Consider the following 57,671-nt stretch of genomic DNA (forward strand, 5'->3'; position numbering starts at 1 on the left):
CAGGTGCCACTGCTGCTGGAAACCGCGATGACCGCCCTGATCGTCGAGGACGGCCGGGTCGTCGGGGTCGAGGCCACCCAGGGTGGGGAGACCGTGCGATTCCGCGCGAAGTACGGAGTCGTGCTGGGCGCGGGCGGTTTCGAGCGCAATGCCGAGATGCGCGCCAAGTACCAGCGCCAGCCGATCACCACCGACTGGACCACCGGCGCGGCGGCCAACACCGGCGACGGCATCCTGGCCGGGCTGGCGGTCGGCGCGGCCGTCACCTGCATGGAGGACGCCTGGTGGGGGCCGACGGTGTTCAAGGGCGGACGACCCTGGTTCGCGCTGGCGGAGCGGAATCTGCCGGGTGCCATCATGATCAACACCGAGGGCAAGCGGTTCGGCAACGAGTCGGCGCCCTATGTCGAGGCGGTGCACACCATGTACGGCGGTGAGTACGGACAGGGCGAGGGCCCCGGCGCCAACATCCCCACCTGGATGGTGTTCGACCAGCGCTACCGCAACCGCTACATCTTCGCGGGACTGCAACCGGGACAACGGTTCCCGTCGCACTGGATGGCCGACGACAACATCGTGAAGGCCGGCAGCCTGGCGGAGCTCGCGCAGCGGATCGGCGTGCCCGCCGAGCAACTGGCCGAGACCGTGACACGGTTCAACGGTTTCGCCGAGACCGGCACCGACACCGACTTCGGCCGGGGCAACAGCCATTACGACCGCTACTACGGCGATCCGACCGTGAAGCCGAATCCGTGCCTGGCCGCGCTGGTGCAGGCGCCCTACTACGCCGCCAAGATGGTGCCCGGCGACCTCGGCACCAAGGGCGGCCTGGTCACCGACCCGGCCGGGCGGGTGCTGCGCGAGGACGAGACCGTCATCGACGGCCTGTACGCCGCGGGCAACAGCTCGGCGCCGGTGATGGGCCACACCTACGCCGGACCCGGCGCCACCATCGGCCCGGCGATCACCTTCGGCTATCTGGCCGTGCAGGACATCGTGGCGCGGGCGCAGCGCACCGCGGTCGCGGCGGAATAACATCGACGAGCCGGAGCTCGGACACAGGAGACTGGAAAAGAATGCCGATTGATCCGAAAGTCGCACTGGGAGCGGCGCTTCCGACACAGGAAATGGCGTGGGAGCCGTCCGACGTGCAGCTGTACCACCTGGGCCTGGGCGCCGGGGCCCGCTGGACGGACCCGCGCGAGCTGCGCTACCTGAACGACCGCGAACCACAGGTGCTGCCGACCTTCGCGACCGTGGCCGGCACGCTGCGCGACACCGATCCGCCGCGGGTCAGTTACCCGGGCATCGAGATCGACCTCGCGAAGGTGGTGCACGCCAGCCAGGAGATCGTGACGCATCGCCCGATCCCGCCGCGCGGCAAGGCGACCGCGACCGGCCGCGTCGCCGAGATCTGGGACAAGGGCTCGGCCGCGGTGGTGGTCGAGGAGTTCAGCGTCGTCGGTTCCGACGGGCAGCCGCTGTGGACGGCCCGCTCCTCCCTGTTCGCCAAGGGCGAGGGCGGCTTCGGAGGCGAGCGCGGACCGAGCAACAAGGCCGGACTGCCGGACCGCGCACCGGATTTCGAGGTGCTGAGCCCGACACTGGCGCAGCAGGCGCTGCTGTATCGGATGCTCGGCGACCGCAACCCGCTGCATTCGGATCCGGAGTTCGCGCACGACGCGGGCTTTCCGAATCCGATCCTGCACGGGCGCTGCACCTACGGCATCGTCTGCAAGGCGGCCACCGACGCGGTGCTGGATTCGGACGCGGCCCGGGTCGCCGGATTCCGGGCGCGGTTCACGGGCGTGGTCTATCCGGGTGAGACGATCCGGTCCCGGATCTGGCGCGACGGCAACGAATTGACCGTCGCGGCAACGGTGGTGGAGCGCGACGACACCCCGGTGCTGGCCGACGTGGTGTTCACCGTTCGCGACTGAACGGGATCGGCGGGCCCCGCCGAGGTGGCACTGCCCGGCAATGACCGGGCATGCCGCTGCGCGGAGGCCGACCGGCGCTACTTGGGGAAACCGGTGGCGAAGAGTCCGCCGATGGCGACTGCGCAGAGGACGGCGATGATCGGAATAATCCACATGGTCAGCGATACTACGAGCAGTAGTACTCGCTGACCAGCGAGTGTGGACATGGTCACCTTTCATTGCCACCGGCTATGAGTCGCCGTCCGCACCGCCCGGTGTGGTCGCCAGACCACGCACGATCCAGGCGTACAGCACGATCACCAGCACCGGAGCAGCCAGCGGCGCCCAGGCCAGACGGACCGGCACCGCCGCCGCGGCCACCGCGGCGGCGGCGAACAGCAAGGCCCCGGCGACCGAGGGCAGGCTGGTCGGGACCACCCCGGCGGGCGCTCGCACGGCCGCGGCGCCGAGCAGATAGGCCGTCACCACCAGACCCGTCGCCGCACAGACCAGCGTGCTCGCCCCCGGCCACAGCAGTACGCCCAGGGCGGCCAGCGCCGCGGCCACCGCGGCGACCCGCCACCACCAGCCGGCCACCACCAGCGCCAGGACCGCGGCGCCCGCCCACGGCAGCACGATCGCCGTCGCCACCGCGAGCAGCAGGCCGGACAGCACGGCGAGGAATCTGGTCATCGGGGCGCCATCCGCACCGCGGAAGTCGAGGTCATCGCCGCACCCGCACCATCCGGCGCCGCTGCGGCAACAGCCGCAGCACCTGATCCAGGCGCGCGTCCTCCGGCCAGGCCACGATGTCGACCCCGAGCGTGCTCATGTCCCGGTACATCGCCGAGCGCTCCAGCTGCCACATCCGGGCCAGCGTCGGATCCGGATCCGGGCGGAACGGCGTGCCGCGCAACACGTCCACGACCACCACGGTGTGACCGCGCTTGCGCAGATCGATCAGCGCCAGCGCGAACTGGGTGTCGAGCAGGGTGGAGAACGCCACCACCACCGCGCCCAGCGGCACCGCCGGATGCGGGGCCAGCGTGCCGGTGGTGCGCAGGTGCTCGTCGCCCACGTCGAGCACGGTGTCCACGATCCGGTAGAACTGCCGTCGCCCGATATCGGCCCGCAGCCATCGCGGCGCCTGGCCCAGACAGACCACCGCGGTGCGGTCGCCCGCCTGCAACGCCGACTGCGCCACCTGCGCCGCGCCCCGCACCGACAACTCCAGCGCATCCGCGGCCGGACCCGGTGCCTGCATCGAATTGTCCACCAGCACAACCACGTCCGCGGCGCGATCGGTGAGCCGCTCGGTCACGTACAGGCGGCCGCGCCGCGCGCTGACCGGCCAGTTCACCGTCCGCAGCTGATCGCCGGGGGCATAACCGCGGATGTCGGCGTACTCCACCCCCGGACCGTGGCGGCGGGTCGGATGGGTGCCGATGCGCTCGGGCAGTTCGATGCGCGGCAACCGCAACCGCTGCGGATCGGCGATCGGATACACGAACACCTCACCGGCGGGCAGCGACACCGACGCCGCCACCAGTCCCGCCGGCCCCAGCGCGTCCACCCGGGCTCGCACCGGATAGCGTCCCCACCGCGCCGCCGACACCACCAGCCGCAACCCCGCCGGCGCCACCCCGGAATCGACCGCCTCGCCGACCCGAATCTCCGCCCCCGGCACCGGTTCCGGCCGCATCCGCAACAACGCGTGCCCACCCGCCACCGACGCGGCGATGCCGAGCACCACCTCCTCGGTCTCGAAACACCGCTGCACCCCGTCCCCGTCTATCGCGATCCGGGTGCGCGACGACTGCAACGGCGCCGACGCCAGCACTCCCAGCAGCGGCGCCGCGAACACCACCGGCTGCCACCGCCCCAGCACCACCCCGGCGACCAGCGCCACGGCCGCCACCACCGCCAGCATGTACACCAGCGGCGCAGGCCGCCACACCAATTCGGCCTCCACCACGGTGCCGCCGTCCCGATGCCTCACGGCCGCCCACCACCCCACCGGCGCGGCCGGACATCCCGCGGCTTTGCCCCGGCCCGTCCACCCGGATGCGATTGTGCGGCTTTGCTTCTCGGACGGCACCAGTGACCGCGATCGAGCAGTGCCGCGGGCGGGAGGCCGGTCATGAGGTGGCGGCGCGGGGGACGGGAAGGCGGCGTAGCAGTTCGGCGATCACGTCCTCGCCGCGGATGCGGCGGACCCACATCTCGGGGCGCAGCGTGATGCGGTGGGCCATGGCCGGAATCGCCAGGGCTTTCACGTCTTCGGGGATCACGTAATCGCGGCCGAGCAGCAGGGCGCGGGCGCGGGCCATCTGCACCAGGTCGAGTTCCGCGCGGGGGCTGGCGCCGACCTCGACCTGCGGGTGGCCACGGGTGGCGGCGGCCAGGGCGACCACGTAGGTGATGACATCCGGGTGCACCGTGACGTATTCGACCGACTGCCGCATCTCCAGCAGACCGTGCGCGTCCACCACCCGGCCGACCTGCGGCGGCGCCGCGCCGCGCTCCAGGCGGCGGCGGATCATCCGGGTCTCGTCCTCCTCGGACAGATAACCCAGCCGCAGTTGCAGCGCGAAGCGGTCCAGTTGGGCCTCCGGCAGCGGGTAGGTGCCCTCGTACTCGATCGGGTTGTCGGTGGCGAGCACGACGAAAGGCTGTGGCAGCGGGAAGGTTTCGCCGTCGATGCTGACCTGTCCCTCGGCCATCGCCTCCAGCAGCGCGGCCTGGGTCTTCGGCGGGGTGCGGTTGATCTCGTCGGCCAGCAGCATGTTCGTGAACACCGGGCCGCGGCGGAAATTGAAACGGCCGGAGGACATGTCGTAGATGGTGGAGCCGATCAGGTCCGCGGGCAGCAGGTCCGGGGTGAACTGCACCCGGGTGAAGTTCAGACCCAGTGCGGCGGCGAAGGATCGGGCGATCAGGGTCTTGCCGAGGCCGGGCAGGTCCTCGATCAGGACATGCCCGCCGGACAGCACCGCCACCATGATCAGCTGGAGTTCCTCGTGCTTGCCGACCACCACCCGGCCGATCTCGCGCAGGACCGCCTCGGTCCGCGACACGGTGAGATCCATCGGTGCCGTCATGATCGCCTCACATCTCCTGCAATCGGCGCAGGATCTCGTCCAGTGCCGCGCGGCCCGGCGCCCGCTCGTCCTGGGCACGCGGCCGCGTGTTCTCGGGGTCGACCCACTGCCACAGCTCGGGTCCGAACTGCATGCGGCCCACCGCGGCGGTCGCGCGCCGATCCTTCGCGAGCCGATGCCCGGTGGACAGTTCGAACTCCTTGGCCAGCAACGGCCGCAGATGCCGATCCCAGTCCGCCCGGGAACCGTCGGCGCGGTCGGCCAGCATCTGCGCGCGAGCGTGCCAGCGCCGCAACATCTCCGCCGGGCCGTTCTCGATCTCGGTGTCCTCCGGCGCGCCGGCTGCCGGGCGGCGGACGGTCAGTGAGCGGATCAGCAGCGCGAGCGTCGCGGTCAGCGGCACCGCGGCCAGCACCGGCGCCAGACCGCGATGGCCGCGCAGCGCGATCAGTTCCACGGCGGCGATCAGGACGGCCGCGCCGCCCGCCGCCACCGGATACGGCAGCACCGCATGCTCCCGGCTCATCCGCGTTCCTCCCGGAGATCCCGCAGCACGATGCGCAGCAGTTGTTCGGCCCGCAGCCGTTGCCATTCCAGCATCGCGTGCGGGCTGAACCGGGCCTCCTCGAACAGCGTCACCAGTTCGCGCGCGGAGGCGTCGTGCAGGGCGCCGCGGTCGAAGGCGCGGGCCAGCACCTCGGAGGGGGTGTCGGAGATCAGCGGGGCGACCTCGCGGGCCTGGGCCAGGCCGCGTTCCATCGCGCCGTAGCAGGCGATGATCGCGGTGCGCGCGTCCTGATCGCCGGAGGCCAGGATCGCCGCCAGCCCCAGCTCCGCGACCTGGGCCAGCGAGACCGCGGGCGGGTCGGCGTCCGGGACCACGACGACCGGCCGGGTGTCGATCCGCTGCCGGGTCCCGGCCGCGACGGCGACCATTGCGGCCAGTGCCACCCCGACCACCACCGCCGCGGTGATGCCGATCAGGATCAGCACGTGATCGTCGGCCGATGGGGTGCCGGAGAACGGCAACGGGGCCGGCGGTGGCGCGGAGGTGGTCGCGGCGGCCGGGGGCTGCGGGGTGGGCCGGGCGGTGTCGCCACGGTGGCCGACCAGTACCGCGGCGGTCCAGCCCGCGGCGATGGCCAGCGCCAGCAGCGCGCACAGGGCGAGCAGCACCAGCGTCGCCTGCCACCACCGGACCGGCCGCCGATCGGCGCGGCGCTGTGCGGCGGGAACGGCAAGCGGCAGCCGATGTTCGCTGGTCAGCACCCCGGCCAGCAGAATCACCACCGAGACCAGCGACAGCGCCGGCATCAGGGCGTATCCCAGCACCGACGGCGGCGATCCGGCCCGCGGGCCGCCGGCGCCCGGCACGAATCCGCGCAGCGCGACGACGGCGAGCGCGACCAGCGTCAGCAGCCCTGCCGCGCGCGACACCACGAGGCGCGCTCCGCCCACGAATACTCCCGGAATAGCGATACAGCCGTAAACAGCCACATGGTGACATGCCGGAAGCACCGGCAGCGGGGAAATGAAGACACATTCTCCCCGACTGTCGCAGGAATTCGCTCCGCACTGGCCGCGCGGCTCCGCCATTGTGACGATCCACAATTCCGCGGCTCCGCCGCACCTCCCGGCACGGGCCGGACCGGCGGGTTCACCCGGTTCCGCCGCGCCGGGGGAGCCGGGTTCCCGGAAATTGAAAACGCGCCTCACGTAATTTCGCGCACCGCATCGAATTTCCCGCCGCGCCGAATACCCGGTTTCTCAGACATCCTGATTTCCCGCGCCGGACGCGGTGCCGGTCCGCCGATCCCGAGCACGCACACCGCGCCGGCACCGCGGTCGCGGTATCCGGCGGCCCGATGCCTCGGCCGGTCGTCGACGGGCTGCCGGTCCGGCCGGGGCACCAAGGCCACGGTGCCCGGCAGCCCCGGTACCGGGCCGTGCCACCGCCGGATGCCGAAACCGGCCGGGCGAATTCGACGCGAACCGCGCCACGCCGACCGTACCGGCGGTACGGATCGGCGTGATGCGCAACCCGTAGGCTCGCCCGGAGACGTGCGGCCGACGCCCCGGACACCCGCACCGGCCGATCGTTCGCCGCGCGAATCTTCTTGTCCGCCGGACGGTTCCGGCGCCCTACCGGCCACGGCCGCGACCGGCGCTCGGCCGCCGCGGGCGGCCGTCCGCCGCGGGCCGCCGAGACCCCTACCGGCCCATACCGTATCGAACTGCTCACAACGACGGTGGGTACTCACCTGGGGCACAGGTGAATCCGGCATACTGGCGGCATGACCGTCACGATCAAGGTTCCCGAGACCACCCGTGACAGGCTGCATCGGCTGGCTGCTGCCCATGGGCTGACCCTGGCTCAGCAAATCGAGCGCCTGCTGACGGGACCTGCCGCGCAACAGAAGCCGGCCGTCGCCGACTACCCGGACGGCTGGCCGCTGTCCGCCGAGGACATCGACGCCGAGCTGGCGCGCCGATTCGGCCTGTAACACATCGAATTCGCCGCCGGTCAGCCGGCGGTGAGCACCAGCCCGGAGGTCGGCACGCCCGTGCCCGCCGTCACGACGATGTTGCGCAGGCCCTCGACCTGATTGACGGAGTCGCCACGGATCTGGCGTACCCCCTCGGCGATGCCGTTCATGCCGTGGATGTACGCCTCGCCGAGCTGGCCGCCGTGCGTGTTCAGCGGCAACCGCCCGCCGAGTTCGATCGCGCCGTCGGCGATGAAATCCTTGGCGTCGCCGCGGCCGCAGAAACCCAGTTCCTCCAGCTGCATCAGCACGAACGGCGTGAAGTGGTCGTAGAGGATCGCGGCCTGCATATCCTCCGGCCGCAGCCCGCTCTGTGCCCACAGCTGATCACCGACCACGGTCATCTCCGGCAGGCCGGTCATGGCGTCGCGGTAGTAGCTGGTCATCACGTACTGATCGGCGCCGGAACCCTGTGCGGCCGCGGCGATCACGGCCGGCCGCCGCGGCAGGTCCCGGGCCCGTTCCGCGCTGGTGATCACGATGGCGACGCCGCCGTCGGTCTCCTGGCAGCAGTCCAGCAGGTGCAGCGGTTCGGCGATCCAGCGGGAATTCTGGTGCTCCTCCAGCGTGATCGGCTTGCCGTAGAAGTGCGCGGCCGGATTGACCGCCGCGTGTCTGCGGTCGGCGACCGCGACGCGGCCGAAATCGGCGCTGGTGGCGCCGTACACGTGCATGTAGCGGCGCGCGACCATCGCCACCTGCGCCGCCGGTGTGCCCAGGCCCTGGGGATAGGCCCAGGCGGCGTCCACCCCCGAGGAGGTCGGGGCCGCGGCCAGATGGGTGGCGAACTGGCCGAACCGCTGCCCGGACCGCTCGTTGAAGGCCCGGTACGCGACCACCACGTCGGCGATCCCGGTCGCGACCGCCATCGCCGCCTGCTGCACGGTCGCGCAGGCCGCGCCGCCGCCGTACGGAATGTTGCTGAAGAAGGTCAGCTGCGGGATGCCGACCGCGCGGGCCACCGCCACCTGGAGATTGTTGTCCATGGTGAAGGTGGTGAGGCCGTCCACGTCCGCGGGCGTCAGCCCGGCGTCGGCGAGGGCGGCGGTGACCGCCTCCGCGGCCAGCCGCAGTTCGCTGCGGCCGGAGTCCTTGGAGAAGTCGGTGGCGCCGATGCCGACGATCGCGGCCTGCCCGCTCAGGCCGGCGCGGGCACGCTCCCCGGCGAGGCCGCTCACACCGGCTCTGCTGTCCGTCATTTCTCCTCCGGCAGCGCGATCACGGCCTTCGCCTGGATGTGGTCACCGAGGCTGTCACGGCCGACGACCTCGAGATGGATCAGTTCACCCTCGACCGCGGTCACCGTGCCGGTGAGGGTCAGGGTGTCGCCGGCGTACAGCGGCACGCCCAGCCGCAGCGACACCGACTTCACCAGTGCGCGCGGGCCCGCCCAGTCGGTGACGTACCGCTGCACCAGCCCGGTGTCGGCGAGGATGTTCACGAAGATGTCCTTGGAGCCGCGCCGCACCGCCATGTCGCGGTCGTGGTGCACGTCCTGGAAGTCCCGGGTCGCCAGCGCCGTGCTGATCACGAAGGTGGCGTCGACGGGAATCACCAACTCGGGCAGCACGGTGCCGACCGGCACGGTGCCCGGCTGCAACGAGGCGGTCATGGGGTCACCTTCCAGTAGGGCAGGGTGATGTCGTCGTCGAGCGCCTCGAAGCCCACCTCGACCGGCATGCCGACCCGGACCGCATCCGGTGCGGCGCCGCGCAGTTCGCCCAGCATCCGCACGCCCTCGGCCAGTTCCACCAGGGCCACCACATAGGGCAGCGCCCGGCCGGGCACCTTCGGCGCGTGGTGCACCACATAGCTGAACACGGTGCCGCGCCCGGAGGCGACGAGGTACCGGGTGGTTTCGGTGCGGTCCTGCCACAGCGCGGGCACCGGCGGGTGCCGCAGGCTGCCGTCGGGCAGCTGCTGGATCCGCAGCTCGCCGAGTTTCGTTCCGGCCCAGAAGAATTCGGTGTCCAGCGAGATCGCGGGCCGGGCCCGCTCGCTGGGATCGTCCTGCGGCGGCGCCGGTTTCGCGGTGCAGGGCGCGAATTTCAGGATCCGGAACAGCATTTCGGTGACCAGTTCATCGCCGACGTACCAGTTGGTGCGCACGGTGGCGAACCAGCCCTCACCCAGCCCGGTCCGCTTCGGGCCGAACAGCTCGTCGAGGCGGCTGCGGACGGTGACCTGCTCCCCCGGTTCCAGATACCGGTGATAGGTCTGCTCGCAGTTGGTCGCGACCACCGAGGTGTAGCCGGCGGCGTCGAGCAGTTCGGTGACCCGGCCCAGCGGATCGTCGGCCGGACGCACCCCGCGCAGGCCGAACATGGTCCACACCTGGGCCATCGCCGGCGGCGCGACGATGCCGGGATGTCCGGCGGCACGGGCGGCCCGCTCGTCGACGTAGATCGGGTTGTCGTCGCCGATCGCCTCGACCCAGTTGTTGATCATCGGCTGGTTGACCGGATCCCGGGCCGTGCGCGGCGCGCACTCCCCCGCCTGCATGATCCGCTCACCGGCGGCGGTGATCTCGGCGGCCGTCATCGTGTCCGGCACGGGACAACTCCTCTCTCGGTGCGCGCGCACGTCATCGCGGCACCCGGGGCAGTTTCAGTCCGGCGGTGGCGATCAGCTCGCGCATGACCTCGTTGACGCCACCGCCGAAGGTCACCACCAGGTTCTGCTTGGTGCGGCGATCCAGCCACACCAGCAGTTCGGCGGTGTCGGGATCGGCCGGATCGCCGTAGCGGCCGACGATCTCCTCCGCCAGCCGGCCCGCCTCCTGCAGGCGCTCGGTGGAGAAGACCTTCGTCGCCGACGCGTCGGCGATCACCTGCATCGGATCGGTCTCACCCTGCCCGGCGCCGGCGGCCACCTGCCAGTTCAGCAGTTCGTTGAGCCGCGCGGTGGCGTGCAGCCGGCCCAGCAGCCGCCGCACATCGGGCTCACCGGTCAGCTCGTGTCCCCGCGCCCAGGTGTGCACCCGCTCGTAGAGCTGTTCGATCTTGCCGGACGGGCCCAGCCCGACGCGCTCGTGGTTGAGTTGCGTGGTGATCAGTTTCCAGCCGCGGTCCACCTCGCCGACGAGCATGTCCGCGGGCACCCGGACATTGTCGAAATAGGTGGCGTTGGTGTGGTGGGCGCCGTCGCAGGTGATGATCGGCGTCCAGGAGTAGCCGGGATCCTGGGTGTCGACGATCAGGATCGTGATGCCGCGGTGCCGCGACTCCACCGATCCGGTGCGGCAGGCCAGCCAGATGAAGTCGGCCTCGTGCCCGCCGGTGGTGAAGATCTTCTGGCCGTTGACGATCCAGTCGCCGGCGCTGTCGCGGACCGCGCTGGTCCGCAGCGCCGCCAGGTCGGTGCCCGCCTCCGGCTCGGAATACCCGATGGCGAAATGGATCTCGCCGGACAGGATGCCGGGCAGGAAGCGCCGCTTCTGCTCGTCGGTGCCGAACTGCTGGAGGGTGGGACCGACGGTCAGCAGTGTCACCAGCGGCAGCGGCACATCGGCGCGTACCGCCTCGTTGTAGAAGATCTGCTGTTCGACCGGGCCGAAACCCTGCCCGCCGTACTCCTTCGGCCAGCCGACGCCGAGCCGGCCGTCGCGGCCCATCCGGCGCACCACCGCGCGATAGGCGTCGCCGTGCCGGTTCACCGCCATCTCCGCCGCCTCCGCGGCGGTCACCAGACCGGTGAAATACGAACGCAATTCGTCGCGCAGCGCGCGCTGCTCGGTGGTCAGATCTATGAACATCTCGCCCCCAGCCGGTCCAGTCGCAACGACTCCCCGCCGAGCCAGCGGGTGATGTCCTTGGCTTGTGAGTAGTAGCGGTGCAGCGGATGGGTCACATCGACCCCGATGCCGCCGTGCAGGTGATGGCAGACCTGTACCGCCGGTGGCAGTTCCGCGGCGACGCAGTAGCTCAGCACCTCCAGGTCGTCGTCGACCCGCTCGGCGTCGCCCTCGCCGCGGCGCAGTTCCGACAGCGCCCAGGTGGCCGACAGCGCGGCCGCGTGCAGGGTGCGCGAGGTCACGTAGATGTCGCCGATCTCCTGTGCCACCGCCTGGAATTCGGCCAGCGGGCGGCCGAACTGGTGCCGGGTGCGAACATGTTCGGCGGTCAGTTTCAGTGCGCCGGTGAGCAGGCCGTCGGCGACCGAGCCCAGACATGCCAGCGCACACCGGTGCAGATCGGTCAGGGCCCCGGGCAGCAGGTGCCCGGCGGGGATCGCGACCTCGTCCAGCCGCACCGAATATTCCGGCGCGCCGGTGGACGTGGGGCTCTCGCGACACTCCAGCCCGGCGGTGGTGGCGTCGACCACCGCCACCCCGGCCGCGGTGGGCACCAGGATCCAGCCCGCCTGCGCGGCATACGGCACGCCGACCTTGTGGCCGGTGATCAGTATCTCGTCGCCGCGGGCGGTCGCGGTCGCCGCGGGACTCGTCGCGAAGGGCGCGCCCGGTTCGTGCAGCGCGGCGGTCAGTATCGTGCCGGCCGCGACGGCGGGAAAGATCGTGCCCGCCAGGTCGTCCGGGAGATGACCGAGCAGCGGCAGCACCCCGAAGCCGAGGGTGGCCAGAGCCGGGACGGCGACGGCGTCGGTGGCCAGTTCGGTCAGCAGGGCCGAGACCTCGGGCAGTCCCATCTCGTCGCCGCCGAACCGTTCGGGCAGGGCGACGGCGAGCAATCCGCTGTCGACCAGCTTCGGCCACAGCGCGATATCGCGTTCGCCGTGCCGCTCCAGCAAACTCACGACAACCTCGGCGACCGCGTCCTGACTGTCGTCGGTGGTGAAGTCCATGCAGTGCTCCAGAATCAGGGTGGACTCAGTGGTGCGACTCGCGCGGCAACCCGAGAATCCGTTCGGCGGCCACGGTCAGGAGGATCTGCTCGGTTCCTCCGGCAATCGACAAACAGCGGGTGAGCAGGAATTCCTGCACCAGATCGGATTCCTGGGCGCCTGCCGCGCCGGCCAGTTCGACGGCGTATTCGGCCACCGCCTGGCGATGCCGCACACCCACCAGCTTGCGCACGCTGCTCTGCGGGCCCGGGTCGCCCCCGGCCAGCATCCGTTGAGTGGCACGGATTTCCAGCAGCAATCCGGCGATGGCATCGGAGATCAGGCCGCCGAGCCGATCGGCGATCAGCTCCGCGCCGGCACCGGTCCGCGGCGCGGTGGCGATCAGCTGCTCCAGCGCCTCGCCGATGCCGTTGCCGCCCATGGCCACCCGCTCCGACGACAGCGTCGAGCGGGCGATCTTCCAGCCGGCGCCGAGTTCGCCGACGAGGCAGTCGTCGGGCACGAACACGTCGTCGAGGAACACCTCGTTGAAGCGCGCCTCCCCGGTGATCGTCACCAGCGGCCGGACCTCGATGCCCGGGGTGCTCATGTCGACCAGGAAGTAACTGATGCCGCGATGCTTGTCGCGCTGTGAGCTCGCGGTGCCGGGATCGGTGCGGGCCAGGCAGATTCCCCAGTTGGCGAGGTTCGCCAGCGAGGTCCAGACCTTCTGCCCCTGTAGCCGCCAGCCGCCGTCGACCCGGGTCGCGCTGGTGCGCAGCGCGGCCAGATCCGAACCGGCCCCCGGTTCGCTGAACAGCTGACACCAGAACACGTCGCCGCGCAGGGTCGGCTCGACGAAGCGCTGGATCTGTTCCGGAGTGCCGTGCTGCAACAGGGTGGGTATCGCCCAGTTACCGATGGTGATGTCCGGCACCTCGATACCGGCCGCGTGCACCTGCTCGTCGATCAGCGACCGCAGCAGCGGCCCGGCGCCCCGGCCGTACGGCGGCGGCCAGTGCGGCGACAGCAATCCGCTGTCCACCAGCGCATCCCGCCGCCGGTCCACCGGCAGCGCGGCGATCCGCGCGACATCCGCGGCCAGTTCGGCCGCCGCGGCCGGGTCCAGGCCCACCGCGTGGCCGTCCTCGGCGCCGAGCTCGATACCGATCGTGCGGCGGTCGCCCCGGCGGGCCAGCTCGGTCACCCGCGCCCGATGGGTCGCGCCGCCACCGAGCAGTTGCCGCAGGGCGTTGGCCCGGCGCAGGTAGAAGTGCGCGTCGTGCTCCCAGGTGAAGCCGATCCCGCCGAGCACCTGGATGCCGTCCTTGGCGGTCTCCACCGCCGCGTCCAGCGCGATGCTCAGGGCGATGGCCGCCGCCAGCGGCAGTTCCCGGCCGCCCTGGTCGAAGGCGTCGGCGGCGTCGGCGGCGACCGCCCGGATCAGCTCGGTCCGGCACAGCATCCAGGCGCAGAGGTGTTTCACCGCCTGGAATTCGCCGATCCGGCGACCGAACTGCTCGCGCACCTTCGCGTACTGCACGGCGGTGTCCAGGCACCAGCCGGCGATCCCGGCCAGTTCGGCGGTCACCAGCGCCGCCGCCAGATCCCGTACCGCCCAGGCGGGTTCGAACACCCGGTCGGCGGGCACCGCGACGGCCGCACAGTGCACCCGGGCCAGCGGCAGGCTCGGATCGGCGGTGGGCAGCGGCGTCACCGTGACACCCGCGGCGCCCGGCGGGATCAGTACCCACAGCAGCCGCTGTCCGCGTGTCACCGGCAGCAGCAGGGCCGTTCCCGGTGTCGCGCCGAGTACCGGGTCCCAGTCGCCGGTGATATCGATCACGGCGGCGGCCGGATCCCCCGGCGCCGCAACCGGATCCCCGAGGGCGACGCCGCAGGGCACGTCCTCGTCCAGCGCCGCGCCGGTGACCAGCCCGGCCAGCGCCGTGGACAGCACCGGACCGCCCACCAGGTCGTGGGCGGCCTGTTCCAGCAGGACGGCCAGGTCGCCGACGGAACCGCCTGCGCCACCGTCGGCCTCGGGCACCGCGACGCGGAAGATCCCGAGATCCACCAGACCCGGCCAGAAGGCCCGCCAGTACTCGCCGTCGCGGTGCTCACGCATGGTTGCAATCGGCGCGACCGACGCAGCCCACGCGCGCATCGACTTCTGGACGGCTTTATGCTCGTCAGTGGTGGCGATGGTCACATCCATCCCGCCTTTCCGGCGTGACTCCCACACCTAGAACATGTTCTAATATCACCGTCGGGCGGAAGTCAAGCGCCGCCGGACGGCACACCGGCAGCGCGGCCGAGCGACGATGCTCGGCGGCCCGGCCGGACACTGTGCGCCACGCCCACCGAACGACCTGTGCAGGAAAGGACTTTCACCGATGGCCAGTCCCTCCCGAGAGCCGGCGACCGAGACGGGTGCGCAGGGTTCCCGCCCTCGTGTCACCCCGGTGACGACACTCAGCGAGGACGACCTCAGCTCGACCGCACAACGAGATCGCCGCAAGCGAATCCTGGACGCCACGCTCGCGCTGGCCTCCAAGGGCGGCTACGACGCCGTGCAGATGCGAGCGGTCGCCGAGCGAGCCGACGTGGCCGTCGGCACCCTGTACCGATACTTCCCCTCCAAGGTGCACCTGTTGGTGTCCGCCCTGGCCCGGGAATTCGAGCAGTTCGACAACAAGCGCAAACCGCTGGCCGGGCAGAGCGCCCGCGAGCGCATGCACACCCTGCTCACCCAGGTCACCCGCGCCATGCAGCGCGACCCGCTGCTGACCGAGGCGATGACACGCGCGTTCATGTTCGCCGATGCCTCCGCCGCCGCCGAGGTGGACCGGGTCGGCCGGGTGATGGATCGCTTCTTCGCCCGCGCGATGAACGACGGCGAGCCGACGGAGCGCGATCTCGCCATCGCCCGGGTCATCAGCGATGTGTGGCTGTCGAATCTGGTCGCCTGGCTGACCCGGCGCGCCTCTGCGACCGATGTCACCGAGCGCCTCGAACTCACCGTCGACCTGCTGCTGGGCGACAAGGCCTGACACGCGCGAAAAAGTTTGCCGAGCCCTCGGCGTGGCAAGCCAGCTAACCTACGACAGTGGACCGCACAATCGGGGATGCGCACGGCGAGGCAAACGTAAACGTCACGTATCACTGCGCGAACACACGGGCAAACCCTACACAGTAGAGTTTCTCGCGCCCTGAAAAATCTCCTCCGATCACTAGGTTGGATGCGTGAGCGCACAGGATCTGCCACAGGAACTTCGGCGTGCGTTGGCTGCTGTAGCCCGCATGCCTCGGTTACTGGTCGCGTCGGATTACGACGGAACGATCGCACCGATCGTGTCCGATCCGACGAAGGCCTATCCACATCGAGAGTCGGTCAGCGCCTTACGCGCGCTCGCCGGTCTGACCGGTACCACCGCAGCCGTCATCTCCGGCCGGGCCTTACGCGATCTCGCGGCCCTGTCGAGGTTGCCGGTCGAGGTACAGCTGATCGGTAGCCACGGCTCGGAGTTCGATGTGGGCTTCGTCCATGCCATCGACAACGACGCGAAACAGCTACTGCGCGAGGTGCAGACGGCGCTGACCCGGATAGCCGAGAGCAATCCGGGCGCCGCCGTGGAGACCAAACCGGCGAGCGTCGCCCTGCACGTGCGCAATGCCGCCCCCGAGGTGGGGCGCCGCGCCCTCCAGCAGGCTCTCCAGGGCCCGGCCAGCTGGGTGGGCGTCCAGGTGACGGAGGGTAAGGCCGTCATCGAACTGGCGGTCGTGCAGACCGACAAGGGCGCCGCGCTGGACATCATCCGGCACCAGGAGGGCGCCTCGGCGGCGGTGTTCTTCGGCGACGACGTCACCGACGAGAAGGCGTTCGCCCGCTTGTCCGGCCCCGACGTCGGCATCAAGGTCGGTGAGGGCGCCAGCCTCGCCAAGTATCGGGTGTCGAGCACCGAGGAGGTGGCCCGCGCCCTCGCGTTCATGCTGGAGGAGCGGCGCACCTGGCTGGCCGGCGCGTCGGCCCCGCGCATCGAGCGACTGACCATGCTGGCCAGTCCCCGTTCCAAGGCGCTGGTCACCCCCGACGGCACGGTCACCTGGCTGTGCCATCCCGAACCGGATTCCGCCGCGGTGTTCGCACACCTGCTCGGCGGCCCGGAGGCGGGGCAGTTCACGGTGGCGCCGGAACGACCCGGCCTGCCGCTGTCGCAGCGCTACGTCGACGGCACCATGACCGTCGAAACCCGCTGGGCCAGCCTGCAAGTCATCGACTATCTGCCGCACGACGTGCCGGCCGAGCGCACCGACCTGACCCGGGTCATCGCCGGTGACGCCAAGGCGGTCGTCACCTTCGCGCCACGACCCGAATTCGGCCAGGTGCCGGTCATGCTGGAGCGCGAACCGGCCGGGTTGCGGGTGCACGGCACCAACGATCCGATCGTGCTGCGCTCCCCCGGTGTGCAGTGGGAGATCCTCGAGGAGGGCATCCACCAGACCGCCCGCGCCGTCGTGGATCCGTCCCGCGGCCCGGTGGTACTCGAAATGCGCTGTGGCACCTCGGATCTGGCGCCGACCATGGTCGCGGAGGCGGAACGGCGGCGACACGCCGAACGCTACTGGCGTGAATGGGCGGACAAGCTGGAGCTGCCGCCGCTGAAGCCGGACCTGATGAAGCGGTCCGCGCTGACGTTGCGCGGCCTGGTGCACGAGCCGTCCGGCTCGATCATGGCCGCGGCCACCACCTCGCTGCCGGAGGACATCGGCGGCGTGCGCAACTGGGACTACCGCTACTGCTGGCTGCGCGACGCCGCACTCACCGCGCACGCGCTGGTGGCGCTCGGTTCGCTGGGCGAGGCCGAGCAGTACCTGAACTGGGTGCACCGCGTGCTGGAGACCCTGGCCGGACCGGAACGGCTGCACCCGCTGTACACGCTGTACGGCGAGACGCTGCCGCCCGAGGCCGTGCTCGATCAGCTGCCGGGCTACGCCGGATCCCGCCCGGTGCGCGTCGGCAACGCCGCCAACATGCAGGTCCAGCTGGACGTCTTCGGACCGATCGTGGACCTGATCGCGGCCATGGCCGAGGCCCGCGAGCAGCACGGCATCGACGAACCCGACGAGGCGCTGTCCGACCGGGACTGGGAACTGGTGCGCGCCATGGTGTCCGCGGTGCAACGCCGCTGGAGCGAACCCGACCACGGCATCTGGGAGATCCGCGGCGCCCCGCGCCACCACGTGTACTCCAAGGTGATGGGCTGGCTGACCGTCGACCGCGCCCTGAAGCTGGCGGAGAAGTTCGGCCGGATCGCCGATCCGGCCTGGGCTCCGCTGCGCGACGTCATCTCCGACGAGGTGAAGGCGAAGGGCTGGAACGACCAGGTGCAGTCCTACACCGCCGCCTACGACGGCGTCGACCTGGACGCGGCCACCCTGCACATCGGGCTGAGCGGGCTGATCGACCCGTCCGATCCGCGGTTCGCGGCCACGGTGGTCGCCACCGAGGCCGAGTTGCGCAGCGGCTCGACGGTGTACCGGTACCACCACGACGACGGCCTGCCCGGCGGCGAGGGTGGTTTCCACCTCTGCGCGGCCTGGCTGGTCGAGGCGTACCTGCTGATCGGCAAGCGGTCCGACGCGGAAGCGCTGTTCGCCCAGCTGGTGGACGTGGCCGGACCCACCGGACTGCTCAGTGAGGAGTACGACCCGGTGGCCGAACGTTCGCTGGGCAACCATCCGCAGGCGTACAGCCACCTCGGCCTGCTGCGCTGCGCGCAGTTGCTGAGCCAGCCGGTCCCGGCCCTGGCCTGATCGGTCCCGAACGCGGGCCCGCGCCCGGCGCACCGTCGCCGGCCGCGGGCCCGCGTCGTCTTTTCCGCCTTCCCCGCGAGTCGTAACACACACCGTGAAACGGGCAGTCCGTACCGCCGGACCTGGACACGTGCGCTACATTCAAATGGAAATCATTTCCGTTATCTGTAAGGCCAGGAGTACCCCCGCGTGACCAGCAGCTTCGCCCGCCGCCTCGCCGTCGCCGCCCTCGGGACGGCCGCCACCGCGACACTCCTCACCGCGTGCGGCGGTTCGACATCCGGCTCGGGCGGGCTCACCGTGGTCGCCTCCACCGACGTCTGGGGCAGTGTGGCCGCCGCCGTCGCCGGGCCCGATGTCCGGATCGTCTCGCTCATCGACGACCCCGGCCAGGACCCGCACGAGTACCAGACCACCCCGCAGGACGCGGCGCGGATCCGGGACGCGGCGCTGGTCGTCGTGAACGGTGGCCACTACGACGAGTTTGCCGAGAAGGCCGCCGCCGGTCGCGGCAAACCCACCGTCGACGCCTTCGATCTGCGCCCGGACAGCGCGAAGCACGACGACAACGAACACGTCTGGTACGACCTGCCCACCGTCGACGCCGTCGCCGCGCGGATCGCCGCCGACCTCGGACAGCTCGATCCGGGCCACGCCCGGGCCTACACCGACCGGGCCACCGCCTTCCACACCTCGTTGCAGGGCATCGCCGCGATCACCGCGAAGATCGCCGCCGACCACCCCGGGGCTCCGGTGTTGCAGACCGAACCGATCGGCCACTACCTGCTGCTGGCGGCCGGCGCCACCGACCGCACCCCGCACGCCTTCTCCGAGGCCGTCGAGCAGGGCACCGATCCGGCCCCCGCCGACCTGGCCGCCGTACAGAACCTGTTGCGCGGCAAGCAGGTCCGCGCCCTGCTCTACAACGTGCAGACCGAGGACAAGACCACGAAGGAGGTCGCCGCCACCGCGAAGAGTGCGGGAGTACCGGTGATCGAGGTCGCCGAGACCCTGCCGCAGGGACTGGATTACCTGCAATGGCAGACCCGCAACGCCCAGGCCCTGGCCACCGCCCTCGGCTGAGCCGCCGAGCAGAACCGATCGGATCACGCGATGCCCCAGACCACCCGCACCGGCCACCGCCCGGCATCCCTCGACGACCATGAGCCGCCCGCCGACCGGCCCGACAGCCCGACCGGGGAAACCGGTGCGGCGGTAAGCGATCCGACCACACAGCAGCAATCCCCCAGCGCACCGGCCGCCCACCCGGGTGATATCGCCGAGTCGAATCCCGGGAGCGCTGCGGCTGTGTCGCGAGACACCCGTGCGGCGGTCGTGGCATCGCCGGATTCCTCGAATGCAGCCGCACTGCCGACGACGGACGAGGCGGCACCGGGCATCGAATCCCGTGGCACGGCCACACTGCCGGTGGAGGCTGCCGGGAGCGAGTCCCTCGGCGTCTCGGCCGCTTCCGAGGCGGCCGCGGCGGGACCGGCCGAATCTGCGGCGGCGGCAGCGGGATTCGCGGTCGAATGTCCGCTCGGCTGCGAGCATCCGGTATCGCACGGGGGCGGGCAACTGCCCTCGATCAGGCGGAAATCAGTGCCCAGGAGCAACATTCGTGGCGCGCACGAGCCGGACCGCACTGCGGTGGGGACTTCGGTGGCGGACGTTTCCGAATCGGCCGGTACCCCGGCGATCCGATTGCGCGGGGCGCGGCTGAGCTATGGGGCGCGCACGGTCTGGCAGGGGCTCGATCTCGAGGTGCGGCCCGGGGAGTTCATCGCGGTGCTCGGGCCGAACGGGTCGGGGAAGACCTCGCTGCTGCGCATGCTGCTGGGGCAGGTCGCGCCGAGTGCGGGCGCGGTCGAGATCGCGGGCAGTCCGGCGCGGCTGGGCAATGCGCACATCGGCTATGTGCCGCAGCAGAAGTCGTTCGAGTCCGGGGTGCAGTTGCGCGGCGTGGACCTGGTCGGGCTCGGGGTGGACGGGCATCGCTGGGGGTTCGGGCTGCGCGAGCGCACACGGCGACGGCGGCTGGTCGACGCGGCGGTCGCCCAGGTCGGGGCCACGCATTACGCGGACTCGCCGCTGGACGCGATGTCCGGCGGGGAGCAGCAGCGGTTACGGGTGGCGCAGGCGCTGGTCGGCGATCCGCGGGTGCTGTTGTGCGACGAACCGCTGCTGAGTCTCGATCTGGCCAATCAGCGCCTGGTGGCCGAACTCATCGACCATCGCCGCCGGACCCACGGCACCGCGGTGCTGTTCGTCACCCACGAGATCAATCCGATTCTGCCGCTGGTGGATCGGGTGCTGTACCTGGTCGACGGCCGGTTCCGGATCGGCACGCCGGACGAGGTGATGACCTCGGAGGTGCTGTCCGAGCTGTACGGCACCGAGGTGGACGTGCTGCGAGTGCGCGACCGGCTGGTCGTCGTCGGCACCGGCGACACCATGGATGCGCTCGGGGGCCACTCGTGAGCAGCAAACTCGCCGAGGTCGTCACCGAGATGTTCGACTTCCGCACCACCGCGGAACTGCTGTCCTACGACTTCGTGTGGCAGGCGGTGCTGGCCGCGGCGCTGCTGGGACTGCTGGCCGGGATGATCGGCCCGCTGATCGTGAGCCGGCAGATGTCGTTCGCGGTGCACGGCACCAGCGAGTTGTCACTGACCGGCGCCGCGGCGGCGCTGCTGGCGGGGATCGGGGTGGGGGTGGGCGCCATCGCCGGTTCGGTGGTGGCGGCCGTCCTGTTCGGCCTACTGGGTAACCGGGTGCGGGAACGGGATTCGGTGATCGCCGTGGTGCTCTCGTTCGGCCTCGGCCTGTCGGTGCTGTTCCTGTGGCTCGGACCGACTCGGGCCGGTTCCAAGTTCTCGCTGCTGACCGGCCAGGTGGTGAGCGTCGGCAACGGCGGTCTCGGCTTGCTGGGCGCCTGCACCGTGGGGGTGCTGCTGGTGCTGGCCGTCGTCTATCGCCCGCTGTTGTTCGCCAGCACCGATCCGGAGGTGGCGATCGCGCGCGGGGTTCCGGTGCGAGCGCTGTCGGTGGTGTTCGCGGTGCTGCTCGGCGTCACCGCCGCGTTCGGGGTGCAGATCGTCGGCGCGCTGCTGGTGCTGTCGCTGCTGATCACCCCCGCCGCGGCCGCCGCCCGGATCACCGCGAGCCCGGCCCGCGCCACCCTGCTGGCCGTGCTGTTCGCGGAGATCTCCGCCGTCGGCGGCATCCTGCTGTCCCTGGCCCCCGGGGTGCCGGTGTCCACCTTCATCACCGCGATCTCGTTCGCGATCTACCTGATCTGCCGCCTCGCCGGCAACCGCACCCGCAACCGCCGCACCCGAGTCGCCGCGCCGATAGTGGCGGCACCGGCCGAAGCCTGATCCGGGCGCCACTCGGCACACTGCCCAGCTCCCCCGACACACACTCGCAGCGCCATCCTCGAGGCCGATGCTGCGGGCCGCTCGCCGACACGTCGCGGCCACACCGGGCACAGCACGCCCGGAAGTGGCCGACCTTCGAGCCCACGACCAGCCGCGTCCATGGGCATGTGCCCCAGCCGGGCAGCGACGAATTCGCCTGTAGGTCAGCCCTCGCCCGCGAGGGCGAACAGTCCGTCCGGAGTCTGTTCGATCAGGCCGTCGACCAGCAGGGAGTCCAGGGCACGGGTGCGCTGGCCGGGGTCGTGGATCCAGGCCAGGTCCAGGGCCACCTGTTCGACCGGACCGGAGGCGGCGCGCAGCACGTCCAGCAGGCGGCCGCGGGCCTGGCGGTCGGTGCCCTCGTACTTCTGCACGCGGCGAACGACATCGGAGGCCGGACGGCCGGCGGCAATCCAGGCGCAGCTCGGCAGCGGGCAGCCGTCGCAGGACGGGGTGCGGGCGGTGCAGATCGTCGCGCCCAGTTCCATCAGGGCCGCGGAGAACACGGCCGCGCGATCGATCCGGACCGGCAGCAGCGCCTCGGTCTCGGCCAGGTCCCGGCTGGACGGGTTGCCCGCCTCGGCGCGGCCGTGCACCGCGCGGGCCACCACGCGACGAACGTTGGTGTCCACCACCGGAACTCGTTGTCCGTACGCGAAACAGGCCACGGCCCTTGCCGTATAGGCGCCGATGCCGGGCAGGCCCAGCAGCACGTCCACGTCGGCGGGGACCTCATCGCCGTGTTCGGCCGCCAGCACCCGGGCGCACTCGTGCAACCGCAGCGCCCGGCGCGGGTAACCCAGTTTGCCCCAGGCCCGTAGCACCTCACCCGGCGCCGCGGCGGCCATCGCCGACGGAACCGGCCAGCGCGCCACCCACTCCCGCCAGATCGGTTCCACCCGGACCACCGGCGTCTGCTGGAGCATGATCTCGCTCATCAGGATCTGCCAGGCGGTGACGCCCGGCCGGCGCCACGGCAGATCGCGCGCCGTCTCCCGATACCACTCGATCAAGACGTCCGAATCCACGCCGGTCCACCATCCTGTGTCGTACGGAACACCCGTGCCCACGACGGGTCACGTTCGCTCGCGCCCGTCCCCGCATACCGCGCCGATTCTCCCGCACCGACCATGGCGAATCCGCAGCGGTGCCCGGCCGTCCGCACCCCGCGCCCGGGCGTTGCGTGAGAGCCCAGTTGCCGGAACGTAACTTGGGCGACTGGCCGGTAGCCCGTGCCGTATGGAAAATGGGACGCATGCCTCATACGAACCCGATCAGTGCCTGGAAGGCCCTCCGCGAGGGCAACGACAGGTTCGTGAACGGCACGCTGCAGCATCCCGGCCAAGGCGCCGCCGACCGAGCCAAGCTGGTCAGCGGACAGCACCCCTCCGCAATTCTGTTCGGGTGCGGTGACTCCCGGGTCGCGGCGGAGATCATCTTCGATCAGGGCCTCGGCGACATGTTCGTGGTCCGCACCGCCGGGCACGTGCTCGACTCCTCCGTCCTCGGTTCCATCGAGTACGGCGTGGAGGTGTTGCAGGTGCCGCTGATCGTGGTGCTCGGCCACGACAGCTGCGGTGCGGTGCGCGCCACCATCGACGCGCTCGACGGGGGCAATGTGCCCGGCGGGTTCATCCGCAGCCTGGTGGAGCGGGTCACCCCGTCGATCCTGATCGGCCGGCGCGAGGGCCTGACCGAGGTCGACGAGCTGGAGGCACGGCACGTGGTGGAGACCAGCCGGCTGCTCATGCAGCGCTCGATGACCATCTCGCAGCGGGTCGCGACCGGCGAGTGCGCCATCGCCTGCGTCACCTACAAGCTCACCGACGGCCGGGTCCAGCTGCATCGCGTGGTCGGCAACATCGGCGAAGTGGTCTGACGACCATCGGCGGCGGCCGCGGGCACCGGTCCGCGACGCCGCCGCCGGCGCCTCCGACACGCCGAACATGTGAACCGGGCACGATCGCCGGTGCCCTTACCTTTGTTGCGTGCTGGAACCGAATGGACCGCTGCCGCCGGAGATCTACTGGCGTCGCCGCCTGCTCGCCATCGCCGCGCTGGTCTTGGCCCTCGCGCTGGCGATCTGGCTGGCGTTCACCGTCGTGCGCGGCGGCACCGGGAAGAAGGCCCCGCGCGCCGCGGCCGCCAGTTCGCTGACCGCGGCCAAGGCCACCGGCACCAGCACCACCGCGGCCGCCGCCGCGGCGCCGGCGGCCACCGCTGATCCCGGCACGTCGAAGGCGGCGGCCACCACCAACGCCCTGGCCAGTGGCTCCCCGGCCTCCTGCGCCGACCAGTCGCTGGCGGTGAAGCTGACCGTCGGCCATCCCACCTACAAGCCGGGTGAGCAGCCGGTGTTCGGCATCGTGATCACCAACATCTCGACCGCCGCCTGCCAGCGCGACGTGGGTTCCGGCCTGCAACAGATCTCGGTGCAGTCGCTGGACGGTCAGCGCCGGCTGTGGTCCAACACCGACTGCGACACCGGCGGCCCGGCCGATGTGCGGGCGCTGTCCGCCGGGCAGCAGGCCGCATTCACGCTGACCTGGTCCGGTACCACCTCACAGCCCAACTGCGCCGGGCAGCGGGTGCCGGTGCCACCGGGCGCCTACGCGGTGGTGGCGCAGTTCGGCTCGATCCGCAGCACCCCGGAGACGTTCAACATCGCCTGAACTAGTCGACCGCCTCCATCGGCGACTCCGCGTACGACTCGGCCGATCGCTTCGGCAGGCCGCTGAGGGCGAGGGCGGCCCGGACGCTCACCGCCTCCCGGACGGTGATGGACATACCCGTACGGTCGACGCCGGGCGGCACCAGCGCCTCGGTGAAGCCGAGCCGCTCGGCCTCGGCCAGGCGGCGGCGCAGCCCGGTGACCGGCCGCACCTCACCGGCCAGGCCCACCTCGCCCAGGATCACCATGCCCTCGCGCAGCGGAGCGTCCCGGACCGCGCTGGTGATGGCGAGCGCGACCGCGAGGTCGGCGGCCGGTTCGGTCAGCCGCATGCCACCGACCGTGGCCGCGTAGACGTCGTGTTTGCCGAGGTAGACCCCGCAGCGGCTCTGCAGGACGGCCAGCACCATCGACACCCGGTTGTAGTCCAGGCCCGACACCGCCCGCCGGGGCGCGGGCACCTGGGTGTGCACCGTCAGCCCCTGTACCTCGCCCAGCATCGGCCGCTTGCCGTCCATCGCGACGGTGACCGCGGTGCCGGGCACGGCGTCGGTGCGGTGGTGCAGGAACAACCCGGACGGATCGGAGACGCACACGATGCCGTCCTCGTGCAGTTCGAAACAGCCGACCTCGTCCGCGCTGCCGAACCGGTTCTTCACGCCGCGGACCATGCGCAGCGTGGAGTGCTTGTCGCCCTCGAACTGCAACACCACGTCGACCAGATGCTCGAGGGTGCGCGGGCCCGCGACGTTGCCGTCCTTGGTGACGTGGCCGACCAGCAGCACGGCGATACCGCTGGCCTTGGCCAGCGAGGTGAGCGCCGCGGTGACCGTGCGGACCTGGGTGACACCGCCGATGACGCCCTCGGCGTCGGCGGCCAGCATGGTCTGCACCGAGTCGACCACCAGCAGCGTCGGCCGCACCTGCTCCACGTGGCCGAGCACGGTGGCCAGGTCGGATTCGGCGGCCAGATAGACCCGTTCGTGCACGGCCCCGGTGCGGTCGGCGCGCAGCCGCACCTGCCCGGCCGATTCCTCCGCCGTCACGTACAGCGCGCGCTCGGAGTGCCGCCGGGCCCACTGGTGGGCCACCTCGAGCAACAGCGTCGACTTGCCCACCCCGGGCTCACCGGACAGCAACACCACCGAACCGGCGACGATCCCGCCGCCGAGCACCCGGTCCAGCTCGGTGACTCCGGTGGGACGCGCCCGGGTGTGCTGCGAATCGATCTCGGACAGCGGTGTCGCCGCGGTGGACGGCAGCAGGGCGCGCCGACCGGCCGGGGCGCCCACGGCGACCGCCGGAGCCGCCGCGGACTCCTCGATCGAGCCCCACGCACCGCAGGCGGGACACCGGCCCACCCATTTGGCAACCTCGTGGCTGCATCCGGAGCACCGGTACAGCGATTTCACCTTGGCCACGCAGGCAGCCTAGGCGGTGACCCCGACAGATTCGGCCGGGGCGCGGCCCGGCCGGATACGGCTCAGTGGTGCTCGGCGGCCTGTTCGGTGCTCGCGCCGGCGTCGATCGGGACATTCACCAGGACGGTGCCGTTGTCCTTGAAGTTGAAGGTGATCGGGTAGGTCAGGCCGGGGGTGACGTCCTTGGTGAGGCCGGTGATCTCGACCAGGATCGGCGCCGGGTTCTCGCCGGCCGGGTGCGCGGCGGCCGGGGCGCCGCTGCCGGTGGCCGGCGCGGCGGTGGTGCTGCTCGCGGCGGCACCGGCGGTCGGCGTGCTGGTCGGGGTGGCCGACACGCCGGTCGGCGTCGCGGCGGGCGCGGCCGCGTGACCGGCCTGCGGGCCCGCGGCGACCAGCGCCTGCAACGGCGGCAACTCGGGGTTGCTCGGCGTGAGGCGCACGGTGCCGAGGTCGGTGGTGATGCTGGTGAGCTCGTCCGGGTTCGACCCGCCGCTGTTGACGGCGCTGAAGGCGAGGACGGCCTTGCCGCCCTTGGCGTTGGTGTACTCCTCCGAGGCCGGCAGCAGGATGCGCACGTCACGCAGCGCGACCTTGCCCACATTCGCGCTGTTGCCGTTGACGGCGGCGACCTGGGACGCGGTCTGCGAGATCTGACCGGCGCCGCAGCCCGACAACACGAGCGCCGCACCGGCGGCGAGCGCAGCAACAGCTGTGGTGGCTTTCAGGGCAGTCACGGGATGTCCTCCATGTCGACCGGTTCACTCCACGATGGAGAGTAGTAGTAGGGAGCGTAGTAGTTCGGTCCCCGTGCCCCGCGTCGGCCCCGCCGAGTGTTGCGCGCCACCCGGAGGCCGTCTCCACTCGCTCGTAACTCCTTCTCGCACAACAGGATGCACACCACGCCCGTTCTGTCAACCCCCGACGCCCTGCTGTTGTGGCCCTGACCTGCGTCGTTGATCGCGCCGTTACCGAGTCGCATGTTAAACTGTGAGCATCGAAAGGGGCACGGGACACATGATTTTTAAGGTCGGAGACACCGTCGTTTACCCCCACCACGGAGCGGCGTTGATCGAAGCAATCGAGACTCGCACCATCAAGGGTGTGCAGAAAGAGTATCTGGTCCTGAAGGTTGCTCAAGGCGACCTTACTGTGCGCGTTCCCGCCGAGAACGCGGAGTACGTCGGCGTCCGCGACGTCGTCGGTCAGGAAGGTCTCGATCGGGTCTTCCAGGTGCTGCGCGCGCCGCACACGGAAGAGCCGACGAACTGGTCTCGACGCTACAAGGCCAACCTCGAGAAGCTCGCCTCCGGCGATGTCAACAAGGTAGCCGAGGTCGTCCGCGACCTCTGGCGCCGTGAGCAGGACCGCGGCCTCTCCGCCGGCGAGAAGCGGATGCTGGCCAAGGCTCGTCAGATCCTCGTCGGTGAGCTCGCGCTCGCCGAGGGCACCGACGATGTCAAGGCCGAGACCCTGCTCGACGAGGTTCTCGCCGCGGCCTCCTGATCGTGAACGCCCCGCACGATACCCATCGTGTCGTGGCATTGGTGCCTGCCGCCGGCCGAGGCGTGCGCTTGGGCGAAGGTCTGCCCAAAGCGTTCGTCGAGGTCGGCGGCAGTACCATGCTCACTCTCGCCATCGACGGATTGATCGCGTCCGGGGTCGTCGACCACATCGTGATCATGGTGCCCGCCGACCTGATCGACACCACCCGTGCCCTGGTCCCAACCGGTTCGGTGCCGATCAGTGTGGTGGCCGGTGGCGCCGAGCGCACCGATTCGGTCCGCGCGGGTCTGGCCGCCGCCCCCGAGGCCACCCACGTCCTGGTCCACGACGCGGCGCGCGCCCTGACGCCGCCGGATCTGATCGCCCGCGTCGTGGCCGAGTTGCGCGCCGGGCATCGCGCGGTCGTCCCCGGCCTGCCGGTGACCGACACCATCAAGTCGGTCGACCCGTCCGGCGCGGTGACCGGCACGCCGGATCGCACCGGTCTGCGCGCGATCCAGACCCCGCAGGGCTTCGAGGTACGGCTGTTGCGCGAGGCGCACGCCCTGCTCGACACGCCCGGCCCCGATACCGATCCGGATACCCGCGCCGCCCGCCCGGCCGTCACCGACGATGCGGGACTGGTCGAGCTGCTGGGGGTTCCGGTCCGGGTCGTCCCCGGCGACCATCGCGCCTTCAAGATCACCACCCCGCTGGACCTGCACCTGGCCCGCGCGCTGTGCGCGGCCACCGAGGCGGTGGTCCGGCCGTGAGCGACAACACCTCCACCGGCGCCGTGCCGGACCTGCGGGTCGGCCTGGGCACCGATGTGCACCCGATCGAACCGGGGCGGCCGTGCTGGATGGCGGGCCTGCTGTTCGAGAACGCCGACGGCTGCGCCGGGCACTCCGACGGCGACGTGGCCGCACACGCGCTCTGCGACGCCCTGCTCTCCGGGGCCGGGCTGGGCGATGTCGGCGCGGTGTTCGGGGTCGGCCGGCCGGAATGGGCCGGCGTGTCCGGCGCCGCCATGTTGAAAGAGGTTGTGCGGCTGCTGGGTGAGTCCGGCTATGCGGTTGTCAACGCGGCTGTACAGGTAATTGGTAATCGTCCGAAGATCGGCCCGCGACGCGCCGAGGCGCAGCAGGTTTTGGGAGAATTGCTCGGAGCACCGGTCTCCGTGTCCGGGACCACCACCGACGGTCTCGGACTGACGGGTCGCGGCGAGGGTGTGGCGGCGATCGCCACCGCGCTCCTGTATCGCTGTAGCTAGGCGGCGCGGGCGAAACCCCTGGTGGTGACGCCCCGCTGCCGAAGGTGCCGGCGGTCCACCCTCGACCGCCCGCCCCGGCGCCGATGGCGGCGCCGCCGCGATACTTGACAAAACCCCTCCACCGGTTCTCTGCAAAAAACCTCACAGTAGGATGGCCTGTCGTGACTCTGCGCCTGTTCGACACCGAGACGCGGACCCTGCGCGATTTCGCGCCCTTGGTCCCCGGCCACGTTTCGGTGTATCTGTGTGGCGCCACCGTGCAGGGCGAACCCCACATCGGCCACGTGCGCAGCGGAGTCGCCTTCGACGTACTCCGGCGCTGGCTCGCCGCCAACGGCTTCGACGTGGCCTTCGTCCGCAACGTCACCGATATCGACGACAAGATTCTGACCAAGGCCGCCGCCAACGACCGCCCCTGGTGGGAGTGGGCGGCGACCCACGAGCGCGCCTTCGACCGCGCCTACGAGGCGCTCGGCGTGCTGCCGCCCTCGATCGAACCGCGCGCCACCGGGCACATCACCCAGATGGTCGATCTGATGCAACGGCTGATCGACCGCGGTCACGCGTACGCCTCCGCGGGCAACGTCTACTTCGACGTGCGCAGCTACCCCGAATACGGTGCGCTGTCCGGACATCGGCTCGACGACGTGCACCAGGGCGAGAGCGCGGGCGTCGGCAAACGCGATCCGCGCGACTTCACACTCTGGAAGGCCGCCAAGCCCGGCGAGCCGACCTGGCCCTCGCCGTGGGGCCCGGGGCGGCCCGGCTGGCATCTGGAGTGCTCCGCGATGGCGGAGTACTACCTCGGCGCCGAATTCGACATCCATTGCGGCGGTATGGATCTGGTGTTCCCGCACCACGAGAACGAGATCGCCCAGTCACGGGCGGCCGGGGACGGGTTCGCCCGGTACTGGCTGCACAACGGCTGGGTGACCCTGGGCGGCGAGAAGATGTCCAAATCGCTGGGCAACACGTTGTCCGTGCCCAATGTGCTGAAGCAGGTGCGGGCCGTCGAACTGCGGTACTACCTCGGCAGCGCGCATTTCAGTTCGATGCTGGAGTACTCCGACCAGGCGTTGCGGGACGCCGCCGCGACCTATCAGCGGCTCGAGGCGTTCGTGCAGCGGGTGGTGGAGCGCAGCGGTGAGGTCCCGGTCGGCAAGTGGACCGACGCCTTCGCCGAGGCGCTCGACGACAACCTCGGAATTCCCAAGGCGCTGGCCGAGATCCATCGGGTGGTGCACGAGGGCAACACCGCGCTCGGCTCGGGTTCCATCGACACCGCGCGGGAGCTGGCCGGGCAGGTCCGGGCCATGCTGAGCATTCTCGGCGTCGATCCGCTGGATCCGCACTGGGCCGCGCCGGAGGACTCCTCGGCGGCGCTGGACGCCCTGGACGTCCTGATCCGCGCCGAATTGCAGCGTCGCCAGCAGGCCCGCGCCGAGAAGGACTGGGCCACCGCGGATGCCGTCCGGGATCGGCTGAAGGCGGCCGGCATCGAGGTCACCGACACTCCGAAGGGACCGGAATGGTCCCTCGGCAAACAGGAGGGGATCTAGATGGCAGGCAACTCCCAGCGCAAGGGCGCGATCCGCAAGAGCAAGAAGGGCGCGACCGTCGGCTCCGGCGGCCAGCGCCGCCGGTCGCTGGAGGGCAAGGGGGCGACCCCGCCCGCCAACCAGCGTCCGTACCATCCCGCCGCGAAGCGGGCCGCCGCGGCCGCCAAGAAGGCCGCCACCTCGGCTCGGCCGACCGGCCGGGCGGGCCGCAAGCCGGAGGACGGCCCCGAACTGGTGCTCGGCCGCAATCCGGTCGTGGAATGTCTGCGTGCCCGGGTGCCCGCCACCGCGCTGTACGTAGCGGTGGGCACCGAGAACGACGAGCGGCTGTCCGAATCGGTGCAACTCGCCGCGGACGCCGGGATCTCGATCCTGGAGGTGCCGCGCGGCGACCTGGATCGGATGAGCAGCAACGGTTTACATCAGGGCCTCGGGTTGCAGGTGCCGGCGTACCGCTATCAGCATCCGCAGGATCTGCTCGAATCCGCTGTGAGCTCCGGCACTCCCCCGCTGCTGGTGGCGCTGGACAACATCTCCGATCCGCGCAATCTCGGCGCGGTGATCCGATCGGTGGCGGCCTTCGGCGGGCACGGGGTGGTCATCCCGCAGCGCCGCAGCGCCAGCGTGACCGCGGTGGCGTGGCGGACCAGCGCCGGTGCCGCGGCCCGGCTGCCGGTCGCGCGGGCGACGAATCTCACGCGCACACTGAAGGAATGGGCCGCCGCCGGATTGCAGGTGGTCGGCCTGGACGCCGGCGGTGACACCAGTCTGGACGAATTCGACGGCAGCACACCGACGGTCGTGGTGGTCGGCTCCGAGGGCAAGGGGCTGTCACGACTGGTCCGGGAGAACTGCGACAGCATCCTCAGCATCCCGATGGCCGGACCGGTGGAGTCGCTGAACGCCTCGGTGGCGGCGGGTGTGGTGCTGGCCGATATCGCACGGCGCCGGCGCGCCTGATTCGCACCGCGCCGGCGCGCCTGATTCACGCGTCGTCGCGGCAGCCCCGGATTCGTGGCTGGGACACGCCTGCGATGCGAAAGTGCTTCCGACACGCCCGGCGTGTCAGCGCCGACGCGCCTGATCCGCAGCGGATTCGGCGAGATTCCCGTTCGCGGCCATAGAATTGATCGGGTGGCCATGTGGAATCAGCCGCCCTACTACTGGGGGCTTCCGGACGAGCCGATCGGCTCGCCGGTCGAACATCCGCACGCGACGACCGTGCTGCTCCTCGGGGCGCTGAGTGTTTTATGTTGCGGCGCACTGGGTCCGGTGGCCTGGGTGATGGGTAAGCAGGCGCTGACACAGATCGATCGGTCCGGCGGCGCCCTCGGTGGCCGGTCGCAGGTGCTGGTGGGTTACATCCTCGGCATGGTCGGCACGGGCTTGATGGTCGCGATGGCCGTTCTGTTCGTGTTGATCCTGCTCGGCGGGCACGCCTGACGGTCGGCTCCACACCGGAATCGGCTCCGGCTCAATCCAATCCGGGCGGTTCCGGTTCGCCGGACAGTCCGGCGTCCTCCCAGTCGGTCGCGGGCCATTCCCCGGCGACGCTGCCGTTCCATTTCGGCTGTCGCCGATCACGCAGTGCGGCAAGGCCTTCGCCGCCGTCGACGCTGCCGGCCACGTAGGCGGTCAGCTCGGACTCCAACCGGCCGACCGCTTCCGGGCTCATGCCCAGGCCCTCCCACATCAGCCGCTTCGACAACGCCATCGGCAGGGGTGCGGATCCGCCGACCAGATCGTGTGCGACGGCCAGGGCGGTGGGCAGTACCTCGCTCGCGGGCAGGCAGCCGTTGGCCAGGCCCATCGCCGACGCCTCCTCACCGTCGAAGGTGCGGCCGGTCAGCATGATGTCGGCGGCGTTGGCCATCCCCACCAGGCGCGGCAGCGTCCAGTGCGCGTAGCCGTCGGCCAGGGCCGCCCGGCGCACCTGGTTCAGGCCGTAGACGGCGTCACGGGCCATGTAGCGCAGATCGCATTGCAGGGCCAGCGCCAGGCCGATGCCGACGGCATGGCCGTTGACGGCCGCGATCACCGGCTTGCGGATCCGCCACGGCGGCGGGTCGATGGTGGCGCTGACCTCACCGACCCCGCTGGACAGGTCGGCGCCGGCGCAGAAGGCCGGCGGGGTCCCGGTGATGACGACGACCCGGATGGCGTCCTCGGTGTCACAGCGCCGTAGTGCGACACCCAGTTCCTCGGCCATGGCCGGGGTGAAGGCGTTCTGCTGAGCCGGGCGGTGAAGGGTGAGCACAGCGATTCCGGCGGACACATCGACGTGCAGTTCCGAACTCATGCGACTCGATCCTAGCTGTGACAGGCCCGGCGCCGACGCTGGGCGACAATCCGCTCAGGGCTCCGGCCGGACGCGCTCGGCGGCACCCGCACCGAGCAGAACACATGCGTGATCCCTCTCGCAACCGGGTGCTGGATTGTGTCGAATTCGGTACGACTTCGGATCAGCCCAGCACTTTCCGGCCGATGGCCCATTTGTGCACTTCTGTCGGGCCGTCGTAGAGTCGGAAGGCGCGCATGTCGCGGAAGATCATCTCGACCACCGTCTCGTCGCTGATGCCGATGCCGCCGAGCACCTGCACACAGCGGTCCGCGACCTTGAACAGTTCCTCGGAGACGAAGGACTTGGCCATCGAACTCTCGTGCCGGGCCCGCTCGCCCTGATCCATCAGCCAGCAGGCGTGCCAGATGGTCAGGCGGCACTGGTGCAACGCGATCTCGTTGTCCGCCAGCAGGAACGACACGCCCTCGTGCTCGCCGATCGGACGGCCGAAGGCGGTGCGGGTGCGAGCGTGCTCGACGGCGATGTGCTGGGCACGCTCGGCCGCGCCGAGCCAGCGCATGCAGTGCGTCAGCCGCGCGGGCGCCAGCCGCAGCTGGGCGTAGCGCAGCGCCTGGCCCGCCTCGCCCAGCAGCGCCTCCCGGGGCAGGGTGAGATCCTCGAATCGCACCACGCCGTGGCCGCCGACATAGTTGCGATCCATCGTGTTCATCGTGCGCTCGATGACGATGCCGGGCTGCCGCCCGTCGGTGAGGAACAGCGTGGGGCCCTCGGGCAGATGCGGATTGGGCGCCAGCCGGGCCATGATGATCCAGCTCACCGCGCCGTCGGCGCCGGTGATCAGCCATTTGCGGCCGTTCACCGTGAAACGCTCGCCGTCGAAGGCGGCGGTGGTGGACAGCTGCGCGGGATCCGAGCCGGCGCCGCCGGGTTCGGTCATCGCGAACACCGAACGCTGCCGGCCGTCGATCAGCGGCAGCAGATGCTCCTCGACCTGCCGCTGATTCGCGACCTTCGACAGCAGGAACATGTTGCCCTCGTCGGGCGCGGCGCAGTTCATCGCGACCGGGCCGAGGGTGGACCAGCCCGCGGCCTCGTAGAGCACCGCCTGCTCGACGTGGGTCAGGCTGCGCCCGCCCAGACCCGCGCCGCCGAGTTCGATCGGGGCCTGGATGGTCAGCAGCTTCTCCGACCGGGCCAGCTCGACCAGTTCCTGCCGCAGTTCGTCGCTGGGCCCGTGCGAGGTGAGCCGGGGATCGCGTTCGAAGGGGACGATCGTGTCGGTGACGAACCGGCGGATCCGATCACGTTCGGCGGCCAGCTCGGCGGGAATCGCGAAGTCGATCATCGTTGTCACCTTCGGTGTCAGGGGCGCGTGTGCCGAGCATACGGTCCCCGTTCCACAGTGTGAAGGCGGGTGCCATCACTCGAAGCGCCGGAGGAATTCCGACACCTCGGCGCGGTAGGCGTCCGGCCGATCGTCGTGCACCAGATGCCCGGCGCCGGGCACCACCACGTGCCGGGCGTCCGGGTGGCGGCGGGCCATCTCGCGCATCTGGTCCGGCGGGGTGATGGTGTACTCGCCCTCGATCAGCAGCACCGGGGCCCGGACCGCCTGCCAGTGCGCCCAGAAGTCGCGCGTGCCCCACTCCTCGGAGATGTCCCGGAAGGTGCCGACCGCACCGTGCAGGCGATAGCCGTCCGGACCCGCGGTGAACGAGTTCAGGAAATAGCGACCGGCCACCGGGCCGAAATAGTTCAGGACCGCCTCGGCATCGGGGAACGGCTGCGGCCAGGCGCCGACCATGGCCGCCCAGTCGCTCGCGGTGCGGCCCCGGAAATCCGGGGCCATGTCCTCCACCACCAGCGCCCGCACCCGCTCCGGATACTGTGCGGCGAAGACCCAGCCGTGCAACCCGCCCATCGAATGCCCGATCACCGTCATCGGCGCGCCGACGGCCGCGGTGGCCGCGGCCAGATCTGCCACGAAGGCCTCGGTGGTGAGCTCCGCCGGCGCCGGTCGGCCGTGCCCGGCGGCGTCGAAGGTGTACAGCCGGCCGAAAGCACGCAGCCACTCCAATTGGGTGTCCCAGGTGCGCGCACTACCCATCAGGCCGTGCAACAGCAGGATCGGTGCACCCTCGCCACCCTCGTCGTGCAGCATCGCTCGCCTCCTCGCAAACCACTCCGCCCGTGCGACCCGGCCGAGCGTAGTCCGCACCGGTCCGGTCGGGCCGGTGCGGCAGCGGTGCGGAAGAACTCGGCGCGGCCGGGCCGAGGGCCTGGCGCTGTGCGCTGCGGTGTGCGGCGCAGAAGGCGCGGCGCGGCAGTGGCGGAGGGGCCGGGCGCGGCAGTGGCGGAGGGCGGGCCAGAATTGGGGTATGGCAGTCGTGAAGATCAATGCGATCGAGGTGCCCGAGGGCGCCGGACCCGAACTCGAGAAGCGATTCGCGCACCGCGCCCACGCGGTCGAGAACTCGCCCGGATTTCTCGGCTTTCAGCTGCTCCGGCCGGTGGCCGGGGACAACCGTTATTTCGTGGTGACGCAATGGGATTCCGAGGAGTCCTTCGCGGCGTGGCGGGACGGGCCGGCCAAGGAGGCGCACGCCGGACAGGCCCGGCAGCCGGTGTCCACCGGGGCGTCGCTGCTGGAGTTCGAGGTCGTGCTCGACGTCGCGGGTAAGGCCGCGAACTGATCGATCAGCGGACCTCGAGTTCGCGCAGACCGGGCGGGGCCGAGGCGTCGGAGCTGTCCACTCGTACCCGCACGTAGCGCGCGGTCACCGGCGCGGCCAGAGTACCGCCGGGGCCGGGAGTCACCGGCGTCCAGATCCGATCGTCGGTGGACACCTCGAAACGCGCGGCCGGCGGCCGGTCGAACCAGCGGGGGACGATGCGGTGGACGGCGGTCGGCGCGCCGAGATCGACGGTGAACGCGGCCGAACTGTCGGCGGCACGCCAGCCGATACCCGGCGTGCCGTTGACGGCCGCCTCGGCGTAGTAGCCCGGCTGCTCGCTGGTGGCGGACGCGGATCCGCATCGGGCCAGATCGGCGGTCGGCGCCAGTTGCGGGCGGCGGGTGGGGACGTCCAGCGGTACCCCGGGGCCGGCCCGCCGCGGCCCGTCCGGGGTCTCCACCGTCATCGGGGCGCCGGAGCGCAGGGTCAGCGTGCTGCGCACCGGGCCCACGGCGATATCGAAAATTCTTCCGCGCCAATGAATTCCGCGCAGCGTCACACCCTCGGGCAGCAATCGGGGCAGCAGCGGCGCCAGCCGGATCCGGTCCTCGTGCAGGCGTAGTCCGGTCAGGCCGTTGAGGAACTCCTGCAGATAGCCGCCCGCGAGGGTGACGAATCCGAAGGCGGGCGCCCCGGCGAGCGGATCGGCGCGACCGGCCTTGCCGCCGCGGGATTCCGCGAACTGCCCGAACGGTTCCCGCACGAACGGCCGCGCCGAGCGATCCATGTAGGTGCTCACCGCGCATCCGGGTTCACCGTTCTCCGCGGCGTCGATGGCGTGCACCGAATCGGTCATGGCCGGGCCGTCCGGATCGGTGCGGTCGGCGTAGTAGTCGAGGGTCCGGCGGGCGACGTCGTCCGACATCGGCCATTGCAGTGGGTATTCCAGCAGCACCGCATCGGCCTGTTTGATCCGGCTGCCGCGATATCCGTCGTATTGCAGGAAGATTCGGGCCTGGTCGTCGAACGGCACCCGCAGCCGCGCGGCGATCGCCGCCCAGGCGCCGGGGGCGGCCTCGCCGAGCAGATGCGCGGTCCGGGTGGCGAACCACAATGATTCGGCGGCAACGGCATTGGTGTAGACACCGTCGTCGACGCCGTTGCTGTACTCGTCCGGGCCGGCGACATCGCGGATCGAATAGCTGCCGTCGGGGTTGGGAGTGGCTCGGGCGGACCAGAATTCGGCGATGTCCGACAGGATCGGCCAGGCCCGCTGCCGCAGATATCCGGAATCCCCGGTGGCCAGGTAGTACTGCCAGACCGCCAGGGCGATATCGCCTTGCAGGTGGATCTGGGTGAGGCAGTGCGGGGGCGCCCAGCTGTGGCAGTCGGTCCACAGGTCACCGGTGGCGGCGCTGGTCCACGGGTAGAACGCGCCCGGATAGCCGAGCCGGCGCGCGTTCTCGCGGGCGGCGGGCAAGGTCTTGTAGCGGTATTCGACGATCGAACGGGCCAGTGGCGGCGCCAATTCCAGCAGGCCCGGGAACATCCAGATATCGGCGTCCCAGAAGATCAGTCCGGCGTAATTGTCGCTGCTCAGGCCGGTCGGCGAAATGCTGTTGTCCTGTCGGTCGTTGGTGGCGGAATACAGTGCGTATTCCGCGCTGCGCACCCAGCGCTGCATGTCCGGGCGGCCCGGGATCTCGATGTCCGAGGCCCACAGCGCGCGCCAGGCGGCGCTCTGCCGATCCAGCAGGGTCGCCCAGCCGCCGGCGGCGAGCCGGGTGGCCGCCGCCGTCGCCGCCCGGCCCGGGTGGGGGGCCGTGAGTGCCGTGTCCACACCGATATATTCGACAATCTCGTACGAATTCCCCTCGGCCACCGCGATATCCACCCGCTGCGCGGTGCCCTGCCGGCGCACCGGCCGATCGCCCGCCGCCAGTACGGACACCACATCGCCCTCGACATCGGTTGCCGCGGTGTGGAATTCGACGTCCACCGTGGCGGCTCCGGGGGTGCGGACCGCGGTGCGCCGCAACCGGCGGGCACCGGCGAGGTCGACCAGCCCGGTGACCGTCACGCCACCGGTGAAATGCGGTGTCAGCGACAGGCGTACCGCGGCGGTGTGCGGATCGACCCGGTTCGCCAGCACCTCGTACACCAGATCCACGGCCCGGCCCGCCCGGGTGTGCCAGGTCAGCTCCGTGCGGACCAGCCCGCAGCGCAGGTATTGCACCTGCCGGAAATTCGACACCTGCGCCGCCGGCACCGTCGGCGAATACGTCTCGTCACCGATGCCGACCAGCAGCGCGGACCAGTTCGGCAGCGCCGCGATCGCCGTCCGCCCGGCGGCCACCTCCGGATCCCGGCCGTACAGTCCCGCCGCGAAGGCGCCGTCGTAGCGCGGCGTGTACAGCGGCCAGCCCGACTGCTCCCCGGTCTCCAGATATCCCATTCCCGCGGGCGGCACCCGCAACCCCAGATACCCGTTGCCGACGAACGGATGCTGATCGTAGGGCGCCGCGAACGCGGTCGAAACCTGCGACCACTCCGGCTGCCCCGACATCGGGTCCCCCGGGCACCCGGCCGACTCGTGCCGCGGCACACCCGTCCCGCACCCGCCGACGGCGGCCACCAGGATCGCGACCGACGACACAGCGATACCCACCAGCAGCCGCTGGCTTCGGGCCGACGACCGCGCCATGGACGCCACAGCGTTCAGAATTACACAACCGCTGGTCGACGCCCCGCAGGACCCGCGCGCACCCGGCCATCGACCGCAACACATCGCTGAGCACCGGCCCGGGCGGACCGAGGTGGGCCGGGCAGGCCGTCGCTGGGTTTCAGCGGTAATCGGACGAACATCGGGGTGGGGGAATGTCCGCTCGGTGAAGGCGGTCGTAGAGCGAGAAAGGCACTGTGCGAAAGGGTTTCATCATGGCCATGCGATTCGGCATCATGTCCGTCCCCCGGTCCGCGGCGGAATGGCTGCACACGGCGCGGAGCGCCGAACAGGACGGTTATCACACGTTGCTGACGCCGGACACCGTCTTCACGTTGTCGCCGTTTCCGGCTCTGGCGGCCGCGGCGGCGGTGACGACCACCCTGCGGTTGCGGCCCAACGTGCTCGCCGATCCGCTGCGGCGGGCGGCCGAGACGGTCCGGGAAACCACTGCGCTGCAGATGCTTTCCGAGGGGCGCTTCGAACTCGGGCTCGGAGTCGGCCGCCCGGACACCGACGTCCAGTTGCAGAAGATCGGGCGATCGGCCGGATCCGCGGCGGAGCGGCGGAAGCGTCTGATCGAGACCGCAGCGACCGTTCGCGCCGAGGTCGACCCCGCTCCCCCGATCGTGATCGCCGCGGGGGGTCCGAAGATGCTCGCCGCCGCGGCTACGGTCGCGGACCGGATCCTGCTGGCGGCCGGGCCGCGCGCCGCCGAAGCCGATCTGGCCGAGTTGGTCGACCTTGTCCACAATCGTGCGGCCGACCGGCCCGCCGCTCTCGACCCCGTCGCCCTCAGCATCCAGATCGCCGGGATCGGCGACCGGCTCAATGCCTTCGTCGCCGCGCAGGGTATGACGGCGGCGGAACTCCGTGCCGCCGGCTCGATCTCCGTGCTGCCCGACGATCCCGCCGCGGCGGCCGACATCCTGGTGAGCTATTCGGAGAAGTTCGGAATCGACGAGGTGATCGTGCCCGCGGAAGTGAACGACCAGTTCACACCGGTACTCGCCCGGCTGCGCTGAGCACACCTCGGCCGGTAGGTTTCGCCCGCGCGGGCGGCACGAGCACTGGGCTGCGCGCGGCCGGCCGACGCGCGGAATCCGGTCCGGCTGGACGCCAGGATCGTGAGTGCGGTGGTGCTCTGAAGGCGGCAGCGCCGCAACCGAATCCGCCGGCCGGGCATGACCTCGCTCCGAGCATCGACACCACGTCGACGGGCGACCGCCGCAGCGGGGCCGTGCCCGGACGTGGCGGTCGCGCACATGGAAGGGTTCGGCTGGGAGTGGGTTCGGCCGGCGCGGGCCGCGTCCGCTGGATCCGGCTGCTGGGGTGGGCTCCGGTCAGGGGGTCAAGCCGAGGCGGATGGCGCGTTCCAGGGGGGTGTGGGCGTTGTCGGGGCGGTTCAGGGTGCAGGGGGTGCGGAGGAGCAGTGGGGGCTGGGCCATGAATTTGGGGTGGTGGCCACGGTGGGGCTGGGCGGCGTGGACCAGGAAGGGATGGCACAGGTAGACATCGCCCGCGCGGCCGGTGGCGGTGACCGTCGGCAGGTCCGCGGTGTCCGCGTAGGCGTCCAGGAGGGCGAACATCTCGGCGCCCGGATCGCCGTAGGGTTCCAGGACTTTCGCCAGGCGCAGGTGGGAGCCGACGCGGATCCGGGTGGGAGCGTCGTCGGGGCCGACGTCGGAGAACAGGAACAGCATGAGCAGCGCACGGCCTCGGGAGGTCACGTTGATGCGCCAGCGGGTGTAGTCGTCCGGTGGTGCGGTGTCGCCGGGGAAGCTCGCGTCGATGTGCCAGCCGTCGTCGCCGGGGGGCTGGTCGCTGGGGAAGCGGATCGGCCAGCCGCCCAGACTGTTTCGCGGGAGCCAGCGGCCGGAGCCGATCAGCTGGTCGAATGCCTCGGTCAGGGCGGGGGTGGTGACGGCGTGGCGGAAGGGTTCCTCGGCGTGGTCGGCCAGCCGGATGACGGGGGCGGTCCAGGTGGTCCGGTCGTGCGGGTCGACACCGGCTGCCTGCCAGAGGATCTCGCGGCCCGCGGCGGCGACCGCGGGCGGGAATGCGCGCTCCAGTCGCACGTATCCGTCGGTGACGAACGACTCGATCTGGGAATCGGTGAGCATGGCGGCCTTTCGCTGGATTGCCGCATGCGACGATGCGCTCTCCGGGGTGTTCGCCGCCAGTGATTTTTCTGGGGAGACAGCGAAAGCCCCGCCGCTGCGGGCGAACCCGGAGCGGCGGGGCTTTCGGTGAGAACTACTCTCCGGAGGCCGCGGCACCCTCGCCGGCGAGGGCCGCCACCGGCTCGGCCTCTGCCTTGGACTCCTTGGCCCGGCCCGCGAAGGTGAACTTCGCGTTCTCGCCGGTGCCTTCGCCGTCCCAGCCCTCGACGTCCACGTCGACGACCTGACCGGGGCCGATCTCGCCGAAGAGGATCTTCTCCGACAGCTGGTCCTCGATCTCGCGCTGGATGGTCCGGCGCAGCGGGCGGGCGCCCAGCACCGGATCGAAGCCGCGCTTGGCCAGCAGAGCCTTGGCCTGCGGGGTGAGGTCGATCTCCATGTCCTTGTTCCGCAGCTGCGTGGCGACGCGGTTGATCATCAGGTCGACCATCTGCACGATCTGATCCGTGGTCAGCTGGTGGAAGACGATCACGTCGTCGATGCGGTTGAGGAATTCGGGCCGGAAGTGCTTCTTCAGCTCATCGTTGACCTTGAGCTTCATCCGCTCGTAGTTCGAGCCCTCGGCATTCGACTGCGTGAAGCCGAGGCCGACCGCCTTCGAGATGTCGGAGGTACCGAGGTTCGAGGTGAAGATCAGCACGGTGTTCTTGAAGTCGACCGTGCGACCCTGGCCGTCGGTGAGGCGACCGTCCTCCAGGACCTGCAACAGGGTGTTGTAGATCTCCTGGTGGGCCTTCTCGATCTCGTCGAACAGCACGACCGAGAACGGCTTGCGGCGCACCTTCTCGGTGAGCTGCCCGCCCTCCTCGTAGCCGACGTAGCCCGGAGGGGCGCCGAACAGCCGCGAGGCGGTGAAGCGGTCGTGGAACTCGCCCATGTCGATCTGGATGAGCGCATCGTCGTCGCCGAACAGGAAGTTCGCCAACGCCTTGGACAGCTCGGTCTTACCGACGCCGGACGGACCGGCGAAGATGAACGAGCCGGACGGGCGCTTCGGATCCTTCAGGCCGGCGCGGGTGCGGCGGATCGCCTTGGAGACGGCCCTGACCGCATCCTCCTGGCCGATGATCCGCTTGTGCAGCTCATCCTCCATGCGGAGCAGGCGGGTGGTCTCCTCCTCGGTGAGCTTGAACACCGGGATGCCGGTCCAGTTGGCCAGCACCTCCGCGATCTGCTCGTCGTCGACCTCGGCCACCACGTCCAGATCACCGGAGCGCCACTGCTTCTCGCGCTCGGCGCGCTTGGCGACCAGCTGCTTCTCCTTGTCGCGCAGGCGCGCGGCCTTCTCGAAGTCCTGGGCGTCGATCGCCGATTCCTTCTCCCGGCGCGCCTCGGCGATCTTGTCGTCGAATTCGCGCAGGTCCGGCGGGGCGGTCATACGGCGGATGCGCATCCGGGCGCCGGCCTCGTCGATCAGGTCGATCGCCTTGTCCGGCAGGAAGCGGTCGTTGATGTAGCGGTCGGCCAGGGTGGCCGCCGCGACCAGCGCGGAGTCGGTGATGGAGACGCGGTGATGCGCCTCGTACCGGTCGCGCAGGCCCTTGAGGATGTTGATGGTGTGCTCGACGGTCGGCTCGCCCACCTGGACCGGCTGGAACCGGCGCTCCAGGGCGGCGTCCTTCTCGATGTACTTGCGGTACTCGTCGAGGGTGGTGGCGCCGATGGTCTGCAACTCGCCGCGGGCCAGCTTCGGCTTCAGGATCGAGGCCGCGTCGATGGCGCCCTCGGCCGCACCCGCACCGACCAGCGTGTGCAGCTCGTCGATGAACAGGATGATGTCGCCGCGGGTGTTGATCTCCTTGAGCACCTTCTTCAGGCGCTCCTCGAAATCACCGCGGTAGCGGCTGCCGGCGACCAGCGAACCCAGGTCCAGGGTGTAGAGCTGCTTGTCCTTCAGCGTCTCCGGGACCTCGCCGTTGACGATGGCCTGGGCCAGGCCCTCGACCACGGCGGTCTTGCCGACGCCGGGCTCGCCGATCAGCACCGGATTGTTCTTGGTGCGGCGGCTCAGCACCTGCATGACCCGCTCGATCTCCTTCGAGCGGCCGATGACGGGGTCGAGTTTGCCCTCGAGGGCGGCCTGGGTCAGGTTGCGGCCGAACTGGTCCAGCACCAGCGAGGTGGACGGGGTGCCCGACTCGCCGCGGGCGCCGGACTCGACCGGCTCCTTGCCCTGGTACCCGGACAGCAGCTGGATGACCTGCTGACGCACCCGGTTGAGGTCGGCGCCGAGCTTGACCAGCACCTGGGCGGCGACGCCCTCCCCCTCCCGGATCAGGCCGAGGAGGATGTGCTCGGTGCCGATGTAGTTATGGCCGAGCTGCAGGGCTTCCCGCAGGCTCAGTTCCAGCACCTTCTTGGCGCGCGGGGTGAAGGGGATGTGACCGGACGGCGCCTGCTGGCCCTGCCCGATGATCTCCTCCACCTGGCTGCGCACACCCTCCAGCGAAATACCCAGGGACTCCAGGGACTTCGCCGCGACACCTTCACCCTCGTGGATCAAGCCCAGCAGGATGTGCTCGGTGCCGATGTAGTTGTGGTTGAGCATCCTGGCCTCTTCCTGTGCCAGGACAACGACCCGCCTCGCGCGGTCGGTGAACCTCTCGAACATCGCTCCCTCACTTCCTGCTCCGCTTTCGACGGCAATCCGGCGCCACCGTGTGTTCGGTTGTGCGAGCCAGCCTGCCATGAAGCCCTGGGGTTGCACGTCCCCGCCTCCACTCTAGTGGGCGGGGGTCACTGCCGTCGTCCGTCCACCCTATTGCGAACCGGCGACAACGCGACTCATTCAGTCATAACGTGGCTGCTACAGAGAACGTTTCCGTGACGGATATGCCCTCAGCGAACAGTGGCGATCCGGGCCGCGGGCGCCGGCGGTGGGCGGCCGGGGCCCGCATCGCGCCCGGTCAGCGCGGCGGCGGCGGGCTCGGCCGGTGGCGCCGGGGGCCGGATCCGAATGATTCGGATATTCCGGATGAATGCGACGGTCCGGCAACGCCGCGAACGCGCGCATCGTGCGCCGCCGGGCGGCATCGGTGCGGCCGCCCGGCTCCGGACATCGCCCGGCCGCCTCACAGGTCCCGCTCGGTGACGATGCCACTCTGCAAGGCCAGTCCGGCCAGTCGCACCCGCTTCTGGTTCTGCGGCAGATCCTCCACGCCGAACTTGCCGAACAGCGCGCGCAGATGCGTCTTGATGGCGTCCACACTGAGGAACAGCTCGCTGGCGATCTGCTGGTTGGAGGCCGGGGTGGCGAAGCCCGCGTTGTTCTTGTAAGGACGGCACAGTGCGATCAGCACCGCGCGCTGGGTATCGGTGAGCTGGCGCAGCGTGGGCAACGAGGCGGTCGAGGTGCGGGTGGCGTCGTCGACCACGCCGCTGAAATCGTGGAAGGACATCATCGAGGTACCCATCCGGATCCGGTCGCCGGCCACCAGCCGCCGACGGCCGACCAGCCGCTCCCCGTTGACGAAGGTGCCGTTGCGCGACAGGCCGTCGTCGACGATGGTCCAGTGCGCCCCGAGATATTCCACCGCCGCGTGCAGTCGGGAGACCTCGGCGTCCCAGGACAGCGCCACATCCGCCTGCGGGGAGCGCCCTATGGTCAGGCGCTGACGATCCGGTGAGAGTACGAGTTCCTGCTGCCTGCCGGTGTCGTCGGTGAATCGCAGGAACGATCCGTGGAATGCGGTCACTACAGCGATACCTCGGGCTGCCTGGGTGGGTGAGGTGTTCGCACGGTTTCCATGGTGCCGCGCGACCGCACCCCGAGCAAGATCGCACCCGCGCGCCACGACCGACACGTCCCCCGGCCATGTTCCCGGTCATGCGGAAAAGGAATGAAATACCGCCGCCGCCCGGGCCGGTGCGATTCCTCCGGGCGGCAGCGGCGGAAAGCCGCTAGCTGCGGCCGACCTCCTTGTTGTAAGCCTCGGTAATGTCGGCCGAGATACGGCCACGCGCGGAGACCTTGTGGCCCTTACGGCGCGCCCATTCGCGAATTGCGGCGCTCTGCTCGCGATCCATCGAGACCCGGCTCTTCGGCGCACCGGTGCCGGTACCGGCGGGCTTGCTGCGCCGCCGGCCGCTGACCCGGCGCGCGTTGGACACCCACTCCTCCAGCCCGTCGCGAAGCTTTGCCGCATTTGCCGCGGACAGGTCGATCTCGTACGACACACCGTCGATCGCGAACTCGACGGTCTCGTCCGCGATGGACTCACCGTCGACATCGTCGATCAGGCTAACGGTGACCTTCTTTGCCATGAGATGAACGTCCTCTCGAAATCGTGCGACCCGCTAACCGGGGCCGATACCCGAGTTGAGAATACCTCGAATTCCGAGATTTCCAACACGAAGATTCGACATTCGATTCAGCGATGCTCAGCGTGCGGCCGGACGCACAATTGGGAACAGTATCGTTTCCCGGATTCCGTGCCCGGTCAACGCCATCAGCAAGCGATCGATTCCCATACCCGTACCGGTGGTCGGTGGCATCCCCTGTTCCATCGCGGCGAGGAAGTCCTCGTCCAGGCGCATCGCCTCGTCGTCACCCGCGGCGGCCAATCTCGCCTGATCGATGAACCGCTCGCGCTGAATCACGGGATCGACGAGTTCCGAATAGCCGGTGGCCAACTCGAAGCCGCGCACGTACAGGTCCCACTTCTCGGTGACGCCCGGCTTGTCGCGATGCTGCCGAGTCAGCGGGGAGGTCTCCACCGGGAAGTCGCGTACGAAAGTCGGCGCGTACAGCTTGTCGCCGTAGCTGTGCTCCCACAGTTCCTCGACCAGTTTGCCGTGGCCGTAGCCCTTGCCCTCGGGAATTTCCAGTCCCACCCGATCCGCCAGCGCCAGCAATTCCGGCACCGTCGTTTCGGGCGTGACCTGCACACCGAGGGCATCGGACAGCGACGGGTACATCTCGACGGTGGTCCACTCGCCACCCAAGTCGTATTCCGTACCGTCGGCCAACGTGACCACCCGGGTTCCGTACGCCTCGTCGGCGACCTCCTGGATCAATTCCCGCATCATCCGCGCGGAATCGTCGTAGGTGCCATACGCCTCGTATGTTTCCAACATCGCGAACTCCGGCGAATGTGTGGAGTCGGCGCCCTCGTTGCGGAAGTTCCGATTGATCTCGAAGACCCGCTCGATACCGCCGACCACACAGCGCTTCAGGAACAGCTCCGGCGCGATACGCAGGTACAGATCCATGTCGAGGGCATTGGAGTGGGTGACGAACGGCCGGGCCGCGGCGCCGCCGTGCAGGGTCTGCAACATCGGGGTCTCGACTTCCAGAAAACCCCTGCGCTCCAGCGCATTACGCAATGCGCGGACCACCGCGACCCGGGTACGCGCCATTTCCCGCGCCTCCGGCCGCACGATCAGATCGACATACCGCTGCCGGACCCGGGCCTCCTCGTTCATCTCCTTGAAGGCCACCGGCAGCGGGCGCAGCGCCTTGGCCGCCATCGACCAGGAGTCGGCCATGACGCTCAATTCGCCGGTGCGGGAAGTGATCACCTCACCGTGCACGAATACGAAGTCACCGAGGTCGACATCGGCCTTCCAGGCGGCCAGCGGATCGGCTCCGACACCGGCGAGGCTGATCATCGCCTGTAACTGGGTGCCGTCACCCTCCTGGAGCGTCGCGAAACACAGCTTGCCGGTATTGCGCATGAATATGATGCGCCCCGCGACGCCTACCTCGAGTCCGGTTCGGGTATCCGCCGCCAGTTCGGGATAGGCCGCGCGAATTTCCGCCAGCGTGTGTGTGCGCGGCACCACCACCGGATATGCCTCGCCCCCGGCCGCCAGCAACCGCTCCCGCTTCTCCCGGCGAATCCGCATCTGCTCGGGCAGCTCGACTTCCACTGCGGCAGGACGGGATTGCCCGGCGGATGCGCCGACCCGGCCGGAACCGGACGAAGGGGGGTTCGTGATGCTCACGGAGAACCAGCCTATCGTGCGCCTCGAACCCATTTGCGGGCCGGGCGAGCACCCCCGAAGCGGTAACGAATCAGCATCGCTTCGGGTACGAATTCACAGCGAGGCCAGTGCGTTGACCTCACGCGCGAAATGTGGCGCCCGGGACGCCGCCGACAACAGTCCGGCCGCCTTCAAGGCTTGATAGCCGCCGACCAGATCGGTGGCCCGATGCAGGCCGAGTTGTTGCAGCGCCGCGGCCGCCAGGCTGGAGGTATAGCCCTCCGAGCAGACCACGATCCATTCCACGTCGTGGTCGGCGGCCAGTGACAGTCGCGCGGAGCTGGTCGGATCCAGCCGCCATTCCAGCACATTCCGCTCGATCACCAGCGCGCCCGGCAGCGTGCCTTCGCGGACGCGCTGCGCCTGCGGGCGAATATCGACCAGCAGCGCACCGCGCGCGATCGCCTGCGGAATTTCGAAGGCGTAGATCCGCCGCAGTTGTGCCCGCGCGTTCTCCAGCATCCGATCGATGGTCAGGTGGGTCATTTCACATCGCCTTCGGGCTCATCGGTGAGGACGGTCCGGGTGCGCCGCAGCGATCCGTGACCCGTGATCTCGTAATAGGACATGGCGGTCAACGGCGGCGAATACGCATGCACCGACAAGGTCGGGTCCTGCGGCCCGCCCGGACCGGCGAGATGATCGGGGGCGCGCACCACATCGTGCACCCATCCCAGGGGAAACGACGCCTGATCGCCGGCGGACAGTGTTCGTTGCCGCAATTCTCTTCCGTTCCAACGGAATTCCGACAGCGCACCGCTGAGCACGGTCAGTGCGCCCAGGGAGCCGGCGTGGTCGTGCAATTCGGTGGACTTGTCCGGCACCCAGCTGATCAGCCAGACGTCGACCTCGTCGTCGGCCTGCAATCGGGTCGCCCAGCGGTTCGCCGCGGGCCAGGCGCCGCCGGTCGGCAGCAGATGGTCGTAGCGGCCGGCCAGCACGTCCTCGGCACCTTCATCGGTGAGCCGCAGCAGATCGGCCGGGCGCAACCGGGTGGGCAGCGCCGAGGCCACCGGCCGATCGACGATGTCCGACGGCAGCGGGCGCGAACGGACGCGGTCCGCGCCGGGCGCGAGAACGGAGCCGGGCGCGAGGGCGGAACCGGTGGATACGGCAACAGGGATGGTGACAGAAGAACGCATGAGCGAATCTCCAGGAGAAGTGGTCGGCCGGGCATTCGAAGCCCCGACAACAGCCGAGGCGATATCAGCCTCGACAACACTCCTGGGTGCTCATGCGGAAAGACACGAGAGGCAGTCTAACAGCATGTCGGGGGCCCGCCGCTACCCCCGATGCTGTGGCGAACCACACTCACCGGCGGCGCTGCTGCTGATTGCGTTCGTAGACCAGCCGCAGACCGTCGAGGGTCAGGTGCGGCTCGTGATGTTCGATGGTCTCCGATTCCGGCACGATCAGCGGGGCCGCGGCGCCGGTCGCCACCACCGCGACATCGTCGCCGGCCAGTGCGTCGAGTTCGTCGCGGATGCGATCGATGAGACCGTCCACCAGCCCGGCGAAACCGAAGATCGCCCCGGATTGCAGGGCCTCCATGCTGTTCTTGCCGACCACCGACCGCGGCCGGGCCAGCTCCGCCCGCCGCAGCGCGGTGTTCGACACCAGCGCCTCGGTGGCCATCTCGACCCCCGCCGCGATGCTGCCACCGAGGAACTCGCCCTTCGCCGACACCACGTCCACACAGGTCGCGGCGCCGAAATCGACCACGATCGCCGCCGACTGGTAGCGCTGGTGAGCGGCCAGGCAATTGACGATCCGGTCGGCGCCCACCTCCTTGGGGTTGTCGACCAGTAGCGGAATCCCGGTCCGCACCCCGGGTTCGACCAGGACGTGCGGCACCTCGCCCCAGTAGCGGCCCAGCATGGTCCGCAGTTCGCGCAGCACCGGCGGCACCGTGGACAGCGCGGCGACCCCGACCACCTGCTCCAGCCGGTCGCCGAGCAGCCCGCGCACCTGCATGGCGAACTCGTCGGCGGTGAGCAGCGGATTGGTGTGCACCCGCCAGGTGCGGGCCAGCTTCGCGTGCGATCCGCTGCCGGTGAAGACGCCGAGGCTGATGCTCGCCGTCCGGACGTCGATGGTCAGCAGCATGGCGCCGGGCCTCGCTCGCGGCTCAGGCGACGGTCAGCGAGCGCGGCGAGGACAGTCCGGAACCGTCCGGCGCGTGCGCGGGGTCGGTACCCAGATCCACCGGCCGGTTGCGGTCGTCGACGAACACCACCCGCGGCGCGTACTCGCGTACCTCGGCCTCGTCCATCTGGCCGTAGGCGATCAGGATCACCAGATCGCCGGGATGTACGAGATGTGCTGCGGCGCCGTTGATCCCGATCACACCGGAACCCGGCTCACCGGCGATCACATAGGTCTCCAGCCGGGCGCCGTTGTCGATGTCGACGATGCAGACCTGCTCGCCCTCGAGCAGATCCGCGGCCGCCATCAGATCCGGGTCCACCGTCACCGAGCCGACGTAGTGCAGGTCGGCATGGGTGACCGTGGCGCGGTGGATCTTCGACTTCATCATGGTGCGCAACATCGTCGTCGCCTCTCTCGAACGAAACGGCCGTCAGGCCGGGGACGTGGGGTGGCCGTCGGCCGACACCCCGACCGTCACGGACAGGTTGTCGATCAGCCGGGTGCCGCCGATCCGGGCGGCGACCAGCAGGCGAGCGTTGCCGCTGAAGCCCGGCCCCCCGACCGGGCCCAGATCGGCGGACCGCAGTTCCAGGTAGTCGACGTCGATCCCGGGCGCCTCGTCGAGGACGGTCCGCGCGGCGGCGACCACCGCGTCCGGTCCCAGCCCGGCGGCGTGCCGGCCCGCGGCCAGCGCGGCCGACAGCGTCGTCGCCAACTCCCGCTGCACCGGATCCAGATAGCGATTGCGCGAGGACATCGCCAGGCCGTCGCGCTCGCGGACGGTCGCCACCGGCACGATCCGCAGCTCGAAATTCAGGTCCCGCACCAGCTGCCGGATCAAGGTGAGCTGCTGATAGTCCTTCTCACCGAAGAACGCCTCGTGCGGGCGGGCGATCTGGAACAGCTTCGCCACCACGGTCAGCATTCCGGCGAAATGACCGGGCCGCACCGCCCCTTCCAACTCGGCGCCCAGCGGGCCGGGCACGACGGTCGTGCGCGGCCCGTCCGGGTACATGTCGGCGGCGCTGGGTGCGAAGACCAGTTCCACCCCGGCCTCGCGCAGCAGTTCCACGTCGGCGTCGAGGGTGCGGGGATATGCGTCCAGATCCTCGCCCGCGCCGAACTGCAACGGGTTCACGAAGATCGAGACGATCACCACCTGATTGCTGCGCTTGGCGCGGCGGACCAGTTCCAGATGCCCGTCGTGCAGCGCGCCCATCGTCGGCACCAGGGCGACCGTGCGGCCCACCGCGCGCAACGCGTTCGACACCGCGGACAGCCGGGCCGGATCGTGCAGCACGGTCAGCTCGCCCGGCCGGTAGCTCGCGCGCAGGGTGGTCGGGTCGGCCGTCAACGGTCCTCCAGCAGATCTGTCAGGCCGGGATCGGATCCGGCCATGTGGGCGGTGCGCAGCGACAACGCGCGATAGCCGGCGGCCAGGCGGGGATCGAGGGCGGTGAGGGCGTCCAGATGCGCGGACACCGCGGCGACATCGCCCCGGGCCACCGGGCCGGTCAGGGCCGCCGGGCCGCGGCGCAGCGCGTTGTCCAGCGCGGCCGACGCCAGCGGGGCCAGGATGCGCTCGGCCAGGCCGCCGGGCTGCTCGTCGACCAGCGGCTGCCCCAGCAGGCCCGGACCCGCGAGGGCGGACCGCAGCGCGGCGACCGCGTCGACGATGAGCGTGACCAGGTGATTGCTGCCGTGCGTGAGGGCGGCGTGGTACAGCGTGCGATGTTCCTCGGACACCCGCACCGGCTCCCCGCCCATCTCGATGACCAGCGACTGCGCGATGGCGTAGCCGATCTCGTCGGCGGCGGTGATCCCGAAACAGGCATTGCCGAGCCGGGTCAGATCCTCGTCGTGGCCGGTGAAGGTCATGGCCGGATGCACGGCCAGCGGGAGTGCACCGGCCTCGGTCAGCGGGGCCAGCACCGCGATCCCGTTGGCGCCGGAGGTGTGCGCCACGATCGCGCCCGGACGCACCACCGCGGCGGCGGCCAGGCCCGCGACCAGGCCGGACAGTTCGGCATCCGGCACCGCGAGAATCAGCAGTTCGCTGCGAGCGGCCACCTCGGCGGCGGGCAGGATCTGCGATTCGGGTAGCCGTGCGCGCGCCCGGCGCACCGAGGCGTCGGAAATCGCGGACACCCCGAACACCACATGTCCGGCACGCTCCAGCGCGGCGCCCAGCGCCGAACCCACGCGTCCCGCCGAGACGATTCCCACCGTCAGACGTGCAGGCGCAAAGTGACTGGAGGTCACCGTTGTCCTCTCGAAATGATGCTTCGACACAGTTCCAGTCCCGCGAAAGCGCAGGTACCGGACTTACCGAGTCGAGGATAGGCGGGCGGCCACGGCCGCGGCCAGCATCACGGCCGTGATGTTCGCCTCACGGGGCGCTCGCCGCCGCCGAGGGCCGCAGTGGTGGACACCGACGACCACCGCGGCGGCCCTCACACAACGCGCTGCCGGGTACAACCCGCCCGTCCAGGGCCCTGCACAGCTCGGCCACTGTGGACACCGGGCAACCCAGGCAGGCCCACATCGGCACACCGCCCGGGACAACCCGACATCCGAGACTCGCAGCGCTCGCCGGTGGCAATCGGGCAACGCGGGACGCAGTGGTCCGGGTGGGCAATCGCTGTGGATACCCGGCGGCCCACCGGGGGTCACCGGGCATCGACGGCTCACTGCTTGGGGTCGTCGTCCTGTTCCGAGCGCAGGTTGGCCATGATCTCGGCGACCGAGAGGCGGTGGGTGCTGCCCTCCGCCGCGCGGCGGCGGCGACGGGCGCCGGCGGTGCCGATCGGGGGTTCCTCCGCCGCGGGCGGCTGCTGCTGGTCCTGCCAGCCGGGCGCCGTCGGGTGGGCCGGGGGCGGCTCCCAGCCGTTGCGGGCCGACCGGTCACCGTCGCGCGGCGCGGCGTCGCGGGCCGGGCCCGGCTCGCGGGCCACATTGGGTTCCCGGGTGGCGCCGCGGTCCCAGATCGCGCCACCGCGTGGCGCTTCGGCGGGCCGGGGGGCGTCACCGTTCCAGGAGGCGTTGCCGCGGATCGCGTCCCCGGCCCACGGTTCGGCGCCGCGAGCGGGTCCGCCCGGCCAAGCCGTCTCGTCCGGGGTCGGAGCAGCTGCGCCGGTTCCGTTGCCCCGGAACGCATCCCGGGGCCGGCCCGGCTCGTCCCGGGTGGGTTCCGCGGGCCGGGCCGGCTCGTCCCGAGGCGGACGTCCGGGCCAGGCCGGATTGCCGGACCGGTCTCGCAGCGCCTCACCGGGCCAGTCCTCGTCGTCCCAGTCCCTGTCGTCGCGGGCCGGGTCGGCGGGCCGGGCCATGGGGTCGCGGGCCGGGTCACCGGGCCGGGCTGCGTCGTTCCGGGTGGTTCCGGCCGGCCAGGAGGGCCGGTCCTGCGGTTCGCCCCAGCCGGATTCGTCACGACGGTCACGATCGGCGCGGCGGTCGCGGTCGGTCTCCCGGTCGCCTGTGCGGGCGATCGGCTCGGTGTGCCGGACACCCGGCTGCGGCAGGCCGAACGACTCGAACTGATCGAACGGGTCGAACACGCCCGTGCGGTAGTCGTCGAAACTGGCGAAGGTCTCCGACGCGTGCGAATCCAGGAAGGCCGCGAACGAGATGTCGGAGGGATGCGGATCGGCGGTCGGATCGGGTTCGGCGTTCTCCGGCGGCACGATCGACGTCTCGGCGGTCACCGGATCGTCGTACGGGCTGGCGAAGGCGGGCGGCTCGGGGTGGTCCGGTTCGAAGACCGGAGTCATCGAGAGGGAGGACAGCGGTGGAGCGTTCCAGGGGTCCCAGTCGGTATCCGTGTGGTTACCGTTCGCCGACGACGCGCTCGGAAGTTCCTGAATTCGGAAGGCGTCGGCGTGCAGAGCGGGCCGGTGGTCCATCTGGACTCCGTCGAACAACCGCTGCAGGTTCTCCCGCAATACCGCCAGTTCGGCACGCAGAGCGGCCAACTCGGCCGACTCGGTACCGACCTCTTCCCGAACCCGCGATTCGACCTGATGCTCGAATTCGCGGCGCGCGCTGACCTCGCGTTCCAGCTGCAACTTGTAGACCTTCTGCAGGTCACGCATCTTGACCTGATCGTCGGTCGACTCCCGGCGATATCGCGTCGCCGCGAGCGCGCCGAGCACGGCCGCCCACAGCGCGGCCACCAGGCCGATCCGGACCAGTTGCAGACTGTCACTGAAGATCAGGAACACACTGGCAATCAGACCGAGCAGAATCAAAAGGCCGAGAACAAGTTTCCCCGTGTCACCCCGGTGCCGCCGGGAAGCACTGCTACGGGAGGGTGGAGCCATGCCCGCAAGGGTAGCCTGCTCAGCTGAATCCGGCGCGTTTCTGAACAGGTGATAAGGAACGCATCGATAACTACGCGGTAGCAGATTCGTCCGGTGGCTCGCTCGGCGCGCGACAGCAATACTCCAGCCACAGTGCGGCCGCCACCAGGGCCAAGCCGGCCACCAGACCGATGATGGCGCCGGGGGTGTCGGACGCCGCCGCGTGCAGGGTGGGCCGCTGCGGATACACCCAGATCAGGAACCCCAGCCAGACTCCGGCGGCCAGCGATCCGACCTGCGCGGACGCCTTGGCCAGTGCGACCGCCCGGGCCACCGTGATCGGATGCAGTTGCCGCGGCCCGTCCCCGATCCGCTCGTCGCCGACGCGGGCCCGGACCACGAAGCCCAGCACCGCCTCCAGCGCCGCGACCGGATAGAGCGAGGCGCCCGCGATCGCGGTGATCGGCGGGAAGCTGGAATACGCCCAGCGCGTGGCGATCCAGGCGACGACCGCCGCGACCAGCACGTTCGCCGTCAGGTCCAGTACCCTGGTCGGCTTCATGACGTTCACCGGGAGACCGCCCCCAGCGTCAGATCGGTGCGCCGCACCCCGTCCCGCTCGGCGGGATCGAGGGCGGCCAGCAGCTCCCGCACCGGCAGTGATCGGCCGTCCACCTCCAGCGTCGCGTCGGGTTCGGCGGCCAGCCACGGCACCAGGACGAAGGCCCGGTGGTGGGCCTGGGGATGCGGCAGGATCAGCTCGGGATCGGTGCTGTGCACCGGCGTCGCCGGGCCGCCGGCCGGATCGGCGGTGGCACAGCAGATCACGTCCACGTCGAGGGTGCGCGCGCCCCAGCGCACCTCGCGGACCCGGTTCGCGGCCTGTTCCAGCCGCCGGCCGCGGTGCAGCCACTCCCGGGGGTCGGCGGCCGGATCGTCCACCACCAGCACGGCATTCAGGTAGTCGTCCTGTTCCACGCCGCCCCAGGGCGCGGTGGTGTAGATCGGCGACACCGCCACCAGCCAGGGTGCGAACGCGTCGGTGACGCTGCGCAGATGCGCCTGCCGGTCACCGAGATTCGATCCGATCGACAGCACCGCCCGGCTCACGACACCGCCTCGGGGGTGCGGGTGCGGGTGGTGACCACCCGGACGTCGGCGAAGGTGTGCGGGATCGGCGCCGAGGGTTTGTGCACGGTCACCTCGGCCGCGGCGATGCGGGGATCGGCGGCCAGTACGGCATCGGCGATCTCCGACACCACCGTCTCGATCAGGTCGCGCGGCGGGCCCGCCACGATGCGCACCGCCAGCTCGGCGAGCATGCCGTAGTCGATGGTGGCGGCCAGATCGTCGGTGGCCGCGGCCGCCGCGAAATCCGTCCGGATGGTGATGTCGACGACGAACTCCTGACCGTCGCGCCGCTCGTAGTCGAACACGCCGTGATAGCCGAACGCGCGCAGGCCGCGCAGTTCGATCCGATCGGTACTCACCTGACTCCCTGTCGCCGTCGATCCGCGTCGATCGCGTTCGTACCCGTTCCCGCGGCGGTGTCCGCCGGGTTCGCCGTCCCCGCGCCGCCGCGCCGCCAGGCGTCGGTCACCGCCACGGCGTCCAATGAGGACCGCACATCGTGCACCCGCACCCCCCAGGCGCCGTGCCAGGCGGCCAGCGCCGAGACGGTGGCCGTCGCCACCTCGCGGCCGTCGGGCGGGCGCGGAATCGCCGGTGCGTCGCCGTCGCCCGGTTCGGCCAGCAGCGACCCCAGGAAACGCTTGCGGGACGCGCCGACCAGCACGGGCAGCCCCTGCCCGACCAGCCGCGGCAGCGCGTGCAGCAGCGCCCAGTTGTGCTCGGCGTTCTTCGCGAAACCCAGGCCCGGATCCAGCACCAGCCGGCTCGGGTGCACACCCGCCGCCAGCGCGAGATCCACCTGTGCCGACAATTCGTCGATCACCTCGGTGACCACGTCGTCGTAGTGCTCCGCCGGACCCGGGTGCCGATAGTCGGCCGCCGCCCGCCAGTGCATGAGAACCCAGGGAATCCCGGCGTCCGCCACGACCCGGACCATATCCGGGTCGGCGCGGCCGCCGGAGACGTCGTTGACCACCGATACCCCCGCCTCGATCGCCGCGGCGGCCACGCTCGCCCGCATGGTGTCCACGCTGGTGGGGACGCCCGCGGCGACCAGTTCCCGGATCACCGGCGCCACCCGGGCCGCCTCGGCCGCGGGATCCACCCGCACCGCGCCCGGCCGGGTGGACTCACCACCCACGTCGATGATGTCGGCGCCCGTGCCGAACAGCCGGATACCGTGCTCGACCGCCAGCACCGGATCGAGGTACCGGCCGCCGTCGGAGAAGGAGTCGCTGGTCACATTCACGACTCCCATGACCACACAGGACCGTCCGGCGCGAGGCGTGATCAGGGGGATCATGGGCAGTATCTTCGCCTATCCTTTTCTGCCTGTCGCCGCCGGTCTCCGGCTGTCGCGACGCTATTTGCGAAGGATGAGATCGAGCGCCTCGGCGCGCGAGGACGCGTTGGTCTGCAACAGGCCGCGCACCGCCGAGGTGGTGGTGCTCGCACCCGGTTTGCGGATGCCGCGCATCGCCATGCAGAGGTGCTCGGCCTCGACCACCACGATCGCGCCGCGCGGATCCAGCTTGCGCATCACCGCGTCGGCGATCTGACTGGTGAGCCGCTCCTGCACCTGCGGCCGCTTGGCGTACAGATCGACCAGCCGGGCCAGCTTCGACAGACCTGTCACCCGGCCGTGCGTGCCGGGGATGTACCCGACGTGCGCGACCCCGTGGAACGACACCAGATGATGCTCACAGGTGGAGTACATCGGGATGTCACGAACCAGCACCAGTTCCTGGTGCCCCTCGTCGAACGTGGTGTTCAGCACCGCGTCGGGCTCGGTGTAGAGCCCCGCGAACACCTCGCGGTAGGCGCGGGCCACCCGGGACGGGGTGTCGACGAGACCCGGTCGATCCGGGTCCTCGCCGACCGCGATCAATAATTCCCGGACCGCCGCCTCGGCTCGTGCCTGATCGAAGGGGCGACCGGTCTCGAGCGCTACGGGACCGGAAACGACACGGTTGTTGACCGACACTCGGGACACCTCCACAACATCTCGGGCACCGGCAATCTTTCGGCACCCCGATAATCGAGCGTAACCACAGCCGATCAGTGCCGGCCGTTCGGACCGTCCCACTCGCTCGACTCGCCGTCTCCATTCGGTGCGGGACGACCCGACTGCTCCTGGTCGGGACGGTTCCAGCCCCGGCCGTAGCGGATGCCACCGGCCGGCGCCCAGCCCGCGGAGGGCTGGCTGCCCGGGTAGCTCTGACCGCCGTAGCCCGGCGGCGTGCCGCCACTACCGGATTGTCCGCCCTCGGCGTCCTCGACCGGCGGCCAGCCCGGGGCCGACCAACCGGCGGGGGCGCCGTAGTCCGGCCGCGAGCCGTGCGTGCCGGGACGCGGGTAGGGCTGTCCGGCACCGGGCACCGGATACGGCTGCGGGGCCTGCTGCGCGGGCACCGGATAGCCGTAGGCGGGCTGCCGGCTGCCGCCGTCGGCGGGACCGCCGACCGGGACCGGTGCGGTCGCGGGCACCTCGGGGGGCCAGGGCTCGCCGCGCTCGGCGGCCAGCTCCCGCGGCGTCTTCACCGGCGGACGGTCGGATGGGGTGCGCTCACCGAAATCGTTGAACGCGGTGATCCGCGGCCGCTTCTCGACCGTCGACAGCACGCCCTCGAGTTCCTTGCGGTGCAGCGTCTCGCGCTCCAGCAGCGCGGTGGCCAGCGCGTCGAGTTCGTCGCGGTACTCGTTGAGGATCGCCCACGCCTCGGTGTGCGCGGCCTCGATGAGGTTGCGCACCTCCTCGTCGATCTCCCGGGCGACCTCGTGCGAGTAGTCCGAGTTCATCCCCATCGAGCGGCCCAGGAACGGGTCGCCCTGCTCCTGGCCGTAGCGCACCGCGCCCAGCCGCGCGCTCATGCCGTATTCGGTGACCATCGCGCGAGCGATCTTGGTGGCCTGATCGATATCGGAGGAGGCGCCGGTGGTCGGCTCGTGGAAGACCAGTTCCTCGGCCGCGCGGCCGCCCATGGCCATCACCAGCCGGGCGATCATCTCCGAGCGGGTCATCAGGCCCTTGTCGTCCTCGGGCACGGTCATGGCATGGCCGCCGGTGCGGCCGCGGGCCAGGATGGTGACCTTGTAGACCGGCTCGATATCGGGCATGGCCCAGGCCGCCAGCGTGTGGCCGCCCTCGTGGTACGCGGTGATCTTCTTCTCGTGCTCGCTGATGATGCGGCTCTTGCGCCGCGGGCCGCCGATGACCCGGTCGACCGACTCCTCCAGCGAGGCGCCGGTGATCACGTTGCCGTGTTCGCGGGCGGTCAGCAGCGCCGCCTCGTTGATGACGTTGGCCAGATCGGCGCCGGACATGCCGACGGTGCGCTTGGCCAGGCCGTCCAGATCGGCGTCGGGCGCGATCGGCTTGCCCTGCGAGTGCACCCGCAGGATGGACCGGCGACCGGCCAGATCGGGATTGCTGACCGGGATCTGCCGGTCGAAGCGGCCCGGGCGCAGCAGCGCCGGATCCAGGATGTCGGGACGGTTGGTGGCCGCGATGATGATCACGCCGGTGCGGTCGCCGAAGCCGTCCATCTCGACCAGCAGCTGGTTCAGCGTCTGCTCGCGCTCGTCGTGCCCGCCGCCGAGGCCGGCGCCGCGCTGGCGGCCGACCGCGTCGATCTCGTCGACGAAGATGATGCAGGGACTGTTCTGCTTGGCCTGATCGAACAGGTCGCGTACGCGGGAGGCGCCGACACCGACGAACATCTCGACGAAGTCCGAACCGGAGATGGTGAAGAACGGCACTCCCGCCTCGCCGGCCACGGCCCGGGCCAGCAGCGTCTTACCGGTACCGGGCGGGCCGTAGAGCAGCACACCCTTCGGGATCTTGGCGCCCAGGGCCTGGTAGCGAGCCGGATTCTGGAGGAAGTCCTTGATCTCGTAGAGCTCCTCGACCGCCTCGTCGGCGCCGGCCACGTCCGCGAACGTGGTCTTGGGCATGTCCTTGGTCAGCTGTTTGGCCCGGGACTTGCCGAAGCCCATCATGCCGCCGCGGCCACCGCCCTGCATGCGGGCCATCACGAAGACGAACAGGCCCAGCAGGATCACCATCGGCAGCACGAACAGCAGCACCTGGGTGAACCAGCTGTCCTGTTTGACGGCGGTGTTGTAGGGGGCGCCGGAGTCCTGCACGTCCTTCAGGACCTGGGCGGACACCTCGCTGCCGCCCGGGTACTTGGCGATGATCTGGGACGAGCCGCTGGTCGCATCGGTGCCCTTGTTC

At 70.5% G+C, this 57,671-nt stretch carries 55 protein-coding genes (2 of these 55 running past the window's edge); 18 read left to right on the forward strand and 37 right to left on the reverse strand.

The annotated features are described in order from the left end of the window. Together kstD and LBW94_RS14110 are read left to right on the forward strand one after the other, a co-directional pair. Positions 1-1,035, forward strand: partial view of a 3-oxosteroid 1-dehydrogenase gene (kstD, locus tag LBW94_RS14105; protein WP_225053956.1) — the 3' portion only. It extends 663 nt beyond the left edge of the window; the window shows 1,035 of its 1,698 coding nt (coding positions 664-1,698); the start codon falls outside the window, past its left edge; its stop codon occupies positions 1,033-1,035. Between the two features lie 41 nt (positions 1,036-1,076). Continuing rightward, a complete protein-coding gene (locus LBW94_RS14110; protein WP_225053954.1) occupies positions 1,077-1,940 on the forward strand; it encodes a MaoC family dehydratase in 864 nt (287 codons plus the stop codon). 77 nt (positions 1,941-2,017) lie between these two features. Here the strand turns inward: LBW94_RS14110 and LBW94_RS14115 are convergent, their stop codons facing one another. From LBW94_RS14115 to LBW94_RS14140, 6 genes are all read right to left on the reverse strand, one after another. Then, positions 2,018-2,146: a hypothetical protein gene (locus LBW94_RS14115; RefSeq protein WP_255633659.1), complete on the reverse strand. Its 129-nt coding sequence runs from the start codon at positions 2,144-2,146 to the stop codon at positions 2,018-2,020. A gap of 22 nt (positions 2,147-2,168) precedes the next feature. Next, a complete protein-coding gene (locus tag LBW94_RS14120; RefSeq protein WP_225053953.1) occupies positions 2,169-2,612 on the reverse strand; it encodes a hypothetical protein in 444 nt (147 codons plus the stop codon). 31 nt (positions 2,613-2,643) lie between these two features. Then, complete coding sequence (locus LBW94_RS14125; protein ID WP_225053951.1) at positions 2,644-3,918, reverse strand: DUF58 domain-containing protein; 1,275 nt, start codon at positions 3,916-3,918, stop codon at positions 2,644-2,646. A gap of 139 nt (positions 3,919-4,057) precedes the next feature. Further along, positions 4,058-5,020: an AAA family ATPase gene (locus LBW94_RS14130; protein ID WP_225053950.1), complete on the reverse strand. Its 963-nt coding sequence runs from the start codon at positions 5,018-5,020 to the stop codon at positions 4,058-4,060. A gap of 7 nt (positions 5,021-5,027) precedes the next feature. Then, positions 5,028-5,546 (reverse strand): hypothetical protein, encoded by a 519-nt coding sequence (locus tag LBW94_RS14135; protein WP_225053948.1) that lies wholly within the window; start codon positions 5,544-5,546, stop codon positions 5,028-5,030. Beyond that, positions 5,543-6,478 (reverse strand): DUF4129 domain-containing protein, encoded by a 936-nt coding sequence (locus LBW94_RS14140; protein WP_225053946.1) that lies wholly within the window; start codon positions 6,476-6,478, stop codon positions 5,543-5,545. Before LBW94_RS14140 ends, LBW94_RS14135 begins: the two co-directional genes overlap by 4 nt. Positions 6,479-7,314: 836 nt before the next feature. Here LBW94_RS14140 and LBW94_RS14145 point away from each other — a divergent pair. Next, positions 7,315-7,524 (forward strand): hypothetical protein, encoded by a 210-nt coding sequence (locus tag LBW94_RS14145; RefSeq protein ID WP_225053945.1) that lies wholly within the window; start codon positions 7,315-7,317, stop codon positions 7,522-7,524. A 20-nt stretch (positions 7,525-7,544) separates the two neighbouring features. Here the strand turns inward: LBW94_RS14145 and LBW94_RS14150 are convergent, their stop codons facing one another. From LBW94_RS14150 to LBW94_RS14175, 6 genes are read right to left on the reverse strand one after another with little or no spacing between them, the layout of a single operon-like run. Further along, positions 7,545-8,765: a lipid-transfer protein gene (locus LBW94_RS14150; RefSeq protein WP_225053943.1), complete on the reverse strand. Its 1,221-nt coding sequence runs from the start codon at positions 8,763-8,765 to the stop codon at positions 7,545-7,547. After that, the gene (locus LBW94_RS14155; protein ID WP_225053942.1) at positions 8,762-9,178 is read right to left on the reverse strand and encodes a MaoC family dehydratase; all 417 of its coding nucleotides are present in this window, start codon (positions 9,176-9,178) and stop codon (positions 8,762-8,764) included. Before LBW94_RS14155 ends, LBW94_RS14150 begins: the two co-directional genes overlap by 4 nt. Continuing rightward, on the reverse strand, positions 9,175-10,107 hold the full coding sequence (locus LBW94_RS14160; protein WP_225054420.1) for a bifunctional MaoC family dehydratase N-terminal/OB-fold nucleic acid binding domain-containing protein: 933 nt from the start codon (positions 10,105-10,107) through the stop codon (positions 9,175-9,177). Before LBW94_RS14160 ends, LBW94_RS14155 begins: the two co-directional genes overlap by 4 nt. 43 nt (positions 10,108-10,150) lie before the next feature. After that, the gene (locus tag LBW94_RS14165) at positions 10,151-11,320 is read right to left on the reverse strand and encodes an acyl-CoA dehydrogenase family protein (protein WP_225053940.1); all 1,170 of its coding nucleotides are present in this window, start codon (positions 11,318-11,320) and stop codon (positions 10,151-10,153) included. Beyond that, entirely contained in the window at positions 11,311-12,384 is a 1,074-nt protein-coding gene (locus tag LBW94_RS14170; protein ID WP_416276899.1) for an acyl-CoA dehydrogenase family protein, read from the reverse strand. The genes LBW94_RS14165 and LBW94_RS14170 overlap by 10 nt, the downstream gene beginning before the upstream one ends. A 10-nt stretch (positions 12,385-12,394) precedes the next feature. Then, positions 12,395-14,560, reverse strand: coding sequence for an acyl-CoA dehydrogenase (locus tag LBW94_RS14175; RefSeq protein WP_225054418.1), 2,166 nt, complete (start codon positions 14,558-14,560; stop codon positions 12,395-12,397). 184 nt (positions 14,561-14,744) lie between these two features. On the opposite strand from LBW94_RS14175, the gene kstR reads away from it, so the two are divergent. The 5 genes from kstR to LBW94_RS14200 all read left to right on the forward strand — a co-directional run bounded on the left by kstR (position 14,745) and on the right by LBW94_RS14200 (position 21,545). Continuing rightward, a complete protein-coding gene (gene kstR / locus LBW94_RS14180) occupies positions 14,745-15,401 on the forward strand; it encodes a cholesterol catabolism transcriptional regulator KstR (RefSeq protein ID WP_225053937.1) in 657 nt (218 codons plus the stop codon). Between the two features lie 193 nt (positions 15,402-15,594). Then, on the forward strand, positions 15,595-18,165 hold the full coding sequence (gene otsB / locus LBW94_RS14185; RefSeq protein ID WP_225053935.1) for a trehalose-phosphatase: 2,571 nt from the start codon (positions 15,595-15,597) through the stop codon (positions 18,163-18,165). 189 nt (positions 18,166-18,354) lie between these two features. Continuing rightward, positions 18,355-19,248 (forward strand): metal ABC transporter solute-binding protein, Zn/Mn family, encoded by an 894-nt coding sequence (locus tag LBW94_RS14190; protein ID WP_225053934.1) that lies wholly within the window; start codon positions 18,355-18,357, stop codon positions 19,246-19,248. A 579-nt stretch (positions 19,249-19,827) separates the two neighbouring features. Continuing rightward, on the forward strand, positions 19,828-20,646 hold the full coding sequence (locus LBW94_RS14195) for a metal ABC transporter ATP-binding protein (RefSeq protein ID WP_225053932.1): 819 nt from the start codon (positions 19,828-19,830) through the stop codon (positions 20,644-20,646). Positions 20,647-20,675: 29 nt separating this feature from the next. Further along, a complete protein-coding gene (locus tag LBW94_RS14200) occupies positions 20,676-21,545 on the forward strand; it encodes a metal ABC transporter permease (protein ID WP_255633683.1) in 870 nt (289 codons plus the stop codon). Positions 21,546-21,748: 203 nt separating this feature from the next. Here the strand turns inward: LBW94_RS14200 and LBW94_RS14205 are convergent, their stop codons facing one another. After that, positions 21,749-22,612, reverse strand: coding sequence for an A/G-specific adenine glycosylase (locus LBW94_RS14205; protein WP_225053929.1), 864 nt, complete (start codon positions 22,610-22,612; stop codon positions 21,749-21,751). Between the two features lie 227 nt (positions 22,613-22,839). Here LBW94_RS14205 and LBW94_RS14210 point away from each other — a divergent pair, with 227 nt between their 5' ends. Together LBW94_RS14210 and LBW94_RS14215 are read left to right on the forward strand one after the other, a co-directional pair. Continuing rightward, positions 22,840-23,463, forward strand: coding sequence for a carbonic anhydrase (locus tag LBW94_RS14210; RefSeq protein ID WP_225053927.1), 624 nt, complete (start codon positions 22,840-22,842; stop codon positions 23,461-23,463). A gap of 109 nt (positions 23,464-23,572) precedes the next feature. Next, a complete protein-coding gene (locus LBW94_RS14215) occupies positions 23,573-24,256 on the forward strand; it encodes a hypothetical protein (protein ID WP_225053926.1) in 684 nt (227 codons plus the stop codon). A gap of 1 nt (position 24,257) precedes the next feature. On the opposite strand, the gene radA is transcribed toward LBW94_RS14215, so the two are convergent. Both radA and LBW94_RS14225 read right to left on the reverse strand, forming a co-directional pair. Then, complete coding sequence (radA, locus tag LBW94_RS14220; RefSeq protein WP_225053924.1) at positions 24,258-25,676, reverse strand: DNA repair protein RadA; 1,419 nt, start codon at positions 25,674-25,676, stop codon at positions 24,258-24,260. Between the two features lie 62 nt (positions 25,677-25,738). Further along, positions 25,739-26,410, reverse strand: coding sequence for a hypothetical protein (locus LBW94_RS14225; protein ID WP_225053923.1), 672 nt, complete (start codon positions 26,408-26,410; stop codon positions 25,739-25,741). 280 nt (positions 26,411-26,690) lie between these two features. On the opposite strand from LBW94_RS14225, the gene carD reads away from it, so the two are divergent. The 6 genes from carD (at position 26,691) to LBW94_RS14255 (ending at position 31,433) form a co-directional block, all read left to right on the forward strand. Beyond that, positions 26,691-27,179, forward strand: a complete 489-nt coding sequence (gene carD, locus LBW94_RS14230; protein WP_019931623.1) for an RNA polymerase-binding transcription factor CarD — start codon at positions 26,691-26,693, stop codon at positions 27,177-27,179. 2 nt (positions 27,180-27,181) lie between these two features. Then, positions 27,182-27,931 carry a 2-C-methyl-D-erythritol 4-phosphate cytidylyltransferase gene (gene ispD, locus LBW94_RS14235; protein ID WP_225053921.1) on the forward strand — a complete coding sequence of 250 codons (750 nt, stop codon included), beginning with the start codon at positions 27,182-27,184 and terminating at the stop codon, positions 27,929-27,931. A 32-nt stretch (positions 27,932-27,963) separates the two neighbouring features. Continuing rightward, a complete protein-coding gene (ispF, locus tag LBW94_RS14240; RefSeq protein ID WP_225054416.1) occupies positions 27,964-28,431 on the forward strand; it encodes a 2-C-methyl-D-erythritol 2,4-cyclodiphosphate synthase in 468 nt (155 codons plus the stop codon). A gap of 161 nt (positions 28,432-28,592) precedes the next feature. Then, positions 28,593-29,990: a cysteine--tRNA ligase gene (gene cysS / locus LBW94_RS14245; protein ID WP_225053920.1), complete on the forward strand. Its 1,398-nt coding sequence runs from the start codon at positions 28,593-28,595 to the stop codon at positions 29,988-29,990. Next, positions 29,991-30,950 carry a 23S rRNA (guanosine(2251)-2'-O)-methyltransferase RlmB gene (rlmB, locus tag LBW94_RS14250; RefSeq protein ID WP_225053918.1) on the forward strand — a complete coding sequence of 320 codons (960 nt, stop codon included), beginning with the start codon at positions 29,991-29,993 and terminating at the stop codon, positions 30,948-30,950. A gap of 180 nt (positions 30,951-31,130) precedes the next feature. After that, complete coding sequence (locus LBW94_RS14255; protein ID WP_225054414.1) at positions 31,131-31,433, forward strand: DUF4190 domain-containing protein; 303 nt, start codon at positions 31,131-31,133, stop codon at positions 31,431-31,433. A 31-nt stretch (positions 31,434-31,464) separates the two neighbouring features. On the opposite strand, the gene LBW94_RS14260 is transcribed toward LBW94_RS14255, so the two are convergent. From LBW94_RS14260 to LBW94_RS14270, 3 genes are all read right to left on the reverse strand, one after another. Next, positions 31,465-32,289: an enoyl-CoA hydratase/isomerase family protein gene (locus tag LBW94_RS14260; RefSeq protein ID WP_225053916.1), complete on the reverse strand. Its 825-nt coding sequence runs from the start codon at positions 32,287-32,289 to the stop codon at positions 31,465-31,467. 163 nt (positions 32,290-32,452) lie between these two features. After that, entirely contained in the window at positions 32,453-33,637 is a 1,185-nt protein-coding gene (locus LBW94_RS14265; protein WP_225053915.1) for an acyl-CoA dehydrogenase family protein, read from the reverse strand. 75 nt (positions 33,638-33,712) lie between these two features. Beyond that, positions 33,713-34,453: an alpha/beta fold hydrolase gene (locus LBW94_RS14270; protein WP_225053913.1), complete on the reverse strand. Its 741-nt coding sequence runs from the start codon at positions 34,451-34,453 to the stop codon at positions 33,713-33,715. A 217-nt stretch (positions 34,454-34,670) separates the two neighbouring features. Here LBW94_RS14270 and mhuD point away from each other — a divergent pair, with 217 nt between their 5' ends. Next, a complete protein-coding gene (gene mhuD, locus LBW94_RS14275) occupies positions 34,671-34,985 on the forward strand; it encodes a mycobilin-forming heme oxygenase MhuD (protein WP_225053912.1) in 315 nt (104 codons plus the stop codon). 4 nt (positions 34,986-34,989) lie between these two features. Here the strand turns inward: mhuD and LBW94_RS14280 are convergent, their stop codons facing one another. After that, positions 34,990-37,671, reverse strand: coding sequence for a discoidin domain-containing protein (locus LBW94_RS14280; RefSeq protein ID WP_225054412.1), 2,682 nt, complete (start codon positions 37,669-37,671; stop codon positions 34,990-34,992). A 233-nt stretch (positions 37,672-37,904) separates the two neighbouring features. On the opposite strand from LBW94_RS14280, the gene LBW94_RS14285 reads away from it, so the two are divergent. Next, entirely contained in the window at positions 37,905-38,714 is an 810-nt protein-coding gene (locus tag LBW94_RS14285; RefSeq protein WP_225053910.1) for an LLM class flavin-dependent oxidoreductase, read from the forward strand. A 318-nt stretch (positions 38,715-39,032) separates the two neighbouring features. Here the strand turns inward: LBW94_RS14285 and LBW94_RS14290 are convergent, their stop codons facing one another. The 18 genes from LBW94_RS14290 to ftsH all read right to left on the reverse strand — a co-directional run. Beyond that, positions 39,033-39,812, reverse strand: a complete 780-nt coding sequence (locus LBW94_RS14290) for a phytanoyl-CoA dioxygenase family protein (RefSeq protein WP_225053908.1) — start codon at positions 39,810-39,812, stop codon at positions 39,033-39,035. 133 nt (positions 39,813-39,945) lie between these two features. Continuing rightward, positions 39,946-42,483, reverse strand: a complete 2,538-nt coding sequence (locus LBW94_RS14295; protein ID WP_225053907.1) for an ATP-dependent Clp protease ATP-binding subunit — start codon at positions 42,481-42,483, stop codon at positions 39,946-39,948. Between the two features lie 460 nt (positions 42,484-42,943). Further along, positions 42,944-43,567 carry an FHA domain-containing protein gene (locus tag LBW94_RS14300; protein ID WP_225053905.1) on the reverse strand — a complete coding sequence of 208 codons (624 nt, stop codon included), beginning with the start codon at positions 43,565-43,567 and terminating at the stop codon, positions 42,944-42,946. A gap of 205 nt (positions 43,568-43,772) precedes the next feature. Continuing rightward, a complete protein-coding gene (locus LBW94_RS14305) occupies positions 43,773-44,135 on the reverse strand; it encodes a histone-like nucleoid-structuring protein Lsr2 (protein WP_153338494.1) in 363 nt (120 codons plus the stop codon). A gap of 117 nt (positions 44,136-44,252) precedes the next feature. Further along, positions 44,253-45,719: a lysine--tRNA ligase gene (lysS, locus tag LBW94_RS14310; protein WP_225054410.1), complete on the reverse strand. Its 1,467-nt coding sequence runs from the start codon at positions 45,717-45,719 to the stop codon at positions 44,253-44,255. 192 nt (positions 45,720-45,911) lie between these two features. Next, positions 45,912-46,334 (reverse strand): rhodanese-like domain-containing protein, encoded by a 423-nt coding sequence (locus LBW94_RS14315; RefSeq protein ID WP_225054408.1) that lies wholly within the window; start codon positions 46,332-46,334, stop codon positions 45,912-45,914. A 5-nt stretch (positions 46,335-46,339) separates the two neighbouring features. After that, positions 46,340-46,981 (reverse strand): cysteine dioxygenase, encoded by a 642-nt coding sequence (locus LBW94_RS14320; protein WP_416276900.1) that lies wholly within the window; start codon positions 46,979-46,981, stop codon positions 46,340-46,342. 187 nt (positions 46,982-47,168) lie between these two features. Beyond that, the gene (locus tag LBW94_RS14325; protein ID WP_225053902.1) at positions 47,169-47,963 is read right to left on the reverse strand and encodes a type III pantothenate kinase; all 795 of its coding nucleotides are present in this window, start codon (positions 47,961-47,963) and stop codon (positions 47,169-47,171) included. Between the two features lie 22 nt (positions 47,964-47,985). Then, a complete protein-coding gene (gene panD, locus LBW94_RS14330) occupies positions 47,986-48,405 on the reverse strand; it encodes an aspartate 1-decarboxylase (RefSeq protein ID WP_225053900.1) in 420 nt (139 codons plus the stop codon). 30 nt (positions 48,406-48,435) lie between these two features. Then, positions 48,436-49,359 (reverse strand): pantoate--beta-alanine ligase, encoded by a 924-nt coding sequence (panC, locus tag LBW94_RS14335; protein WP_225053899.1) that lies wholly within the window; start codon positions 49,357-49,359, stop codon positions 48,436-48,438. Beyond that, positions 49,356-50,267: a Rossmann-like and DUF2520 domain-containing protein gene (locus tag LBW94_RS14340; RefSeq protein ID WP_225053897.1), complete on the reverse strand. Its 912-nt coding sequence runs from the start codon at positions 50,265-50,267 to the stop codon at positions 49,356-49,358. Before LBW94_RS14340 ends, panC begins: the two co-directional genes overlap by 4 nt. A gap of 425 nt (positions 50,268-50,692) precedes the next feature. Further along, positions 50,693-52,225: a DUF6779 domain-containing protein gene (locus LBW94_RS14345; protein ID WP_225053896.1), complete on the reverse strand. Its 1,533-nt coding sequence runs from the start codon at positions 52,223-52,225 to the stop codon at positions 50,693-50,695. Positions 52,226-52,394: 169 nt separating this feature from the next. Beyond that, entirely contained in the window at positions 52,395-52,865 is a 471-nt protein-coding gene (locus LBW94_RS14350) for a DUF3180 domain-containing protein (protein WP_225053894.1), read from the reverse strand. A 5-nt stretch (positions 52,866-52,870) separates the two neighbouring features. Further along, positions 52,871-53,413: a 2-amino-4-hydroxy-6-hydroxymethyldihydropteridine diphosphokinase gene (gene folK, locus LBW94_RS14355; protein WP_225053892.1), complete on the reverse strand. Its 543-nt coding sequence runs from the start codon at positions 53,411-53,413 to the stop codon at positions 52,871-52,873. Next, positions 53,410-53,793: a dihydroneopterin aldolase gene (gene folB / locus LBW94_RS14360; RefSeq protein WP_225053890.1), complete on the reverse strand. Its 384-nt coding sequence runs from the start codon at positions 53,791-53,793 to the stop codon at positions 53,410-53,412. Before folB ends, folK begins: the two co-directional genes overlap by 4 nt. Then, entirely contained in the window at positions 53,790-54,737 is a 948-nt protein-coding gene (gene folP, locus LBW94_RS14365; RefSeq protein ID WP_225053889.1) for a dihydropteroate synthase, read from the reverse strand. The genes folB and folP overlap by 4 nt, the downstream gene beginning before the upstream one ends. Before the next feature lie 60 nt (positions 54,738-54,797). After that, entirely contained in the window at positions 54,798-55,418 is a 621-nt protein-coding gene (gene folE / locus LBW94_RS14370) for a GTP cyclohydrolase I FolE (RefSeq protein WP_225053887.1), read from the reverse strand. Between the two features lie 74 nt (positions 55,419-55,492). Beyond that, positions 55,493-57,671: the 3' portion of an ATP-dependent zinc metalloprotease FtsH gene (ftsH, locus tag LBW94_RS14375; protein ID WP_225053885.1), read on the reverse strand. It continues 200 nt past the right edge of the window; only the last 2,179 of its 2,379 coding nucleotides appear in the window; its start codon lies beyond the right edge, outside the window; the stop codon is at positions 55,493-55,495.

The organism is Nocardia sp. alder85J (assembly GCF_020176955.2).
Taxonomy (GTDB): domain Bacteria; phylum Actinomycetota; class Actinomycetes; order Mycobacteriales; family Mycobacteriaceae; genus Nocardia.

Coding starts and splice junctions, on each gene's coding strand:
- rlmB (WP_225053918.1), top strand. CDS start 29,991: ATGGCAGGCAACTCCCAGCGCAAGGGCGCGATCCGCAAGAGCAAGAAG.
- LBW94_RS14265 (WP_225053915.1), bottom strand. CDS start 33,637: ATGATCGACTTCGCGATTCCCGCCGAGCTGGCCGCCGAACGTGATCGG.
- LBW94_RS14165 (WP_225053940.1), bottom strand. CDS start 11,320: ATGTTCATAGATCTGACCACCGAGCAGCGCGCGCTGCGCGACGAATTG.
- LBW94_RS14160 (WP_225054420.1), bottom strand. CDS start 10,107: ATGACGGCCGCCGAGATCACCGCCGCCGGTGAGCGGATCATGCAGGCG.
- carD (WP_019931623.1), top strand. CDS start 26,691: ATGATTTTTAAGGTCGGAGACACCGTCGTTTACCCCCACCACGGAGCG.
- folP (WP_225053889.1), bottom strand. CDS start 54,737: ATGATCCCCCTGATCACGCCTCGCGCCGGACGGTCCTGTGTGGTCATG.
- mhuD (WP_225053912.1), top strand. CDS start 34,671: ATGGCAGTCGTGAAGATCAATGCGATCGAGGTGCCCGAGGGCGCCGGA.
- LBW94_RS14255 (WP_225054414.1), top strand. CDS start 31,131: ATGTGGAATCAGCCGCCCTACTACTGGGGGCTTCCGGACGAGCCGATC.
- LBW94_RS14260 (WP_225053916.1), bottom strand. CDS start 32,289: ATGAGTTCGGAACTGCACGTCGATGTGTCCGCCGGAATCGCTGTGCTC.
- panD (WP_225053900.1), bottom strand. CDS start 48,405: ATGTTGCGCACCATGATGAAGTCGAAGATCCACCGCGCCACGGTCACC.
- LBW94_RS14210 (WP_225053927.1), top strand. CDS start 22,840: ATGCCTCATACGAACCCGATCAGTGCCTGGAAGGCCCTCCGCGAGGGC.
- LBW94_RS14280 (WP_225054412.1), bottom strand. CDS start 37,671: ATGGCGCGGTCGTCGGCCCGAAGCCAGCGGCTGCTGGTGGGTATCGCT.
- LBW94_RS14295 (WP_225053907.1), bottom strand. CDS start 42,483: ATGTTCGAGAGGTTCACCGACCGCGCGAGGCGGGTCGTTGTCCTGGCA.
- kstR (WP_225053937.1), top strand. CDS start 14,745: ATGGCCAGTCCCTCCCGAGAGCCGGCGACCGAGACGGGTGCGCAGGGT.
- LBW94_RS14350 (WP_225053894.1), bottom strand. CDS start 52,865: ATGAAGCCGACCAGGGTACTGGACCTGACGGCGAACGTGCTGGTCGCG.
- LBW94_RS14115 (WP_255633659.1), bottom strand. CDS start 2,146: ATGTCCACACTCGCTGGTCAGCGAGTACTACTGCTCGTAGTATCGCTG.
- LBW94_RS14110 (WP_225053954.1), top strand. CDS start 1,077: ATGCCGATTGATCCGAAAGTCGCACTGGGAGCGGCGCTTCCGACACAG.
- LBW94_RS14150 (WP_225053943.1), bottom strand. CDS start 8,765: ATGACGGACAGCAGAGCCGGTGTGAGCGGCCTCGCCGGGGAGCGTGCC.
- LBW94_RS14290 (WP_225053908.1), bottom strand. CDS start 39,812: ATGCTCACCGATTCCCAGATCGAGTCGTTCGTCACCGACGGATACGTG.
- lysS (WP_225054410.1), bottom strand. CDS start 45,719: ATGCGGATTCGCCGGGAGAAGCGGGAGCGGTTGCTGGCGGCCGGGGGC.
- LBW94_RS14130 (WP_225053950.1), bottom strand. CDS start 5,020: ATGACGGCACCGATGGATCTCACCGTGTCGCGGACCGAGGCGGTCCTG.
- LBW94_RS14135 (WP_225053948.1), bottom strand. CDS start 5,546: ATGAGCCGGGAGCATGCGGTGCTGCCGTATCCGGTGGCGGCGGGCGGC.
- LBW94_RS14200 (WP_255633683.1), top strand. CDS start 20,676: ATGTTCGACTTCCGCACCACCGCGGAACTGCTGTCCTACGACTTCGTG.
- LBW94_RS14120 (WP_225053953.1), bottom strand. CDS start 2,612: ATGACCAGATTCCTCGCCGTGCTGTCCGGCCTGCTGCTCGCGGTGGCG.
- LBW94_RS14155 (WP_225053942.1), bottom strand. CDS start 9,178: ATGACCGCCTCGTTGCAGCCGGGCACCGTGCCGGTCGGCACCGTGCTG.
- LBW94_RS14325 (WP_225053902.1), bottom strand. CDS start 47,963: ATGCTGCTGACCATCGACGTCCGGACGGCGAGCATCAGCCTCGGCGTC.
- LBW94_RS14270 (WP_225053913.1), bottom strand. CDS start 34,453: ATGCTGCACGACGAGGGTGGCGAGGGTGCACCGATCCTGCTGTTGCAC.
- LBW94_RS14305 (WP_153338494.1), bottom strand. CDS start 44,135: ATGGCAAAGAAGGTCACCGTTAGCCTGATCGACGATGTCGACGGTGAG.
- LBW94_RS14145 (WP_225053945.1), top strand. CDS start 7,315: ATGACCGTCACGATCAAGGTTCCCGAGACCACCCGTGACAGGCTGCAT.
- LBW94_RS14285 (WP_225053910.1), top strand. CDS start 37,905: ATGGCCATGCGATTCGGCATCATGTCCGTCCCCCGGTCCGCGGCGGAA.